Origin of the sequence: Methylobacterium nodulans ORS 2060 (assembly GCF_000022085.1) — a bacterium.
Classification (GTDB): Bacteria; Pseudomonadota; Alphaproteobacteria; order Rhizobiales; family Beijerinckiaceae; genus Methylobacterium; species Methylobacterium nodulans.
On sequence record NC_011893.1, the window covers coordinates 1 to 40463 of the forward strand.

The 40463-nt window shown below is 64.2% G+C and carries 51 protein-coding genes and 5 pseudogenes; 27 read left to right on the plus strand and 29 right to left on the minus strand.

Annotation, left to right across the window (positions count from 1 at the left end):
- Positions 1-988: 988 nt before the first annotated feature.
- On the minus strand, positions 989-1510 hold the full coding sequence (locus MNOD_RS50245) for a hypothetical protein (protein WP_012634240.1): 522 nt from the start codon (positions 1508-1510) through the stop codon (positions 989-991).
- A 612-nt stretch (positions 1511-2122) separates the two neighbouring features.
- Between MNOD_RS50245 and MNOD_RS40600 the strand changes: the two genes are divergently transcribed.
- Complete coding sequence (locus MNOD_RS40600) at positions 2123-2329, plus strand: hypothetical protein (RefSeq protein ID WP_012634241.1); 207 nt, start codon at positions 2123-2125, stop codon at positions 2327-2329.
- Between the two features lie 774 nt (positions 2330-3103).
- On the plus strand, positions 3104-3385 hold the full coding sequence (locus tag MNOD_RS40610; RefSeq protein WP_043754372.1) for a helix-turn-helix transcriptional regulator: 282 nt from the start codon (positions 3104-3106) through the stop codon (positions 3383-3385).
- A 252-nt stretch (positions 3386-3637) separates the two neighbouring features.
- Here the strand turns inward: MNOD_RS40610 and MNOD_RS40615 are convergent, their stop codons facing one another.
- The 3 genes from MNOD_RS40615 to MNOD_RS47795 form a co-directional block, all read right to left on the minus strand.
- Positions 3638-4351, minus strand: a complete 714-nt coding sequence (locus MNOD_RS40615; protein ID WP_198157713.1) for a class I SAM-dependent methyltransferase — start codon at positions 4349-4351, stop codon at positions 3638-3640.
- A gap of 270 nt (positions 4352-4621) precedes the next feature.
- Positions 4622-4993, minus strand: a complete 372-nt coding sequence (locus tag MNOD_RS47790) for a hypothetical protein (RefSeq protein WP_157091868.1) — start codon at positions 4991-4993, stop codon at positions 4622-4624.
- A 48-nt stretch (positions 4994-5041) separates the two neighbouring features.
- Positions 5042-5428, minus strand: coding sequence for a hypothetical protein (locus MNOD_RS47795; RefSeq protein ID WP_157091869.1), 387 nt, complete (start codon positions 5426-5428; stop codon positions 5042-5044).
- Positions 5429-5756: 328 nt separating this feature from the next.
- Here MNOD_RS47795 and MNOD_RS45450 point away from each other — a divergent pair, with 328 nt between their 5' ends.
- A complete protein-coding gene (locus MNOD_RS45450) occupies positions 5757-6005 on the plus strand; it encodes a hypothetical protein (RefSeq protein WP_157091870.1) in 249 nt (82 codons plus the stop codon).
- Between the two features lie 313 nt (positions 6006-6318).
- On the opposite strand, the gene MNOD_RS45455 is transcribed toward MNOD_RS45450, so the two are convergent.
- Entirely contained in the window at positions 6319-7053 is a 735-nt protein-coding gene (locus MNOD_RS45455; RefSeq protein WP_012634245.1) for a Crp/Fnr family transcriptional regulator, read from the minus strand.
- 423 nt (positions 7054-7476) lie between these two features.
- Complete coding sequence (locus MNOD_RS40625; protein WP_012634246.1) at positions 7477-7716, minus strand: hypothetical protein; 240 nt, start codon at positions 7714-7716, stop codon at positions 7477-7479.
- Positions 7717-8073: 357 nt separating this feature from the next.
- On the opposite strand from MNOD_RS40625, the gene MNOD_RS48590 reads away from it, so the two are divergent.
- A complete protein-coding gene (locus tag MNOD_RS48590; RefSeq protein ID WP_012634247.1) occupies positions 8074-8229 on the plus strand; it encodes a hypothetical protein in 156 nt (51 codons plus the stop codon).
- A 382-nt stretch (positions 8230-8611) separates the two neighbouring features.
- Here MNOD_RS48590 and MNOD_RS49810 read toward each other — a convergent pair whose 3' ends face one another.
- Positions 8612-9340 (minus strand): hypothetical protein, encoded by a 729-nt coding sequence (locus tag MNOD_RS49810; protein WP_012634248.1) that lies wholly within the window; start codon positions 9338-9340, stop codon positions 8612-8614.
- 505 nt (positions 9341-9845) lie between these two features.
- Here MNOD_RS49810 and MNOD_RS40635 point away from each other — a divergent pair.
- Together MNOD_RS40635 and MNOD_RS40640 are read left to right on the plus strand one after the other, a co-directional pair.
- Positions 9846-10301, plus strand: coding sequence for a hypothetical protein (locus MNOD_RS40635; RefSeq protein WP_012634249.1), 456 nt, complete (start codon positions 9846-9848; stop codon positions 10299-10301).
- A 170-nt stretch (positions 10302-10471) separates the two neighbouring features.
- Positions 10472-10888: a response regulator gene (locus MNOD_RS40640; protein WP_012634250.1), complete on the plus strand. Its 417-nt coding sequence runs from the start codon at positions 10472-10474 to the stop codon at positions 10886-10888.
- Positions 10889-10901: 13 nt separating this feature from the next.
- Here MNOD_RS40640 and MNOD_RS47805 read toward each other — a convergent pair whose 3' ends face one another.
- Complete coding sequence (locus tag MNOD_RS47805) at positions 10902-11141, minus strand: hypothetical protein (RefSeq protein WP_157091871.1); 240 nt, start codon at positions 11139-11141, stop codon at positions 10902-10904.
- A 434-nt stretch (positions 11142-11575) separates the two neighbouring features.
- Between MNOD_RS47805 and MNOD_RS40645 the strand changes: the two genes are divergently transcribed.
- Together MNOD_RS40645 and MNOD_RS40650 are read left to right on the plus strand one after the other, a co-directional pair.
- Positions 11576-12265, plus strand: coding sequence for a ParA family protein (locus MNOD_RS40645; protein WP_244424901.1), 690 nt, complete (start codon positions 11576-11578; stop codon positions 12263-12265).
- Positions 12262-12558, plus strand: coding sequence for a hypothetical protein (locus MNOD_RS40650; protein ID WP_012634252.1), 297 nt, complete (start codon positions 12262-12264; stop codon positions 12556-12558). Before MNOD_RS40645 ends, MNOD_RS40650 begins: the two co-directional genes overlap by 4 nt.
- 126 nt (positions 12559-12684) lie before the next feature.
- On the opposite strand, the gene MNOD_RS40655 is transcribed toward MNOD_RS40650, so the two are convergent.
- Positions 12685-12903 carry a hypothetical protein gene (locus MNOD_RS40655; protein ID WP_012634253.1) on the minus strand — a complete coding sequence of 73 codons (219 nt, stop codon included), beginning with the start codon at positions 12901-12903 and terminating at the stop codon, positions 12685-12687.
- 922 nt (positions 12904-13825) lie between these two features.
- Complete coding sequence (locus tag MNOD_RS40660; RefSeq protein WP_012634255.1) at positions 13826-14056, minus strand: hypothetical protein; 231 nt, start codon at positions 14054-14056, stop codon at positions 13826-13828.
- Positions 14057-14180: 124 nt separating this feature from the next.
- Here MNOD_RS40660 and MNOD_RS40665 point away from each other — a divergent pair, with 124 nt between their 5' ends.
- Positions 14181-14402, plus strand: a complete 222-nt coding sequence (locus tag MNOD_RS40665) for a hypothetical protein (RefSeq protein ID WP_157091872.1) — start codon at positions 14181-14183, stop codon at positions 14400-14402.
- A gap of 862 nt (positions 14403-15264) precedes the next feature.
- Here MNOD_RS40665 and MNOD_RS45470 read toward each other — a convergent pair.
- Positions 15265-15858, minus strand: coding sequence for a hypothetical protein (locus MNOD_RS45470; protein ID WP_012634258.1), 594 nt, complete (start codon positions 15856-15858; stop codon positions 15265-15267).
- Between the two features lie 127 nt (positions 15859-15985).
- Between MNOD_RS45470 and MNOD_RS40670 the strand changes: the two genes are divergently transcribed.
- The 10 genes from MNOD_RS40670 (at position 15986) to MNOD_RS40710 (ending at position 20285) form a co-directional block, all read left to right on the plus strand.
- Positions 15986-16213, plus strand: a complete 228-nt coding sequence (locus tag MNOD_RS40670) for a hypothetical protein (RefSeq protein WP_012634259.1) — start codon at positions 15986-15988, stop codon at positions 16211-16213.
- 2 nt (positions 16214-16215) lie between these two features.
- Positions 16216-16416: a hypothetical protein gene (locus MNOD_RS45475; RefSeq protein ID WP_012634260.1), complete on the plus strand. Its 201-nt coding sequence runs from the start codon at positions 16216-16218 to the stop codon at positions 16414-16416.
- Positions 16413-16667 (plus strand): hypothetical protein, encoded by a 255-nt coding sequence (locus MNOD_RS40675; RefSeq protein WP_012634261.1) that lies wholly within the window; start codon positions 16413-16415, stop codon positions 16665-16667. Before MNOD_RS45475 ends, MNOD_RS40675 begins: the two co-directional genes overlap by 4 nt.
- Positions 16664-18112 (plus strand): phage/plasmid primase, P4 family, encoded by a 1449-nt coding sequence (locus MNOD_RS40680; RefSeq protein WP_012634262.1) that lies wholly within the window; start codon positions 16664-16666, stop codon positions 18110-18112. Before MNOD_RS40675 ends, MNOD_RS40680 begins: the two co-directional genes overlap by 4 nt.
- A 68-nt stretch (positions 18113-18180) precedes the next feature.
- Positions 18181-18468 (plus strand): hypothetical protein, encoded by a 288-nt coding sequence (locus MNOD_RS40685; protein WP_244424902.1) that lies wholly within the window; start codon positions 18181-18183, stop codon positions 18466-18468.
- A gap of 199 nt (positions 18469-18667) precedes the next feature.
- A complete protein-coding gene (locus MNOD_RS40690; RefSeq protein WP_043754382.1) occupies positions 18668-19015 on the plus strand; it encodes a P27 family phage terminase small subunit in 348 nt (115 codons plus the stop codon).
- A 2-nt stretch (positions 19016-19017) separates the two neighbouring features.
- On the plus strand, positions 19018-19302 hold the full coding sequence (locus MNOD_RS40695) for a hypothetical protein (protein ID WP_012634265.1): 285 nt from the start codon (positions 19018-19020) through the stop codon (positions 19300-19302).
- Positions 19302-19589 (plus strand): hypothetical protein, encoded by a 288-nt coding sequence (locus MNOD_RS40700; RefSeq protein WP_012634266.1) that lies wholly within the window; start codon positions 19302-19304, stop codon positions 19587-19589. The genes MNOD_RS40695 and MNOD_RS40700 overlap by 1 nt, the downstream gene beginning before the upstream one ends.
- Positions 19580-19969 carry a hypothetical protein gene (locus tag MNOD_RS40705; protein WP_012634267.1) on the plus strand — a complete coding sequence of 130 codons (390 nt, stop codon included), beginning with the start codon at positions 19580-19582 and terminating at the stop codon, positions 19967-19969. Before MNOD_RS40700 ends, MNOD_RS40705 begins: the two co-directional genes overlap by 10 nt.
- A 112-nt stretch (positions 19970-20081) precedes the next feature.
- A complete protein-coding gene (locus MNOD_RS40710; RefSeq protein WP_012634268.1) occupies positions 20082-20285 on the plus strand; it encodes a hypothetical protein in 204 nt (67 codons plus the stop codon).
- Between the two features lie 33 nt (positions 20286-20318).
- Here the strand turns inward: MNOD_RS40710 and MNOD_RS40715 are convergent, their stop codons facing one another.
- Positions 20319-20762: a Ros/MucR family transcriptional regulator gene (locus MNOD_RS40715; RefSeq protein WP_012634269.1), complete on the minus strand. Its 444-nt coding sequence runs from the start codon at positions 20760-20762 to the stop codon at positions 20319-20321.
- Between the two features lie 905 nt (positions 20763-21667).
- On the opposite strand from MNOD_RS40715, the gene MNOD_RS40720 reads away from it, so the two are divergent.
- The gene (locus MNOD_RS40720; RefSeq protein WP_012634270.1) at positions 21668-22225 is read left to right on the plus strand and encodes a hypothetical protein; all 558 of its coding nucleotides are present in this window, start codon (positions 21668-21670) and stop codon (positions 22223-22225) included.
- Between the two features lie 252 nt (positions 22226-22477).
- Here MNOD_RS40720 and MNOD_RS45485 read toward each other — a convergent pair whose 3' ends face one another.
- Positions 22478-22999, minus strand: coding sequence for a Cache 3/Cache 2 fusion domain-containing protein (locus MNOD_RS45485; protein ID WP_012634272.1), 522 nt, complete (start codon positions 22997-22999; stop codon positions 22478-22480).
- A 507-nt stretch (positions 23000-23506) separates the two neighbouring features.
- Between MNOD_RS45485 and MNOD_RS48595 the strand changes: the two genes are divergently transcribed.
- From MNOD_RS48595 to MNOD_RS40730, 3 genes and pseudogenes are all read left to right on the plus strand, one after another.
- On the plus strand, positions 23507-23680 hold the full coding sequence (locus MNOD_RS48595) for a hypothetical protein (RefSeq protein WP_012634273.1): 174 nt from the start codon (positions 23507-23509) through the stop codon (positions 23678-23680).
- Between the two features lie 301 nt (positions 23681-23981).
- On the plus strand, positions 23982-24263 hold the full coding sequence (locus MNOD_RS40725) for a hypothetical protein (RefSeq protein WP_012634274.1): 282 nt from the start codon (positions 23982-23984) through the stop codon (positions 24261-24263).
- Positions 24264-24450: 187 nt separating this feature from the next.
- Positions 24451-25018, plus strand: a pseudogene (locus MNOD_RS40730) (helix-turn-helix domain-containing protein); the annotation flags it as partial.
- Between the two features lie 264 nt (positions 25019-25282).
- On the opposite strand, the gene MNOD_RS40735 reads toward MNOD_RS40730, so the two are convergent.
- Positions 25283-26308, minus strand: a complete 1026-nt coding sequence (locus MNOD_RS40735) for an IS110 family RNA-guided transposase (RefSeq protein WP_012634276.1) — start codon at positions 26306-26308, stop codon at positions 25283-25285.
- 67 nt (positions 26309-26375) lie between these two features.
- On the opposite strand from MNOD_RS40735, the pseudogene MNOD_RS40740 reads away from it, so the two are divergent.
- A pseudogene (locus MNOD_RS40740) lies at positions 26376-26792 on the plus strand (IS630 family transposase); the annotation flags it as partial.
- Between the two features lie 181 nt (positions 26793-26973).
- Positions 26974-27282: pseudogene (locus tag MNOD_RS45495) on the plus strand (recombinase family protein); the annotation flags it as partial.
- A 239-nt stretch (positions 27283-27521) separates the two neighbouring features.
- On the opposite strand, the pseudogene MNOD_RS40750 reads toward MNOD_RS45495, so the two are convergent.
- The 6 genes and pseudogenes from MNOD_RS40750 to MNOD_RS45515 form a co-directional block, all read right to left on the minus strand.
- Positions 27522-28109, minus strand: a pseudogene (locus MNOD_RS40750) (recombinase family protein); the annotation flags it as partial.
- A gap of 235 nt (positions 28110-28344) precedes the next feature.
- Positions 28345-28584, minus strand: a complete 240-nt coding sequence (locus tag MNOD_RS45500; protein WP_012634277.1) for a hypothetical protein — start codon at positions 28582-28584, stop codon at positions 28345-28347.
- A gap of 73 nt (positions 28585-28657) precedes the next feature.
- Entirely contained in the window at positions 28658-30052 is a 1395-nt protein-coding gene (locus MNOD_RS45505) for a S8 family peptidase (RefSeq protein ID WP_012634278.1), read from the minus strand.
- Between the two features lie 299 nt (positions 30053-30351).
- A pseudogene (locus MNOD_RS47810) lies at positions 30352-30456 on the minus strand (IS6 family transposase); the annotation flags it as partial.
- 187 nt (positions 30457-30643) lie between these two features.
- Positions 30644-31078 carry a DUF1801 domain-containing protein gene (locus MNOD_RS40760; RefSeq protein WP_012634279.1) on the minus strand — a complete coding sequence of 145 codons (435 nt, stop codon included), beginning with the start codon at positions 31076-31078 and terminating at the stop codon, positions 30644-30646.
- A 297-nt stretch (positions 31079-31375) separates the two neighbouring features.
- Entirely contained in the window at positions 31376-31762 is a 387-nt protein-coding gene (locus tag MNOD_RS45515; protein ID WP_012634280.1) for a VOC family protein, read from the minus strand.
- A 228-nt stretch (positions 31763-31990) separates the two neighbouring features.
- Here MNOD_RS45515 and MNOD_RS40765 point away from each other — a divergent pair, with 228 nt between their 5' ends.
- A complete protein-coding gene (locus MNOD_RS40765; RefSeq protein ID WP_012634281.1) occupies positions 31991-32329 on the plus strand; it encodes a hypothetical protein in 339 nt (112 codons plus the stop codon).
- Positions 32330-32359: 30 nt separating this feature from the next.
- Here MNOD_RS40765 and MNOD_RS40770 read toward each other — a convergent pair whose 3' ends face one another.
- The 3 genes from MNOD_RS40770 to MNOD_RS42290 form a co-directional block, all read right to left on the minus strand.
- Positions 32360-33091 (minus strand): MBL fold metallo-hydrolase, encoded by a 732-nt coding sequence (locus MNOD_RS40770; protein WP_012634282.1) that lies wholly within the window; start codon positions 33089-33091, stop codon positions 32360-32362.
- A gap of 305 nt (positions 33092-33396) precedes the next feature.
- Positions 33397-34113, minus strand: coding sequence for a toll/interleukin-1 receptor domain-containing protein (locus tag MNOD_RS45520; protein ID WP_012634283.1), 717 nt, complete (start codon positions 34111-34113; stop codon positions 33397-33399).
- Between the two features lie 59 nt (positions 34114-34172).
- Complete coding sequence (locus MNOD_RS42290) at positions 34173-36347, minus strand: tetratricopeptide repeat protein (RefSeq protein ID WP_012634284.1); 2175 nt, start codon at positions 36345-36347, stop codon at positions 34173-34175.
- 278 nt (positions 36348-36625) lie between these two features.
- Between MNOD_RS42290 and MNOD_RS40785 the strand changes: the two genes are divergently transcribed.
- Complete coding sequence (locus MNOD_RS40785; RefSeq protein ID WP_012634285.1) at positions 36626-37309, plus strand: recombinase family protein; 684 nt, start codon at positions 36626-36628, stop codon at positions 37307-37309.
- Here the strand turns inward: MNOD_RS40785 and MNOD_RS40790 are convergent.
- The 6 genes from MNOD_RS40790 to MNOD_RS40810 form a co-directional block, all read right to left on the minus strand.
- Positions 37306-37518: a hypothetical protein gene (locus MNOD_RS40790; protein ID WP_012634286.1), complete on the minus strand. Its 213-nt coding sequence runs from the start codon at positions 37516-37518 to the stop codon at positions 37306-37308. The genes MNOD_RS40785 and MNOD_RS40790 overlap by 4 nt on opposite strands.
- Before the next feature lie 192 nt (positions 37519-37710).
- A complete protein-coding gene (locus tag MNOD_RS40795) occupies positions 37711-37989 on the minus strand; it encodes a hypothetical protein (protein WP_012634287.1) in 279 nt (92 codons plus the stop codon).
- The gene (locus MNOD_RS40800; RefSeq protein WP_012634288.1) at positions 37986-38264 is read right to left on the minus strand and encodes a hypothetical protein; all 279 of its coding nucleotides are present in this window, start codon (positions 38262-38264) and stop codon (positions 37986-37988) included. Before MNOD_RS40800 ends, MNOD_RS40795 begins: the two co-directional genes overlap by 4 nt.
- Before the next feature lie 72 nt (positions 38265-38336).
- A complete protein-coding gene (locus MNOD_RS40805; protein WP_012634289.1) occupies positions 38337-38738 on the minus strand; it encodes a hypothetical protein in 402 nt (133 codons plus the stop codon).
- 21 nt (positions 38739-38759) lie between these two features.
- The gene (locus tag MNOD_RS47815) at positions 38760-39242 is read right to left on the minus strand and encodes a hypothetical protein (RefSeq protein ID WP_157091874.1); all 483 of its coding nucleotides are present in this window, start codon (positions 39240-39242) and stop codon (positions 38760-38762) included.
- A 133-nt stretch (positions 39243-39375) separates the two neighbouring features.
- Positions 39376-39993: a hypothetical protein gene (locus MNOD_RS40810; RefSeq protein ID WP_012634290.1), complete on the minus strand. Its 618-nt coding sequence runs from the start codon at positions 39991-39993 to the stop codon at positions 39376-39378.
- Between the last annotated feature and the right edge of the window lie 470 nt (positions 39994-40463).

The following is a 40463-nucleotide window of genomic DNA, read 5'->3' on the forward strand; positions in this document are numbered from 1 at the left end:
TGCCTGAGCGGGCCGGCTCACGCGTTTGATTTCCTGAAAAGAAAAGGGCGGCTCCCAAGCCGCCCTCGCCCCTCACGCGTGTTGCACAGCCGCATCTCGGCTGCCGCTTCAGTAGCCGGAGCCGCCCGGGCCGCCACGCCCGCCTACTCCTCCTCCAATTCCGGCGCCCCCAGCTCCGCCGGAGCCGCCGCCTGGACCAGCACCGGCCAGTCCTCCTCGACCACCGATCCCGCCCGACAGACTTGGCCCGTCGGCTCCCGACTTCTTGCTGCCGTTCACCGCGCGACGAGACGTCGTCGGATCCAGACCGGTCAGGTACTCCTGACAATCGCTAAGCGTCATGTCGCCCGGGGGTACGGCCTGACCAGGATGCGTGAGCAGGTCCTGGCAGTAACCTGCCAGAGGATCCGACACGCCGGATGCCGAGGGAGCGATGACGCCGCTCCGACCACCGCGGCCACCGGGCAGGCCCGGTAAGCCGGCGCCGTTGCCTCCTCGCCCCGGCTGACCGGGTTCCGCTGCCGTGCCGAACAGCGTGGCGCAGTCTTCTGGATGATAGAGCGACGGCACCTCCGCAGCAGTCCCTTTCAGAAGCGCGACGCAGTACTGCCGCAGCTCGGCGGGATCGGACGGGGTCGGCGAACGGGAAGGCGTTCCGATCCGGCCCGGAGCACCGCCCCGGCCGCCCGGCAGCCCCGGAAAGCCGGCACCGTCGCTCGATCCGGCCGGTGTCGCGAGGCCGCCGCGCGACACGGACGGGACGGGCGCAGCATGGGCCAGAACGCCCATGAGCCCGACGGTTCCCAGCATCACGGTCAGAGCAGAGATCATCCTCATCGGTCTGCCTCACGTGCGAGTGCGATGATCAGCCCCGTATCAGGATTGCGAGCGGGTCATCGCATCCACTCGCAGCACCCGGGATCGAGTCGCCGCCGCGGCGCTGCCCGGCGCCGCGGCGAGCTGTTGCAGCAGGACGTAGCCCCAGAGTTCAGTAGGAGTTGCCGCCCTGTCCGCCGGCCCCACCGACGCCACCGAAGCTGCCGTTGCCCCCGGCTCCGCCATTGCCGCCCCGGTTGCCGTAGCCGGCAGCCGATCCGCCTCCGCCGCCCGAGCCGCCGACGCCACCGTAAGTCCCCATGCCACCGCGCCCACCGTTGCCGCCATGGCCCCCGAACGCTCCCGAGCCGCCGCCGCCGCCGCCCCCGCCGGCCCCGCCGTAGTAGCCACCGCCACCGGCGCCACCGTTGCCACCATGCCCGCCGTAGGAGCCCGACCCGCCCCAGCCGCCGCCGCCGCCGGCCCCGCCATAGGCGCCGATGCCGCCGCGCCCACCGTTGCCACCGCGGCCGCCGTGGATGCCGTCCCCGCCACCGCCGCCCAGGCCGCCGTAGCCGCCGTAGTAGCCACCGCCTCCGGCGCCACCGCTTCCGCCCTGCCCGAAGGCGAAAGCCTGCTGTGAGAGGGCGAACATGCCGACCGCCGACATGATCATGATCATCGTCTTCTTCATGATGCTCTCCTGTTCGCTTAAGTGTGGATGCCCGTCTGATTGAGGTATCGTGGCCCGATATCTTCGGTATTGGCCATGTTTCTGTAGTTTCAGGCGATTTCTTTTGCTCTGAATTGTTCAAGCCAGACGATGATCTGGTGTCGCCATCGGCGGCCTACCCGATCGGTAGACTCGCTGTGATGATGGCTGCCCGATTTGCGTTGTTGTGTTAACCATGCTCTCTGCTGACTGAATGAAGACTGAATACTCTTCATGCACTCAGTTCAGATACTTGGAAGTCCGCGCTGTTTCCAAGTACAAGCGTCCACCAAGGGCGTCCGCCGGTGTCGGAAGCCCTGAACGATGCGCACCCACCTTGCCGTGGTTCTCGTTGCGCTCCAGTAGTTTAGCCAGGCGCCCGGGGGTCGCCCGCCAGCGGCTGCGCTGTCCTGGTTGAGCCAAGAGGGGCACCGATTGTGCCGACAGCTCTAGAAACAACGCGCCGTCTTGTTTGTGCTGGCTCACACACCAGGCCGATCGCCATCAGCGCGCGCGGTCTCGTACAGGCGCGGACATGTGCACCTGCTACGGATATGAGCTAGGGCGAGGCTTTTGCTCGCGAGGAGCTGTAGGATGGCCGATACCGAGGCCTTCGACATCGTGGCCGAGTTCAACGCGCTTCTCATCGAGGCCGGCAGCATCTGGGATGTCATCGATCGCCAGGACGGCAACCGGACGACCATCACCTTCCTGACTGAGCACGAGGCCCGCGTCATCTGCGAGGAGTGGAACTGGCAGGAAGGCCGGGAGCGGTTCAAGGTGGTGAAGCGGAGAGACTGAGCCCTCAGAACCGTCCAGAGGGACTGCGATCAACATTAGTCATTGTGCAAGTACGCCGGCTGATCTGATATTGGGATGAGCTTTGTGCAAGTACGCCTACTGACGCCGGCCGGGCCTCACCAGCTCGAGCCGGCGTCTCTTTGCCCGGCATCTGCCCGGTTCGGGCCGACAGATCACTGCAGTAGATCCGCCCGCCCACGAGGCCCCGCCAGAGGCCGATCAACCGGCCCTCGACTATGCGCCGGCTCGAGCCCCGCGCGAGGCCTTCGGAACACTGTCCGGAGGCACCATAGCGTGTTCCATACTCGGGCTTACGCGCCTCGCGAAACCCTCACGCGCGTGAGGGGCGATACAGCCTTGAAGTTGGCGGAGACAACCTGTGGACGATAGGAGTAACCTCGACAGCGTTCACGAGGTGAGTATGCGCAATATGGATTGCATAAATTGACGGAAAAAGCTTATGTAGAGGCACATTATTGGAGCACAATGAGACGCCTGTGCCTCGCGAACTTGACGCTGAAGTTGTTGATCTCATTAGGAAGCTTCTCATCAAACTTCCGATCCTTGCAGATCGAGATGACGATGTTGGCATAGCTGCTCGCGAGCTTGAGAGAGCATTGCTGCGTTTTACAAATGCAATTGCCGTTACAGATGGCGGGGGCCAAGCGACGCATTAGCCGTAGCCAAATGCTTCCATCTAGCACTAATCCAGCAGCTTGAGGCCGCCATTCCCGCTGACATGGCAGACGAGCTTCACCAGCGCTTGCGCACGCGATGACTGAGAAGCCGCTCACTGCGCGGCAGGTCGCGCAGATGATGGGGATCCATCAGCGCACGCTGAGCCGCCGGCTGAAGTCCGAAGGCACGAGCTTCACACAGGTCGCCGACGAGACGCGGCTTCGCATCGCGACGCAGTTGTTGGCCGACACCGACATGAGTATGGCGCAGATCTCGACCACGCTGAAGTTCTCGGAGCCGGCCGCGTTCACCCACGCTTTCCGGCGCTGGACCGGCACGACACCGAGCGCGTGGCGGAAGGAACACCAGCGTCTTTGAAAGGCCATGCGGCGCGGAACATCCAGACGGCGCTCAGCTAGCAAAGTTTAGAGCGCTGCGCCGGTAGGTGTGTTCCTCTGGACCAGTTCGATCCCCATCGAACCAGACCTCAGCCCGCCCGGTCCTGCCGTGGCGGGCTTTTCTCGTCCCATACACCGGCTTACGCGTAGCGCGTCGCCTCGCGCGCAGGCAGCCTGTGTTGGTTGCGGATGAGTGAGGTCCAGGTAAGCTCAACGACCTGCGACTGTAATGCTAAGCCTTCGCCTCATAGACGGCATGCCACATCGACGCGGGCTCCCCACGGGGCCCGTAGCGGAAGCGCTTCTTCTCGGCGACATGGTCGAAGCCCGCGTCGCGGATCATCGCGGAGAGGGCGTGCGCGCTGAAACGCCACCAGATGTTCTCGCTGAAGGCCCCGTCGTACTGCATGATCGGCAGGCCGTCGAGGCGGTCGAGATCCGGGTAGATGCAGTCGGAGATCATGGCCGTTCCGCGGGTGACCCGGCGGATGTTGTAGAGCGCCCGCGCCGGATCGCGCAGATGCAGCAGCAAGTCGCCGCAATGCACGAAATCGAAACGGCCGAGCCGTTCGGGGGACAGGTCGTAGACGTTGCAGTGGGTGTGCTTCACCGCCGAGCCGAGCACCTCATGGGCGAGGCGGAAGCCCTCGCCGAAGGGCCGGTCGAGCTCGGCCTCGGTCATGGTCTCGCGCAGGCGCCAGGGCAGGTCGAGCTCGCGCGCGGAGCGGATGTCGAGGGCGATCACCTCGGCCGCGCCGCGGCGCTCGAACTCGAAGGACCAGAAGCCGTCGAAGCAGGCGATATCGAGCACGCGCATCCCGTCGAGCCGCTCGGGCAGGCCGTAGAGGGGTAGGATGCCGCGGTGATCGTAGAAGCCCGGCGTGACGAGGCCCTCGCCGAGATCGAGGGTGTGATACCAGTTGATCCGGGCGACGGCCTCTGCCAAGGGGCCTGCCGGCGCCGCTTCCGGGGAGGCCGCAACGGCCGCAGCCGGCGCGGCCGTTCTCCCCGAGTAATGCCGAAGCGCGCCAACAATGGGCATCGAGAATTCGAGTCCCGCCCGGTTGCCGCTGGCGAAAACGGTTGTGCGCAGACCGAGAAGGTCCAATTGATGTGTCGTCATGGGTTCGCCCCTTTCCGTTGCTGAGTTTTCGACGGGCCCTCTATTCCAAGCTCAATACGAGCGCCCTTGAGACCGCGTTAGGGACCGGTGTGCTTATGGACCGCCAGCAACAGCGGCCAACTCGTCCGCGGTCAATTCCCGGTCTTCTTCACTCAGCGATACATGCTTGGTGCTGCCGTTTTCAATTTTCAGATCACCCATCTGACATCCCTCGATTGAACAACCGAGTAATTGCGGCCAGCCGTTGAGCGCTAGCAGATAAGTGAAGGCGGCGCTGTGCGGCACGATACAGAAAATTAGAGCCGAATCTGCTCCAAGCTTGGCGGTGTAACTTGAGCAATACGGATTGGGGTATGGAGATTTTGCGTGGAACGTGAGTGTATTGGCCGAGGTGCTCCACGGGGCAGCCTCCCCATCCGAGAAAAGCCCGCCCGGTCCTGCCGTGGCGGGCTCTTCTCGTCCCATACCGGGGCTTATGCGAATGGGCCGCCCACGCACGTTGGTGCGCAGGCTTTACAGATCGGGATCGGGATCTTCGTCGTCGCCCCACAGGTTCGGCCCGCTTTTCGTGCGCGGCTGCAATTTTTCAATAGCGCTCTGAACGCGCAAAATGCGCTCAGATAGTTGTTCCTGCTCCGCTATGATGTCGTTTAGAGCGTAATAGCTGAGTACTATACTGCGATGAGTTGAGTAAGTTGCGCTTACAAGCTCACTACATGCGGTAAATATAACGCCGCATAAGATAAGCCATGTCAATATCTCGCCCGTCCTATAGTAAATTACCCCAGCTATAGCGAAAAATATAATACCTAAGCCTCCTGAAAGCACAGGACTTGGTGCGTAATGTCCAAAGCCAAAGCTATTGAACATTGATTTATGGCGCTGATACGATCCGCTCATCCAGCCCTCCACCGGCTCGCAGATAATCCGCAGGGTCGAGCCTTCCGATAGCCCTTCCAAGCCGTACGAGCGCAGCTTCAGAGATGTCGAATCTCGCGAGCCACCCCGCCTGCTGCCGCCCTGTCTTCCGGCAGCCCTTGCGACGGTTCCGCTGGCCTCTGCCCTCACAGTCCTATCCCCTGGGCGAGCCGTGCGAGCGCAGCTTCGAGGGGCGAGTCCGGCTCCGGCCGATTCCGCTCGCCAGAATGGAAGGACGCTAGCGCTGGGCTGTCTATTCTGGCGACTTGGCTCGGCAGGATGGCCCTAGACGGCTCAGGCAGCCTCACAGGTGGCCGAGGCGGCGCGGATGGTGTTGATGGGGCCGCCGAGCTGGCGAACGGGCGCCACGGGCCGCCTGAGCGCGAGCGTTGGCTGCCGTGAAGGCTGGCAGATAGTCCGGCCCGAACCGCCACTGCACCGGCTTGCGCTGGAGGCCGTGCTCCGTCGCGCGGTAGGACGAGCCGGCGACCTCGATGCGCTCCACGAACCCGACTTCCTCCAAGACGCGCAGGGCTACGAGCGGCGGCTGCGCGTCTGAGGATGTAGGCGAGAGTGCCTATCATCGCCATGCCCGGCGCGTGGAGCGCTTCTGGATCCGCAGAGTGCGCTGGCAGCCCGCAGCGGGCCGGACCGACAGGTTTGTTGTCCAACCGCACAGTTGAGATCCGTCCAGAAAGTGAGCCGAGTCGGACTTGAGAGGCCGACCCGGCAGCGTCGCGGAGCGAGGTAGGAAATCCGCGAGGCCGTGCGTCATCTCCATCTCAATCGGGGCGACATGACGGCGCCCCATACCGCGCCTTACGTCGATATTGGGTATACCCGTGAGAGGCACGTCAGCTCAGGCAAATATGTCATGCTTCATGCCGGATCCCTTCACCGAAGCTCAAAGTGCCGCTCAGATAACCGGGATCAAACTCTGCAAATCGCTCTAACCGCTCGACATCAGGAATTGTCACTCGGCGATTTGCCACGATTAGCAAATCAGCATCCCTCAATGACTTCAAAACACGATTGACGTGAACATTTGACAATCCGAATATCTCCCCCAGATCAGACTGAGTGAGATTGAATTCATAACTGCTCTCATCAGCAAGGCCAACCGCACGCAAGCGTACAAGCATCTCGCAAAAGAAGTGTGCTATTCGCTTGTCAGCCTCTCTTCCCATATTGGCCAACCACGCCTGCATCGTGCTGAGCTTCACGAGAGTTACCCACCAAAGCGCTCGCGCAATGCCTGGGTATGTGTTGATCAACTCGACCATCGTTTGACGCGGAATGTCCGCGACTTTGCAGGTGGTAAGCGCTGCCACTCTGTTTTGAAGGACAAATGGCATAGGCACATGCCCGTCGCAGAGGTCGCCGGGAACAATAAGGGAGATAATCCGGCGATTCCCGCCTGCCCATATCTTGTATCTACAGGCGAATCCGCCTAATATGAGATGCACATTGTCAGCAAAATCATTATCGTATACATCAGAACGAGCCACCACAAATCTTTCCCGTAAATTTACATCTTGCAGAGCTTTTATCTCGACGCCTGATAATACACCAGCTTGCTCAAGTCGTCTTATCAGACGGTTGTACATACTGAATCCCCTCTCTCAAGGGTAGCAGCATCTTTTAGTATGCAACCCAGTATACAGTCCGGACCAACCGCTACAATCCCTGATGCGAGCTGCGGGTACGGCATCCCTTGCCCGAACTCATCGTGATACTCGCTGGCGCCGTTCGGGGTTTGGCGGTCGCCATACACCTGCGCGTAGAGCACCTCTGGATCCGCAGACTGCGCTGCTCAGCAGGCAGCGGCCGCCGGTCACGGCACCCCAACTGGTTTGGGGCCAACGGGGCAGCGTGACGGTGGCACCAATACCGCCAAGCGCAGCCGGCACAATCCATACCGGGCTTATGCGAATGGGCCGGCCGCACGCGCGCGATCACCGCCTCGTCTTAGCGCCACAGATGAACGACGAGGCGGTGATCGCGCGCGCCTTCAAGGCCGAGGAACCAGTCTAGGCTTCCGCGATGTAGATTTCGCTGCCGAAACCATGCCTAACGGCTTCCTCACCTGCCCACACGATCGCCTCAGTGACCTTCCCTGTGACGAAGACACCTGTAGTCACGATGCCTTCCTTCGTGACTGTCACGTCGAATTCCGGTGCGCGACTTGAATGGTGCCACTCATACACGGTCACATTGTTGTCGGGATCCGTCGGCTTTTCGCCGTTTCGCAGAATCGTGACTCCAGGCATGACCTATCCTCCTGGTCGTGCTTGAAGACATGGTTATCATCCGGGGCGCGGCGCGTCGATTTGCTCGAATTTAGTTCGCCGAAACGCAGCAGGTGCCGTTCCATCCCTCGATAGCCCTTCGCCAGCGCGCGAGCGCAGCTTCGAGCGCCGATCCTGGCTCTCCTCGAACCCTCTCGCCCATAAACAGCACGGCTCCGCCTGAGCGTTGTTCATGGGCTAGTTGATCCGCCGGCGTAGATGTACTCAAGTAGGTCATGGCGCGGATGAACGCGCGCATGTTCTCCGACGACGCGGCTAAGCTTGGCCCTGATGCGACCGTCGTGGCGCCCGACGAACCTGGACTACAGATCCCGTACTATGATCAACACACTCTGGTGGCTGTTCGGCCGCGCGGACCACGCAGTCCTCTACCACGACGTCGGTCTGGCGCTGTTCGCCCTCGCGGTCGTTGGGTGGTGCGCCGAGCGCATTCGGGGGCGCCCCCAGACGCACGAACACCCGGCGGAGGGTTAGGACCTCGCCGGGCGTGCGGTCTCGGAAAGGCTGCCTCTAGGGGCGAGGCGGCTTTCGCCGGATTCTGCTCACTCATAAGCAGTACGGCTCCGCCTGAGCGTTGCTTATGGGCGATTTGAGCCGCGGGCATGGCCCTGGACGGCGCGGGGAGGCTTACAGGCGGGCGCAATGGCGCGGGCGGTGCGGATTCGGGCCGGCGAGCTGGCGCCGGGGCTCCACGGGCCCGCTGTGTCCACGCCTTGGCCGCCGCGAAGGCTGTTCCGCAGCCTCCAGAGATCGCGCTGCGTTCGGGCAGGCGGACGCCAGCGGCTTGTCGCATGACGCTCGCGCATAGCCTTTGACCCTGCTGTGACCTCGTTTCCGCCAGGGCGCTACCGCACCTCTAGGTGACGCTGACGGACCCGCGACCCTGCCTCCCGGCAGCTTTGCTGGGGTTCCATGGGGCCAAACTCACAGGATTATCCCTATCGGTATTCGTGCCCTGCGCAGATCTGTACCCACCCCCTGCGGACGAGGCGGCGGGCCTGCAGGAGCCCTTGTCGGCCAACCACCGGAGCGTCGGAGCGGGCGCCTGCCGGCCCTTGGCGAGGCGCAGCCAGGCCCGCCACTCCTCCGAGACGATGCGCACCACGTTCGTGTCGTTGCGCCAGCCGGTGATGGCGCGCTCCTCGACCGTCACGAGCCCGAGATGCCGGGCCTCACGCAGGGCGTTGCGGACCAGCGTCTCGCACACGCCCGCGAGCGCCGCGATGTGGCCCACGGCGAGGCGGCAGTCCCCGCGCCGGCAGACCTCGGCGGCCACGACCGCCAGGACCGCGATCTCGCCCGGGGTGAAGCGGGCTGCGACGGCCGGCGGGAGCCGCCCCGAGGCCGCCCAGCGGCGGCGGCGCTCCAGGCTGGCGTCCGAGCGCGGCCGGGAGCCTCCGGGTTTCCTGGGGGCCGCTGGAGCCGCAGGAACGATCTTCCGGGCCTCGATGAGGGCAGACAGCTCCTCGGCCTCGGCCTCGCTCACGTGGCCGGCCCCGTAGGCCTTCCAGAGCACGGCCGCCACCTCGGGCAGCTTCACGCGCGGTGCGGTCTCGGCCGCCTGTCTGATTTCGTCAGCCAGCATCCTCTCGGCCCTTCTCGGGCCGCAGCAGATCGTTCGCCGCCGCCGGTCAGGGCGGTCCGGCTCCAGGCAAAGCCTCACCGTTGCCGGAAGCGGGTTCCGGCTTGACTCCCGAGGGAGCGTCTGGCGATATCGGGGCTGCAAGCTATTCCGACATCGCTTCGGTGTTCGACGGCCTCCGAGTTACCAGCTCGGGGGCCGTTGGCTTTTCAGGGTCTCACTGCGGCGGCGGTGGTTCTCCTGTGGCGACTCGACGGGGTGCCGAGTGCCTTAACCATCCATCTGAGCCGGAGCGGAGCGGTTCGTCAAACCGCAGACTGCTCGGGGCTCCCCGCAGTGATGTGCGCCGTGCGATGCGGGCCGAGCCGGCAGGCCTGATCACGCTCGATCGGCGAAGGGAAAACCGGGCCCGCATCAATCCCATTCCTGCAGACACCTGGCCGCTCGCGTCTCCATCCGCCGCATGCAAGCTTAGCCTTGTGAGTCGGATGAGGAGACGTGAGCGACGATGCCGGTGACCAAGCACCAGCTCGCCAGGGCGCTACAGACTGCAACCCATATCGCTGACCGCGAGCAGCTCGCTGCCTTCATCCTCGACGATGCGACCGCCTTCGCAGGGAACCCATTCCCGAACCTTACGGCCGGTGCCGCTCTCCAGACCTGGAGAACGCGAGCTATCGAGTTCGAGGGTGCCGAGATTGCCTGGGCCGGGTTGGGCTGCCTGCTGAGAGCGCTGGAGCGGATGCAGACGCGCGAACCTCTCGTGCAGGAGATCCTGCGCACCGCACCCCACACCCTCTACCTGTTCCACCGCGGCGATGGCTGCTCGATCGTCGGCGCGGTCCTGCATGGAAAGCCTCGGCAGCCTCTTCCAGCGGCTATTTCGCCAGCGCGGGCTGTTCGGCCGAAGCGCTCGCGCGGAGCCTCAAGGCAACTCGATCTGTTTGATCTTTCAATCGCATAGTACGCGCATAGCACACCTTGGTATTAATCCCTGCCGCGGACCTACAAAAGCGTTGCTTTAAACGAAAGCGGTCCGCATCAACCTTCTGTTAACCATTTTGTTGTTGTTATGGCTGTGCATCTGCTGCGAACCGGCCGTGCCAACTGCGCACTTTTGCCAGGATCAACGCCATGCCAGCCTCGTCGCGCTCCCCTGCCGTTCTCCTGCTCACTGGTGACGAGCTCACGCAGCGCGTGTCCGCGAGCTGCTTGGAGACCTTCGGCTTCACAGTGGTCAGCACACGCCGGGCAGGCGAGGCCGAAAAGCTGCTTCGCGAGCAGGAGACCGGACGCAAGATCGATGTCCTTGTGACAGACACTGACGTCCGCGACGCCATAGACGGGCTGTCGCTCGGGAGAGTGGCGCGGCTCCTCAATCCGAAGATGCACGTGATCTACACGGCGCGCTTCCCGCACGCGATCCCGGTCGCGAAGCGCGTGGATGGTGCGCCTTGCCTGCGCACGCCCTATCACGGGCATCAGCTTGCCGCCGTGATCAACGGGTTGCGAAGCTCTTCAGCGCCCGATCTGAAGCGTCACGCGGCCTGAGATCCGGCGCAGCCTACCCCGGCGATCCGGAATGCTTGTGGCTTGAGATCCAGCTGCAAACCAGGATGGCGCTTGCACCAACACTCGCCGCAAAACTGATCAAGTAGTTATTCCATGCATGCTCATCACCGGCACCGTTTAAGCCGATGATCGAGCAAGCTGCTTCACAAGCAAGAATAGTCAAAAGGATGGCGTAGCTTTGGCGCATGACGGCAGCCCTGGCAATCCCGTAGCTCGTCACCGTGGCTGACATCTGCTGAGCCCGGCCACTGCTCCTAAGCAGCCATTGTGGCTTAAGTAGCTCACAAAAGAGAGCTTTGTGTGCTCGGGAGAGTCATGGGACGCTCCCTCTCCGAAACTCTGGCACTGGTCCCGAGGCGGCTCTCGGCCATGTCAGTGCGCCCTGGCGAGACGAGCGGCCTTGGTGCTCTGCCAGACGCCCTTCAGGGCAGCCGAGAGACAGACGCTCCAGGCCTCGCCCGTGTCCGACCCAACCCATGTCGGTATGGATGCTAGCGCTAGCTATCATTGGATAGCGTACGCTCCGATCCTCTGCCGTCACAACCCGTCTTGGACCGCATGATATGGGCCGCAACGAGTGCTGCCCTGTTCATAGGATCGGAAATGGGCTTAACGCTCCGCTAACCGATGGCCCCATACCCTGCCTGCCGCATTCTTCGGCAGGAGATGATCCGCATGCCGGTCATATCGGTGGCTAATCCCAAGGGCGGCGCCGGCAAATCAACAACGGCGTTGGTGCTGGGCACGACGCTCGCAGCCCATGGCGCGACCGTCACGCTCCTCGACTGCGACCCCAACCGTCCCATCGCGGCATGGTCCCGAGGCGGAAGCGGAAGCACGATGAAGGTGCTCGCCGACATCAGCGAGAGCCAGATCGTCTCGACGATCGATGCTGAGCGGGCAGGGCGGCAGTTCGTCGTGGTGGATCTGGAAGGCACCGCGAGCCGGATGGTCTCCCGCGCCATCATGCGCTCGGACCTGGTGCTGATCCCGATGCAGGCTTCAGCCGTCGACGCCGCACAGGCGGCGCGCGCCGTCAGCCTCATCCAGGAGGAGGAGCAGGTAGTCGGCCGGGCCATCCCTTTCCGCGTCCTGTTCACCAGGACTTCGCCGGCGATCCCCACCCGGAACGAGAAGATGATTATCGACGAGCTGCGCGGGGCCGGCATCCCAGTCCTCGTCACGCACCTCAACGAGCGGGCGGCCTACAAGTCGATGTTCACCTATCAGCGCACGCTGGCCGAGCTCGATCCGGCACTCGTGAACGGCCTCCCGGGAGCTGTCGAAAACGCCGAGCGCCTCTCGGGCGAAATTGTGGAGTTGGTCAGCAGCCTGAACGTGAGAGCCGCCGCGTGACCACCAAACCGTCCTTCGGCTTTGGTAAGCTCGCCGAAATTCAGCCTGATGCAGCGCCTGCCCCAGCGCCGGTCGCCCGAGAGGTCGACCGCGTTGCCGAGAAACTCGGTTTCCAGAGTCGCGAAGTACCCACGCGCCGCAAGCGCCGGGTCGCCGTCGACGAGCCCACCGATCAGCTGAACCTCCGCGCTGCCATCGCCGACATCAACCGCTTCGTTGAGTGGTGCGAGCGCGAGCGCATGTCCTATCGCGAAGGCTTTGGGCGCTTGGTCGCCAAGATCGACCAAGCCTGAGTTTGATCACGACTGCCTTCCCGGTGATTATGGCCAGCGCGCTCAGCACCGCGGGCAGAGCGCCAGCGATCGGCCTCCGCCGCCGTCTCGCTCACCTCAGCCGGCGGCCGCCGATCCGCCGAGCTGCTACGCGGCCTTGCCGGTCCAGGTGTCGAGCAGCTGCGCCCCCTGCCAGAGCTCGACCCGGTGCGCGTGTGCGTCGTCCCGCGTCCGGCAGAGGTCGACCGCCGAGGCGAACCGGATACGGGCCGCCTCCGGGGTCTCCACCGTCTCGGTGATCACGTCCTGGCCATCGCGGTAGGTCAGGATCCGGAACGATGGGCTCTTCAGGTCGTCGGCTTCCATCCGGGCCTCCTGGCGCTCACGCGGGCGAATGCATGGTCTGCGGCCCAGAGGTAGGCGGTGGCGATGGCCTGTTAACCACCCGGCCCACCCTGCGGGCGAGCCGAGCAGGGTCATCCCGGATCGGCGAGAGCGGCGGCTGCATCGGACCTGCCGTGGCCGCCGCTCCTCCAACGCATCGCCACGGGCGATATCACGAGCGTCCTCACGCGACACATCGAACGCCTTGAGGCCGAGATAGGCGAACTGCGCGCTGGGACACGATCGCGGCGCAGCTCGACGCGCTGCGCGCCACGATCCAGGCCATGGAGGCGTCGCTCGCCGTCGAGCGCGAGCGCCGTGCCGACGTGGAGGCCAATCGGGATCGGTGGCACGCGCTGGCGACGGCGCACCGGCCGTGGTGGCGCCGGCTGGTAGGCTGACCGCCCGTTTACCTCGATCTAAAAGAACCTGAGTTCACCCCGGATGGGTCCACATACTTTGTTAGCGGACTCCCGCTTGCCTGAAGACGAGCAGAGTGGATATGCCCAAACCGGAGCCAGCGGCAGCCCGGTAATGGATGGCGCTTTTTGGGTTTCTGTTCACACCTTGTAACGCCGCAAGAGAGGCGTTGCTACAGTGACTCATATCGTCTCACGCAAACGATCCAAGAGCCCCAACAATCAGCGGCACGAACGGGATCCATTGGACGCCCCGGCCGTCGTCGTTGTCGGTGCGGTGCTCTTATTTTTTGGCGTCCTGCTCAACGTCGTCGAAATGCTCTAGGTGTGTTTAGCGGCCGGATCTCCGGGGCACGACCGCGCTGGAGCCAGAAGCAGGCCCGCGCGTTGGTTTTTAGACGCATGACGCGTCGTGAGTCCTCCTTGCTCTCCGGCGCCCGGTGGGACGGCAACCCGCCGGGCGTTTCACTGCGTGTTGCAGGTCATCAGCGCTCCCGCTGCTCACGGTCGAGAGCCTCGACGATGAGCTGCCGCTGAATGCGCCACTGCTCCACGGTTTCGTGCATCAGACGGAGCAGCTCCTCGGCCAGCGACGTATCCCGGCCGACGGCGCGACCCTGCTCGATGCGGGCGGCGATGTCGCTGATCCGCCGCTCGCCATCGGCGATGTGTTGATCGACCTCGTCGAGGTCGGCGATGACGTGATGGTCCGGCATGGCGGTGGCCCTCTACTCCGAGGTAACGCAGCAACGGCGATCCGGACCCGGCGAGCGCCTGGCAGATCCTTGGGTTAGCGTTTGTTGGTGCCCGTGCCGTTGCCGTCCGGGTATGGGCAGCCCCATGAAGGGCAGCCCCATGAAGGACAACAACCGACTGCTTGCCGACAGGGCGGAGCGCACAGCCCGCGCCCTCTCTCGGATCCACTACACGAAGATCTCGTGCGAGTGCGCCGCCCAGCGCCGGAGTGAAAGCCTCGAAGCCATCGAGCGGTCCCGCAAGCTCCTTGCCGTGCCGGTCTTCGACCCCTTCAGGCTGCCTCAAGGAGGCGCTGGCAGCCGGTGAGGAACCGGGAGTAGCATCGCGGTCGGCAGGCGCGGGTGTTCCGTCTGAAAAGCACCTTGCGCCGCCGGGCGGGACTTCCCGCGAACGGACGGGGACCGGTTAGCCGGAGGGAGCGCTGGTCCTCGTCTACGACCTGCCGGCGCGGCATCACCACAGACAGCAGCAGCCCCTGGAGGGCCTCAGGGAGTCCGCTGGCGGGCTTCGGGCGGGCTGGTCGCTGCAGCTGGCGGCCGGGTTGATCCGGACCTGTCGGCCCAGCCGCCGGCTCAGTGCTGTGTCAGTGCCAGCTCGTCTGTGCCCGCGCAGCACGTGCCATCGCGATCAGCTCTTGCCCGCTGAGACTGCGGCCGGCCGAAACGTCATTCAGCAGCCTGAGTGCAGCGATTGCTATTCGATTAGGCTGCCTCGCTTGCGCTTGGCGCCAGTCGGCAATCCTCGCCCGCAGCATGCTTGCTAGGCTCATTGCAATGGCCCTCCGCAACTCAGCTTGGCCGGAGCCTACCGAAAACGTGGCAGTTGGAAAGAGGTGACGTTCGGCAGTGGCATCCTCTATCTCGCCGCGCCGTCGATGCCGGCGAGCTGCATGCCGAGGTAGAGACACTACGGGTGCAGCTCGCTGCGGTTGAGGCCGAGCGGGACGTGCTGCAGGCGGCGCTGGAACAGTCGGGCCATGTGCGCTTGCGCACGTCGCGCCAATAGGGCGCTTCCCACATGAGGATTGCCCCTCGTGGGCGTTTCCTCCCTAGACTTCGGGCCGCTCTCACCAGATCGGCCTCTTTTCTTAGGGGGCTACGGCGACGGCCCAGCAATCAACCCGTTCGCAGAGTGTCGGGCCGCTGCTTCAGCCGGCCCGGCCGCGGCGTCACACAGCCTTCGCCTTCCGCTCGCCGGCATCGGCGCCGATCCCGGCCTCAGCGACAACTTCTTTTTTTGCCTCTAAAACTAGACGCAGTGTCTCTGTCACGTTTAAAGAACAAATCCGGCGCCGGTCTGCTATATTTTCGCTTATTAACTTTATAAAATCGTCCTTATACATCAATTGCATCGTATCCGATCCAAAACGGACATCTTCCGTCTTCCGGAAAGACCATGTCATCATGGATGGAACGAGCACCAAATACTCATCTTTTATATCATAACTTTTTGCCAAGCTGAAAGTAATTCGAGATAAGTGTGTATTTATAGATCCGCCATATTGCTTGATTACATTCGTAAACCAAGTCGCATCTAAGCCAAATTGATAACATTCCAAGCAAAACACAAATTGAAATATTTCACTCCATTTGTATTCTAGACGCTTTCCCTTCCCTGGCTTGAGATACTCTCCTGTTTTAAAATCTACAGGTATTCCGAGCTTGGATAGATGCTTCATCCGAGCCCGGAACGTGGTGTCTTGCACGTCCTGTACGCCATGCACCCGCGCCAGGACCTCCTCCATTTGACCATACGTCAGCATGTCCGCCCCTCCGTGCCCTCGTGTTAGCTGTGGGCTGTTGGAAGCGCAAGTGTGGACTTGCGGTTCTGTCAGAGCCGGTGTAGGCGGTTCTTGTAGTGCAACCGTTCACTTCCGATGAGGTGTGCCGATGGAAGACGACCTCGAACGCATCAGGAGACAGTTCACGGTGCCGGTCCCGCTGGCCGGCAGGGTGTTGGCGAACCTGTCGCCCTCTGCGGCCTACGACGCAGCTCGAACCGGCCGCCTCGCCGGCATCGAGGTCATTCGGATCGGTCGGAAGATGGCGGTTCCGTGCGCACCGATCCGCCGGAAGCTCGGCCTCAACGACAACGGCGCCAGCGGGGAGGCGGCTTGATCATGAAGAAACCCGCGCATCGCGGGGCGACGGCGGGTCTCTCGATTGCTCTCCGGCAAGATAGCATCGAGACATATGCGCCGCATGAAGCCCCTCGGCAAGCAAAATACCTTTCCGTTCGCTACGGCCTCTCGCCGCTCCATGCGGCGCTGATCGCTGAGCTGGCCTATCCGGCTGTCGATACGTGGCGGGGGGGCGCATGAGCGCCCCCAACCCCAACATCGACCATATCGCGCACGGCACGCCTGAGATGCTGTTCGCGTGCATCGCGGAGGCGTTCGACCTCACGGTCTTCAAGGCGAGCCTCGCCGCCGACTGTGCCTCTATCAACGACCGCGCTGGGCTGAACCACCACGCCCACCAAGCCGCGATCGTCTTCGAGCACGCCCTCGATCTGCTCACGATGCTGAACGAGGCCAGGAAGGCCGCAGAGGCCGCGGAGGAGTTCGCATGATGCACGACTTCTCCGAGCGCCTGCGCGCCGCCAGGAAGGCTGCTGAGGCCAGTTACGACTTCGGCTGTGACGAGCCCGAGATGAAGGCGCCAGAGGCGCCTTCATCCGCGCCGCCGCCCCGCAACGACATCGTCACGGAGGACAGCGCCGCGTGCGAGTTCGCCGAGATCCACGGCGAGCGCCTGCGGTACTGCCACGACACGGGATCCTGGTATGAATGGACCGGCGTCGCGTGGCGCCAGAACCGCGTCGGCATGGCCTTCCAGTGGGCGCGCGAGTTGGTCCGGCAGCTCATTGCCAACGAGAGCCCAAAGGCCCGCTATCTCGCCTCCAAGACCAGCTTCGCTGCTGGCGTGGAGAAGTTCTGCCGGCACGATCGCACCTTCGCGGTCACCGCCGAGACCTGGGATGCGGATCGGTGGCTGCTCGGCACGCCCGGCGGCACCGTGGACCTGCGTACCGGGCGCTTGCGCGAGGCGGACCAGGGCGAGCGGATCACCAAGCTCACGGCCGTGGCGCCGGCCCGCCTGCCAGACTGCCCGCTGTGGCTGGCCTTCCTGACGCAGGCGACGGGCGGCGACGAGGGCCTGACCCGTTTCCTGCGGCAGTGGTGCGGCTACGCCCTCACCGGCACCGTGAGCGAGCACGCCCTCGTGTTCGTCTACGGCCCCGGCGGAAACGGCAAGAGCGTGTTCCTGAACGTGCTCACCGGCATCCTGGCCGAGTACGCCAAGACGGCCGCGATGGATACGTTCACGGCGTCCAAGGGCGACCGGCACCCGACCGACATGGCGATGCTGCGGGGCGCCCGGCTCGTCACTGCTTCCGAGACGGAGGAAGGCCGCCCCTGGGCCGAGGCAAAGATTAAGCAGCTCACGGGCGGCGACCCGGTGACCGCCCGCTTCATGCGGCAGGACTTCTTCACCTTCACTCCAACCTTCAAGCTGACCATCGTCGGCAACCACCAGCCGCTGCTGCGCAATGTCGATGACGCGGCCCGGCGCCGGTTCAACATCGTCCCCTTCACCCGCAAGCCCGAGCGGCCCGACCCGCATCTCGAGGCGAAGCTCAGGGCCGAATGGCCCGCGATCCTGCGCTGGATGATCGAGGGCTGCCTGGACTGGCAGCAGAACGGCCTCGTGCGGCCGGCGAGCGTGACGGAGGCGACGGAAGCCTACTTCGCCGAGCAGGATCTGCTCGGCCAGTGGATCGCTGATGAGTGCGTGGTTCGCCAGGGCGATCCGCACTGCTGGGACCGCATCGCGGACCTCTACGCGTCGTGGTGCGAGTACGCGCGGGCGGCCGGCGACGAGCCTGGGACGGTGAAAGCCTTCGGGCCGGCCATGCGGCGCAAGGGCTTTCAGGACAAGCGCACCAATCAGGCGAAGGGCTTCGCGGGCATCCGCGTGAAGGTCACGCCCAGCTACGGCCACGGTGACCAATGACCAAGAGTGACGGTCACTTCGCCATTACGCCTCATACGCGTGCGCACGTGCGTGAGCGATCACCGAGAGTGACCGACACTCTTGGTCACTTGGTCACGGTCGCGCTGGCCGACCGGTTTGGGCCATGGGCGAACGGCATCAGCGAGCCCGAACGCACCGCCCGCCTGCGCTGCCTGAGAGCACTCACGCACCTGATCTGCGGGCCGCGCGGCTGGACCCTCTGCGACACGCTGGAGCGGGCGGAGACCGATCCTGACGCCTTGGTCCGGTCAGTGGACGAGCTCGGCCGGCTGCCGGCCCTGGACCGCCGCAAGATCCTGTCGAGCTTCGCGCACCTGCACCGGCGGCGGAGATGAACCGAGCGGGTCGCGTGCGTGGTCGACATCCCGCCCGACCCGACCCCGCCCCCAGCCCGAAAAGGAGATCGAGATGACCCAGCACCTCGCCGCTGCCGACCCCCTGGGGGGCTGGTCAAAGTCCACGGCCTTCGAGCCAAGGACCGGTGCCACCCCTCAACGCAATCGAACCTTGCCCCCGTTCAATCGAGATTTGCCCATGACGACCAAGCACCGTCCTGCCCCGCCAGAGCACCTGGCCGAGCCCACCAAGGCGTGGTGGCGGGCCGTACAGGACGCCTACGAGCTCGAGGCGCATCACCTCCGGCTCTTGCAGCTCGCCGCGGAGGCTTGGGACCAGTGCCAGGCGGCCCGCGAGGCCCTCGCCGAGCATGGGATGACCTTCGAGGACCGCTTTGGCGCCCCGCGCGCCCGGCCCGAGGTGGCGATCGAGCGCGACAGCCGGCTGGCCTTCGCCCGGCTGATCCGAGAGCTCGACCTCGACGTTGATCCGCCCGGCGAGGGCCGGTCCCGCCCGCCGGCCCTGCGCAGCAATCGGAGGCTCTGACCGTGCCCGCGAAGGTCCGCCGTGCGAAGCGCCGCTCCGGCCCCAGCCTCGACGCCTACGCGATGGTGTTCGAGACCGGCCACGATTTCTTCGGGGACCTCGGGTTCGGGCAAGGCTCCGTGTCCGACGAGCACGCCCGCGCGGCGGCGCGGGAGGCATGGCCGGAGTTGGGCGCAGCATTCCTGCAGGAGCGCGCCGATCGCCTCGCCCGGCCGGACGCGGTCCGGAAGTCGGACCAGCCGTGGGCGCTCGAAACCTTCGGGCCGCCGCCCGGATGGAGGCGCTGATGCCAGCGAAGCGCAGAACAGCGAAGAGCCGGATGCATCGGATCACGAGCGAGGCCGTCGAGGCGTTCGAGGCTGGGGATTACCACCGCCTTCATGCGGCCCTCGGCCTGCGGCCCTGGGAGGCGTCGCCGCTGCCCTGGGAGGTGCACGGCCTTGGCGTCAGCGATGGCCCGCGGCCGCCCTGGACGAACGCGTTCACGGAGAGTTGGGAGCAGGCGCAGGAGCTGCAGCGCGCGCTCCTCGAGGCCGGGGCGAAGATGCCGACGAAGGATCGACCATGCCGTTGAAGCGTCGCCGCCCGAAGCGGATCGAGGATCACCCGCCGCTGCCGCACGAGCCGCGTCCGGTCGAACGCGAGCGGTGGGAGCGGCATCGCGACGAGATGCTGGCGAGCGAGCGCCCCGGCCGGCGCCCGGAGGAGTGGTGGGCGTATGAGGCCCCGATCCCATGGCCCGGCTACGACAACGAGACCGTAGCCCTCTACCGCGCGAACCTCCTGCGCAAGGACGAGCTCGCCGAGCTGATGGCCGGGTGGAAGGAGCAGGCCGAGAAGGCCAAGACGATCGGCTTCTACACCATCGGGCCGGGCCGGATCCTCACGGGCAAGGAAGCCGAGGAGGCATGGCGCCGCTGGGCCTGCATCCCTGACGAGCTATTCCGTGACTGAGCGCAAGACCGCCGCTGCTGCGCGGCTACGGACTACAGGCGCACGGTGCCATGCCGTCGCCATCCTGCTGCAGCAAGCTCGGCAGTCAGTAGGCAGGTCTTAGGGAGGTCCCATGGGCTACATCATTGCCGGGTCGAACCTCTCCAATGCGGAGAGGCCTGTCGTGTCCAACACGGTCGAGGCGGTGGTTGACGCTCTGCGCCTGCTCGCAGAACTCCAGAGCGACGGGTACCAAGTGCGGATTGCGACATCGGACGGCGACAAGGTCACGACAGAGGACCTGAAAGCCCGCGCCGCGGCGGGCGAGAGACTCTAGCGGCGGCCGGGTCTGGACCGGCCGCCGGCAGGATCAAGCGCCGGTCTTCCGGCCCATGACCTTCCGGCCCAGCCCGTGCTTCTTCGCCAGTTCGGAGCGCTGGGCGGCGTAGTTCGGCGCCGTCATCGGGTAGTTCGTCGGCAGACCCCACTTGGCCCGGTACTGCTCCGGTGTGAGACCAAGCCGGCCAAGGTGCCGCGCGAGGGTCTTGTAGGGCTGGCCGTCCTCCAGGCTGATGATGGCGTCCGGCGTGATCGTCTTCCGGATCGGTACGGGCGGGACCAGCGGCTCGGGCTTGGGCTCGGCCGGTTTGGTGAGGCCCGTCAGCGAGGCATGCACGGCGGTAAGGAGGGGCGGCAGGTCCGTCACCGGCACCGGGTTGTGCGCGAGGAAGGCCGAGACGATGTCGGCCGTTGTCGCGATGAGGTACAATGATTCGACGTCATTCGCGGCGGTGATGGTGATGTCATTGGGCATGCCACCCTCCCTATGCGGCGATGCAAGCCTTGCATCCTCGCGAGTGCAACGATGCTAGAGCGGGATGGCGCCTCAGGCCCTGCCCTGCACCAGCCGCGACGCTGCCAGTGCAGAATACACCGGATCGTGACATCTTGCGGGCAGAGGTGCTGAACTTGCCCTGCCCCTGGTAGGATACCCCAATCAGGGGGCTGTCCTCCACCCAGAACGTGAGTGGTTAACTATAACCCTCGCGCACACGCGAGAACGACTTCGCGGGCGCGCGGGGGATGCTCGGCCGGGAGTGCTTCAAGGCGAGAGCAGCGGCGGTCATGCGCAGCTGCTAGGGTCGAGAGCTGGGGCGAGGCTTTTGCTCACGGGGAGCGGCAGGGATGCCGACACCGAGAGGCGCCCGGAACCATCGCGGGCAGCCGCGCGATTGAGATATGCAAGCGTTCCTTCAACGCCGGCCGGGTTCCCCACCCGAGCCGGCGTTCCTTTGCCCGGTCTCTCCCTGGTCCAGGCCGACATCGTCGCCGGTAAGCACCGGACCAGAGCGGTGAAGGCGCCCACTCACCGCTTACCGCTCCTCCGGGGTATACCTAGAGCAATGCCCGATCAGGTCGGATCATAGGCATCGTAGCCAAGCGCGGCGAAGTAGTTGCGGCATTCGGCTGGCCGGAAATCCGCGAACGCGCTCCGGATCACCTCCCTTTGATCGTCGCGGGATGCCCAAAGCAGATGATTTGCGACACCCCCTGCTGTGAGAAGGCAATTTGATAAACCAACGCTATTGGCTTGACGATAATCCATCCACCGGATGGAATATCCGGCGGCGGCAAAGGGCTTTCGACACCGAATTCGCCGCGCCTATGACGAACCATGAGCTGTGGGAACTGTGGGATCGAGGCGTCAGGTCGGGCACAATGACCAAACTTAGCCCCTACCGGCAGGCGTATGGCTCCGGCGAATGCGGCCTCTGCGCGATCATCGCCGCCGTTGATACGGTGTGCCACAACATCGACGAAGAGGCCGCGGGCCAGTTCCTGTCCGCTCTGGCCCAGGCGCTCCCGGCTGAGACGGCGGCCGACTTGGCGCGCATTCTCTACGAGGAAGGGACGGAGCGGCCCGAGATGGAGCGCATGCTTGCGGCAGCTCAGGCGTGGACGCAGGCGCGCGGCTGGCGTGCTTGGAAGTGGGAAGGTGCGCATCCGCAACCCGGCGAGACGGCCGCGCACTTCTGGGATTGTGTGAGCACCGTTTCACAGCGGCCCCACACCGCTGTGATCATCGGCTTGGGTGAGGACACAGAACCTGATACGCGCTACAGCGGCCATTGGACCTGCCCCGAACGCATCACCAAGCGTGAGGTCTATTTACGGGACAGCGATGTGTATCGGCGCATTCCGCGCGCCGACACGGGCATTCGGCCGGAGCCCCGATGGGCCATCGAGGACTGCTATATTCTCAGCCGCGCAACCTGACTGCGATAGCCGCCACTATCGCAGATAAAGGCACACCGGCCGAGGTGAGGACACTGCCCGCGGCCGGCGTCGAGGGAATCCGTTCTGCGTCGCAGAGCAATCGCGCGGCGGCCCGCAATGGTTCCGGGGGCTCAGCCCCCGCTTCACCAGCTTGAAGCGCTCCCGGCCGGCCTTGGCGTTCATAGTCTTGCAAGTGGCGTGAGCCTGCCTCTCCGAGACAAAGGCCATCCGGACAATCCTCTTGGCGTGTCGCTATTGCTTCGGATAGCCGACGTAGTAAATGCCTAAAATTTCGCTCCGAGCATCCCGGATTGGCTCGTAGCCCGTTGTGTAAGGCTTGCCCAAAATATCTACATCGCCAAAGAAATTTTCGCCTTTTCTGATAGCCGCAATGGCCTTGCCTTTCGGGTCTAACATTGTGGCAATCGCTCGCGAGCCATCCTCTTTTTTGACATTCGTTGCCACTCGGATGAATTCGTCTCTATCTTTCACAAATATGGTCGCAGTACCGCCCTTTTCTTTTTGGACTTCATCAACAAGTGCGAAGTTTCCATTCATTTTTGTGCTTCCAAAGTAAAGAACGGGCACCTTCTTCCCTGCCAACTCTTCTTCGCCTTTAATGCTTGGTGCGCCGATAGCAGCGGCTTTTGATTTGAGAAGCTGCATTGCAGATTGAACATCTTCAGCAGGCCCGGCTAACACTCGTGTCGGTGCTGCTCCTGAGAACATGGCAGTCAAACCTACCAGCGCGAAGGCGACGGCAGACTTTTTCATTTTTGCCTCCCACTAGCCTCACAGCACCTCGGTGTGCGGACATCGGGCGTGGAGGCCCATCTCAGTCATGCGAAGAAACTCACGCCTGCCGTCGCCTTTTGTCAATCGGCCCATCCCCCAGAAGCCCTCTTTCAGCATTATGGCGGGCTGGCTGATCCGGCAGGAGCGGAGGTGAAGACCTCGAGGTTGTGCGCGGCGGATCAACTGCGGTGATCTATGCGGCCCTAACCGGGCGGATCCTGGCCAAAGAGAGGCCGGCTCGGGTGGTAAGGCCCGGCCGGCGCTCAATAGTCCGTTGCGTGTCATAGGTTGTGATCCGTGGCGACTAGTCAGGCTTTCTGCTGCCCTGTCCCTAACTGTTCATCAGCTGCCGACTGACTGGAGATGAATATAGGCAACACTGAATGCAGTGACGCCCATGATGATGGCACAAGTGAACCAATAAGCTTTGTTACTGCTGCCTCAAGCCACGGTCCATCTGAGTGGACGACAGCCGGCGCGGTCTGCATGACACGGGGCACGTGGCGCTATTGCGAGGACGGCGTGTTGCGCGACACGCTGGGGATCTGCGCCCGGATCAACGCGCGGACGGACTGGTGCGCGGGATCCGCCGGCCCGCTGCCGGCCCACAAGGTGGTCGGGCGGGACGTGCCGTGGCCCGACGGGTGGACGGCGATCTGAAAGGCCGTTTCCCGGCGCCTGGACAGGGGCTAGACGGCCGTCAAGCTTCGGCCCTAGAGCCCGCCGAATAGTGCCTCAGAAGGGGGTCAGCGGAGCCCTCGCGCTCTCCAACGTTCAGCGCGATGGTGCCGCTGAGAGCCTGTTTCGCGTCTTACGAACAACTTAGTCTTAAAAAGTATTTATTAGTATTAGGAAGGGCTTATTGGACAGACTCTGGGGATCTTGTGCTGTTCCGCACATAATACAGGGGGAATTATCCTCATTTTGCTCCTGCCTCGCACAGAGGCAAAAGGAGCAAGGGATGATCAAGACTGTCCTCAGTGCCGCTCTTATCTCTGGGATTGCGGCTGTTAGCTTCGCCGGTTCCGCAGAAGCCCGCGGGTTTGGTGGGTTTCACGGCGGCGGCTTCCATGGTGGGTTTCATGGGACCGGCTTCCGGGGAGGTGGGTTCCATCACTTCACCCCCTTCCACCACAGGCGGGTTTTCTTCCGCCATGGCTTTCGGCGCTTCAGCTCCAACGACACTGGCGGCGTGAGCACCGATCGCCTCAACGGCCCGGCCGAGTACCGCCTCGGCGCGTGATCACCTCGCAGCAGTAAATCGCGTGATGGGACCTTCGGGGAGTCTGCCGAAGGCCGCATGCGCCCCGCGCTGGGCCGGATCAGCCGCATGTTAGAGCGGTATCCGAGCCATGTGAATCAGCAGGGAGTTCCGCCGATGGCGTGGGAGTGATTCACCCCAGCTGTGAACGGTGGAAGCGGGTTGAGGCATGTCATTTGCGCTGTCAGGGGATCTGCGCGAGCGTGTGCTTGCGGCGATTGAGGCCGGGATGTCGGGCCGGCAGGCGGCCGTGCGGTTCGCCGTCAGCCCGGCCAGCGTCAGCCGCTGGCGGGCGCGTGTGCGGGAGACGGGCTCATGCGCGCCCGGTGCCCTGGGCGGCGATCGGCGCTCGCATCAGATCGAACAGCATGGCGAGGTCATCCTCGCCCTGGTGCGCGAGACGCCGGATCAGACGCTGAAGGAACTGCGCAGTCGCTTGGCTGAGAAGGGTCTGCCGATCGGCTATGGCGGGCTCTGGCGTTTCCTCGACCGACACCAGATCGCATTCAAAAAAAACCGCGCACGCCAGCGAGCAAGAGCGTCCTGACATTGTCAAGGAGCGTCAGACTTGGCGCGAGGGGCAACGTCAGCTCGATCCAGCCACTCTCGTGTTCATCGACGAAACTTGGGTCACGACCACCATGGCCCGCACCCACGGCAGAGCCCCACGGGGTCAACGCCTGCGCGGCCGCGCCGCACAGGGCGAGCGCTGCCGGATGGCGGTGCCGCACGGGCATGTGTGGACGCCCCCTCCGGTGCAAGAAGAATCTCAGGATAAGCTGCGAGCGCGTGATCGGGTGCTGCCATGTGTCCGGCCTCTAGTGCGGCACGAAGATTGGCCGCGGGCCCGTATGGGAGTTCGAGGATCAGGTCCACATCACTGGAACGCGCTCGAAGCGCTCCCCGTGCGCCTGGTTCTCCTGATCCCGCCTCACCGACGTTGCGCCATACCTGTCCTTCGACCTCCTCACCCCGTCGACAGCCTCACATCCGCCGACCGCTCACGCGGCGACGGCCGGAGCTCGATAGGTCCCGCCCTTCGCAAGCAGCGCCCAGGCAACGCGGGCGTTTTTGTTGGCGAGTGCGACGATGACCAGCATCGGCGGCTTGCGCGCCAGCATCCGGCCGAGCCACGAGCCGGCCGGCACGCCCTTGCGCTTGGCCCAGCGCACGACGGCGCTGGCCGCGAAGATGAGGAGGCGTCGCAGCGTCCGCTCACCCATACGCGAGGTGCGGCCGAGACGCTCCTTGCCCCCGGTCGAGCGCTGAATCGGCGTCAACCCGACCCAAGCAGCAAAATCCCGGCCTGAGCGGAACGTCTCGGCAGGTGGCGCGAGCGCCTCGATGGCGGTGGCAATCAGCGGACCGATCCCGGGCACCGTCATGAGCCGGCGCGCAGCGGCGTCGGCCTTGGCCCGTGCCGCAACCGCCTTGTCGAGTTCGGCGATCTCGTCCTGCAGATGACGGAGCACCGCGACGAGCCGCACGAGGCAAGCGCGAGCTGCGGCGGGAATGCCGGATGTCGGATCCTCGACCTGCACGATCAGGCGCTCGATGTTCGAGGGACCTTGTGGCGCGATTAGCCCGTACTCGCCCAGATGGCCGCGCAACGCGTTGATGATCTGGGTACGCTGACCGACAAGGAGATCGCGCGCCCGGAAGATCACGGCGGCAGCCTGCTTCGCCTCGCTCTTCACGGCCACGAACCGCATGGTCGGGCGTTGCGCGGCTTCGCAGATCGCTTCTGCATCGGCCGCATCGTTCTTCTGACGTTTGACGAAGGGCTTCACGTAGGCCGGCGGGATAAGCTTCACCTCGTGCCCCAGCTCGCCGATTGCGCGTGCCCAGTGGTGCGCGCTCGCGCACGCCTCCAGGGCGACGCGGCAGCGAGGCTGACCGGCGAAGAAGGACAGCACCTGCTCGCGTCGCAGCTTCTTGCGGAACAGGACGGCGCCAGCCGCGCTCGCGCCGTGCGCCTGGAATACGTGCTTGGCCAGATCCAAGCCGATGGTGCTAACCTCCGCCACGGACGCCTCCCTCCGGTGGTGCTCAACACCACCACCTTGGCACGTCGATGCCGTCGGGGGGCGTCCACCCCATCACTGGAAGACCACGACCCTGATTGCCGGCCTGCGCCTCCAGGGTTTCACTGCGCCCTACGTTCTCGATGGCGCGGTCAACCGCGCCACCTTCGAGGCCTATGTCGGTCAAATCCTCGTTCCGGATCTGAAACCCGGCGACCTGGTCATCATGGACAACCTGCCCAGCCACAAGGGACCTCGCGTGCGCCAGATGATTGAAGCAGCGGGGGCACGGCTTCTCCACCTGCCGCGCTACAGTCCCGACCTCAACCCGATCGAGAACGCCTTTGCCAAACTCAAGGCGCTCTTGCGTAAAGCAGCCGAACGCACCGTCGAGGGCCTCTGGGATGCCGTCGGACGCTTGCTGGAGAAAATCACATCAGACGATTGCGCCGGCTTTTTCGCCCATGCCGAGTATGTTTCAGTCTGAGCGAATACCGCTCTAGGCGTCCCAGCGCGGGGCGGGTTCAGCCCCCTCCTGGAATCACGGCCATCTCGGCCACTCAACCCCACCCATACCGCTTATCGGACGGGTTTTTAGGCGTTCCTCCGGCTGGAACCCCTGAGGGCCTAGGCCCCAAAGGGGAGGGAGCCCTCAGGCGACCGACCCCAAGGCCGCCGGCTGCGACCCGATCCGCTCCGAGAAAGTCTCTGGCACCAGCACCAACGGCCGCGTCGAACTCAAAACCATCCTCGAGTTCATCGGCGAGGGGGATACGCTGGTGGTCACCCGCATCGATCGCCTCGCCCGCTCGATCGGAGACCTCCAGGACATCGTGAAGATCCTCAAGGCCAAGGGCGTGATCCTGAAAGCGACCAAGCAGCCGATCGACACCAGCACGGCGACCGGCAAGGCTTTCCTCGATATGCTCGGCGTGTTTGCCGAGTTCGAAACCAACCTGCGCCGCGAGCGCCAGCTGGCCCTCCTCCACGAACTTGCGGGTCTCACCGAAGAGGCCGGCGCCCGCGAGCGCGACCTACAAGCCCGCCTGAACGACGCCGAGCGGGGACCTGGTGGCGATGCGCGCTCGGCCATGGTGGCGGCGCCTTGCAGGTTGATCTCCGGAACCACCGGTGAAGGTGGCGGCCTGGCGTCGAAGCCTCCATCCAGATACCAAGCCGCCATCTCGCACGAGATCGAGAACCTCGACGGATACACCTACTCAGCCGCCCAACGCGCGAGGATCGCCTCGGCCTCGGCCGGGCTCTCGCGGATCCGCCGCACGGTCTGCCAAGAGAGCTTGGTCTCGGCCGCGATGACACTCAGGCCGACGCCCTGGGCGAGCATCGCCCGCACCGTGGCGAGCTGCTCGCGGTCGAAGGACGGCTTCCGGCCTCGGTAGGCGGTCTCCCGGCTCTTGGCGTGCTCGATGCCGGCCTTCTGGGCTTCCCTCGTCGCCTCCAGCTCCGCCTCGGCGCTCGCAGCCATGAACCCGATCAGTGCGTCCCTGATCGCCCGCTGCATCGGGTCCTTCGTCGCGCCGTCGAAGGTCATGTTCGAGATGATGGTCCGGACGATGACCCCGCGCCGCATCATCTCCCGCATCGTATCGGTCACGTCCTCGTAGTTGCGGCCGAGCCGGTTGATCCAGCGCACCACGAGCGTGTCGCCCCGGCGCAGCAGGTCGAAGAGCCGGCGGCCCTCCGGCCTCTCCCGAAGCGGCTTGCGACCACTCTCGCCATGGTCGGCGACGACCTCGTCGAAGGTGAAGCCGGCCTCCCCGGCCTGGGTCCGCTGGTGGGCGAGCGGATGCGCTTCTCGCGGTGGCCCGCCCGTCGGGGCAAGATGGACCGAAGATTGCTCGGGTCGTCATTCCGCGTTGATGTTGAAGCGACGCGTCAAGGTCTATTTCGGGATTATCGAATACATGCTCTTGTGATACTCAACGTCCTCGCATTTAGCGCCGATTAGTTCAAATTCGCCAGAGCTTGATGGCCTGGCCGTGGGGACTCGGCCGCTAGATAGGCGAAATAAGTGTTTGTTACTGGATGTCGCTGTCAGGTGGTGGAATATTGATATTTCTCTCTTCTTCAACGTTAGAGACGCCTTCGACCTGACGCAGAAGATTAAGTTTATCACGGTCGATCACTCCTGTGAGAACGCCGAGATCATCGAGTTTATGCTCAACTTTCATGCCGATTTGCTTGGCGGCAGTGGCAACCGTGGCAATTTTATTCATGTGGGAGTCGCTGATATTCAGCGTGAGACGAACCTTGGTCATTCTGCTTTCACTCCACTGTCATCCAACATGTAGGAGCTGGCCCAGCGGAGTGAAAGCAATCTTGGCGAATATCTCAAGGCGCCTGCACCAATCCCGCGCCGATATCACGTGTTAGGAGAGGCAGGCGCCGAGCCGACTGGGTTAGTATGCTCATCAGGGCGCGACCGCGAAACTGGGGATCGCATTCCGCCCAGAGAGCCGCGATACCGGCAACATGCGGTGTTGCCATGCTGGTTCCGCTGATGCTGTTGTAGAGAACAGGCCGCGGCCAACTTGAGCGGATGTCGACTCCCGGGCCTGCAATATCGACCTGTCCCCCCTCCGGATTAAGTCCTCCACAGGAGAACGGGGCGACTTGGAACTGACGATTAAGGGCACCGACCGCCATAATCGAAGGGCAATTCGCGGGATGACCGACCGGAGCGATGAACCCGGGACGCTGGCTCTCATTGCCGGCCGCTGCAATGATCAAGGTTCCCCTGGCCAGCGCTCGCCGCGCTGCGTGTTCGAAAACTCGGGAGTATGACTGACCTGGTCCCACCCTGCCGCCGAGCGACATGGAGATGATGGCACAGCCGTTTGCTACTGCCCACTGGATACCCGATAAGATGCCTCCATCTGCGCCACTGCCCTGGTTGGAAAGAACCTTACCGGCGAAGATTTCGGCCTCATAGGCGATCCCGTACCGGGGTAGCTGCCCCGGCCGGCGAGCCCCGCAGGCTGTTCCGATGCAATGAGTTCCATGTCCGTGCCCGTCTTGGACCTGCTCCCCCTGGATGAAGGATTGAGTTGTAATCCGTCGACCTGCAAAGTCCGGATGTCCGGCATCAAGGCCGGTATCGAGAACCGCAACTCGGATACCGCGGCCGGTAAAGCGAGAGGCCGGTACCTTAGTGGCCTGCAGGCCCCAAGTGAGTTCGGTTTCAATAAAAGAGGGAACAGCTTCAGCACCAAGTTCTCCCGGCACTGCGCCGGTCAGGGCATCATAGAGATGATTCACCGCATCGCGGTACCCTTTCAAATAATCCAACGGGAACCCAGCGGAGCTGGGCGGAGATAAGCCCGGGAGGCCCGGCTGCATGGGCCCGTCCTCAATTGCATAGACGATACGCTCAGGCTCAATGGCGAGAACACCGGAATCGGCGGCAGCCACGCCAATGGCCTGCACCTGGTCGGGTGGGGCATCCACAACGGCGATGCCCAGTTCCGGAAACATCAATGCATTAGCACCGCCGAGGTCGTCGATCGATGCACCCTCCTTAATGTCGGCGGTGCTCGCGACGCTAAGTCCAGCCACGTTGGTGAGCACGGAAGCGGCAGTACCCTCCTTCAATAGAACCAAGAACCGCCCGGTTGTGCCGGGAGGACTAATTCCCTGCATTTCAACGATCGCCGGGCTCGGCTGCTCCTCTGTGTTCTGATCTCGTGGTATTCGTGAACTAGGTCCTTTCCTCGGCGTTCGTGCCATAACTTTCTCCTCTTTATGCTGGATGTTAGTCAATCGAGCGGCGGGTAAGCTGGCCTGCATGACTAAGTGGGCGTGACGGGTAGGGTGATGACGACCCTCGTCAGAGACACCCGATGCCTGACCTGCCCACCCGCTTCGCCAGGCTCATCTTGGCGTTCGCGCCACTCTTCGTCCACCGCTCTTTGCGACACGCCCAGCTTCTGCTGATCGGCGCCACCGCGACCCCTGGCCTGCGGACAGTGACGGGGCGTGTAGCAAACTCCGAGGTGGGCCGCAGGTGCGCTTCGACAGCCTCGCTTTCACACTTTGTTCGCTGCGGGAAGCCCAAAGCAGTAGGCGAGCAGTTGGTTCTGCTCGCGCACAGTCCACGCGAACACAAACCCAAAGCCCTTACGCAGCCACAGCTCAACGAGACACGCTCGTCCGTTTGAGTATACCCTATCAGACGCAAGTGTCTCGTAAGAGCTTCTGTGAGACATCCGAGACACGGCTTTCCGCTCTGCTCCTATGCGGCTCTTCGGATGAGGCCTATGCTCAAACATCCGCTTTTCTATGCTGATCGCGCATATCGGTTGCGGGTGGAACCGGACGTCAGCGACTGTTTGTATTCAGCGCCACGGCCGCGCGGATGAGCGCCTTCAACGCCGTTTCGTCGATCTGGACACCTTTTTCGATATCAATCGCGCGTCTGATGTTGCCTTCAAGGCTGGAGTTGAACAGGCCTGACGGATCATCAAGCAAAGCACCCTTCGCGAACGTCAGCTTCACTTTATCTTTGTAAGTCTCTCCAGTGCAGATGACCCCCGCGTGCGACCAGACCGGGACACCGGCTGGATTAGATGGCTTGCGCCATTTCACCTCCTCGATGACATCAAGATCAGCCTCGCGGATGAGATTGCGGATGCGCGCGAGCATCTCGCCGCGCCAATCGGCCAGCGCCGTAATCTTGACGTCAATCAGCTGAGATGCAGTCTTCGCATCCTTGGCGGCCGTTGCACCTGCAACCTCGGTCTTCTTGTCGGCCATATCACGATCCTGCCCAAGCGGTTCACCACCTAGTGGTCCAAATCAGACGCTTGGTACCCACCCAAATAGCAGACCTGAGATCGCGAGAGGCCAAGAGCAGTGGGTTCGAAGTGTCAGATTTGGACCACTAGGTGCCAGCACAAGCCAACGTCCGCAACGGGTCGCGAATGGCTTGTAGCGTGCCAAACGCCTATGCACGTCCTGCAACCCAGAACACGTACTCTGTCGTTCTTGGGTATACCCTATTGCGCGAGGAGGCTGAGCTATCTCCTCGCACGAGGCACTTTCTTCGGCCGTTCACATGGAAGGTTGAAGCAAACTAGCCCGATTTCCCTCGGTATCGAGAAACGACACATACTCTCCGACGCTGGGAATTTGCATAGGATCTCCTAGGATCTTGCCACCGGCACGCAGAATTTTCTCCATTGTGCCTCTAATGTCGCCCACACCGATGACGATAGCAGGAACCTGTGCCGGCCAATCCGCTCTCTTCTCCCAAAATCCTCCGTTGATAGAACCCCGTGGGGCATCTGGCTTGACGTCAGCGTTGGCTGTCGTGACGATGACATAATTGCCCATTTCTGGGCCAAGTTTCTGTGCCTTCCAGCCGAATGCGCTTTCGTAGAACTGGATCATACGGTCACGGTCCTCATAGGGCATTTCGAAATGAACAACCGGATCCATGTTGCATGCTCCGTTTCGTGAGGATCTTATTTCAAAATCTGTCGGCGTTGTAACTGCTTACTGGTTCCCGCGCACGATCACGAAGGGGTAGTGGGCGAGGCAAGTGACCCGCGCGCCGCCGACTGCCCTTATGAGAACAAATAGTAAACATACTGTTCCAGGTAGCCGGTCAAGGAAGCCGTTCAGGTCCGTGCTGCTAGGGTCGGCCTTCTATCAAGGCCTGTACCCATGCGCCTGACCACACTCTCTCTGACCGTCGTCGCTGCGCTCACCGGCCCGGCTCTTGCGCAACCGGGCGCCACCGTTGGCCTGCCAATCGGAGCCGGGCTCGCCCCAAAGCCGGCTCCTGCTCAGAAGCCAGTCACGGCCGCGCCTGGCGGCGCGATCTTCCCGAACGCCATCGCACCCAAGTACGCTAAGCAGCCTCCCGGCAAGGCGCGCCAGCAGACCTGCCTGGATCAGTACCACGCCAACAAGGCCGCGGGCGGCGCCGGCAATGGCGGCCTGAACTGGATCCAGAAGGGCGCCGGTTACTACTCGGAGTGCAACAAGCGCCTGAAGGGCTGAAGGTCCTCTGAAGTGACGCGCGAGGTACCGTCACAGGAGGATCACACCTCCATCTTCGGCCGCCGTGCAACCCTCCGGTATGCGATTAAGCATGTCCGGGCCCATGTGCGTGAGCAGGACGGACTTCGCGGTCATGGCAGGCAGGTGCTTCCGCAGCGTGGCCCAGTCGAGATGATAGCGAACGGGCCGCTCGGCCGTGTAGGCTTCCGCGATCAGGAGGTCGACCTCACGACCAGCGGGGTAGAGCGCGTCCACCCATTCCGTGTCGCCCGTGTAGCAGAGTGTGCGCCCCTCGCAGGCCAGACGCAGCGCATAGGAGGGCGCACCGGAAGGATGGCGGACAGGGAAAGCCGTCACGGTCACGCCGTCCACCTCGGTCGGCATCTCCGGCTCCAGCTCGATAAGGCGCAGGTCGAAGCGGCGCTCAACGGTGCTGGATCCGGGGAACATGGCCTCCATCAACGCAGCCAGGCGCTCGCGCAGAGTGGAGGGGCCGACAATCGTCAGGGGCGCGGTGCGTCGGCTGACGAGCTGTGCGTCGAGGATCAGGAAGGGCAGCCCGCCGAAGTGGTCGCCGTGCAGGTGGGTCAGGAAGACGGTCTGGATGGCGTTAGGCTCGACGCCGAAGCGGCGCATCGCGATCAAGGCGGACGCGCCACAGTCGATCAGGAAGCGCGTGGCCGGCGTCGTGACGTGGAAGCAGGTGTTGAAGCGACCTCCCGAACCGAAGGCGTCGCCACACCCGAGGACGCGCACCTCCATCGTGCCCTCCTCTCAAGTCCTGCAGATGCGCTGCTATGGAGGCTGAGTCGCCCCGTGCCAAGGCCCGCCGTGAGACCCGCGAACGGGAGATCTGGGCGGAGCAGGATCGGAAGCCCGAACTTGCAGGTGAGCGTGTTGTGTGAGGCGTCGCGTCCGCCCGCAACAGCGCCTTGCGCAGACGACGCTCTTCCCGCCGGACGAGGGATCATGGGCGGGCCAGACGTAGGTCACGACGGCCCCTGCCCCTGTAGCCTGAACGCCGATGCGTTCGCGCTTGCGACAGGCCCGCAGCGAGCCGCGCCTCACTACTTAGTCCCACCTTTGTTGATGGTAATTCCTGTAGCGTCCCGACCTGCCGCCACACCATCACCTGTCGCCGACACAGTGACGTTCCCTGACCGGAAGACCACCAATCCCATGGCTACCACTAAAGCCGCCAGAGCTAGTGCCGCGACCAGCCAAGTTGTCGGGACTGCGCGTTCTCTGGCTGGATGAATGTCCTGTGCCATCGCTTTCTCGCCCGTCGGCACAGCCATCGGAAACGCGGGCCGTTCGGGTATGGCATCGTGGCTGGCCTGCCCGGGGAACAGGGGCGGCTCATCCGGCTTGAGGCGGATACCTTCGACACGCTGGAGCAACTTACGACGTGCCTCCTCCTCGCTGCTGCCAACCAGGTCGACATAGACGATTTGGGCGAGCAGGCCCTCAAGATTGCACGGCCGCACTCGCACTGGCAGCAGCAGATCGTGCTCGCTTGTGGCATCCTGGGCAAAGCGCGCCGCCCACTCGGGGGCGGTGAAGCGGGAGACAAGGTAGTCGGGCGAGAGCACGGCGATGGTGCGACGGGATTGAGTGTGTGCTTTATCCATCTCAAGGACGAAGTTACCCTTGAAATCCCAGTCTTGAAAGAAGACTGAGTAGCCCTTCTCCTCCAGTACCCAGGCGATCCAGGTCGCCCATGCGCGATCAGCCTTGTTGAAGCTGACAAAAAAATCGCGCTTATTGGCTGAACTGTCGATCACGGATGCCCTCTAACTAAACCGTTGACTTAGAGCTGATCGAACTCTCTCGCATTGATCAACTATCTCATCTGCCGCTGGCGGATCTCGGCCTGCGCTGTCGCGCGCAGTGCACGAACGTCCGCGACCCATTCAGGCGGCCAAACAGCTGCAACGACGCTCAGGCCTGCATCAAAGGCTGCAACGGCTTGTTTGAGCCGCGCCGTCCCCCTCTCCCGCTCCCCGAGCCTCTGGAGCGCGGTGCCGAGGTTCATCTGCGTCTGGGCCCAGTCGAGCGGCACCCGCTCGCGTGTGCGTTCCTGCAGGGCGGCGGTGTAGGCGGCCACCGCCTGCTCCAGCCGTGCCGTCCCGCTCTCCCGCTCCCCAAGCACCGCGAGCGCGAGGCCGAGGTTCATCTGCGTCTGGGCCCAGTCGAGCGGCACCCGCTCGCGCGTCCGCTCCTGCAAGGCGGCGGTGTAAGCCGCCACCGCCTCCTCCAGACGCCCCGTCCCGCTCTCCCGCTCCCCGAGCCTGAAAAGTGCGGTGCCGAGGTTGTTCTGCGTCATGGCCCAGTCGAGCGGCACCCGCGCGCGCGTGTATTCCTCCAGGGCGGCGGTGAAGGCGGCCACCGCCCGCTCCAGACGCCCCGTCCCCCTCTCCCGCTCCCCGAGCCTCTGAAGCGCGGTGCCGAGGTTCATCTGCGTCTGGGCCCAGTCGAGCGGCACCCGCTCGCGCGTCCGCTCCTGCAAGGCGGCGGTGTAAGCCGCCACCGCCTGCTCCAGACGCCCCGTCCCGCTTTCCCGCTCCCCGAGCGCTTTGAGCGCATTGCCGCGGTTGTTCTGCGTCCCGGCCCACTCGAGGGGCACGCGCTCGCGTGTGCGTTCCTCCAGGGCGGCGGTGTAGGCGGTCACCGCCCGCTCCAGACGCCCCGTCCCGCTCTCCCGCTCCCCGAGCCTCTGAAGCGCGAGGCCGAGGTTGTTCTGCGTCCCGGCCCAGTCGAGGGGGACGCGCTCACGCGTGCGTTCCTGCAGGGCGGCGGTGTAGGCGGCCACCGCCTGCTCCAGCCGTGCCGTCCCGCTCTCCCGCTCCCCAAGCACCGCGAGCGCGAGGCCGAGGTTGTTCTGTGTCATGGCCCAGTCGAGCGGCACGCGCTCGCGTGTGCGTTCCTGCAGCGCGGCGGTGTAGGCCGCAACTGCCTGCTCCAGACGCCCCGTCCCGCTTTCCCGCTCCCCAAGCACCGCGAGCGCGAGGCCGAGGTTGTTCTGTGTCATGGCCCAGTCGAGCGGCACGCGCTCGCGCGTGAATTCCTCCAGGGCGGCGGTGTAGGCCGCAACTGCCTGCTCCAGACGCCCCGTCCCGCTTTCCCGCTCCCCAAGCCTCAAAAGCGCATTGCCGCGGTTGTTCTGCGTCCCGGCCCACTCAAGGGGCACGCGCTCACGTGGCCGCTCCGCAAGCACAGTCCGGTAGAGGTCAGCCGACTTGCGCAACGCGTCATTGTCGCCGCGCTCGTAACCTTGCGAGGACAAAGCCCCCGCCTGCCGCTCGACAAGAGCGCTGTGCTCCTCAAGATGTCCGGGCGGAACATAGGATGCCGCTTGGCCATACAGCTCCGCGGCCTCCAAGTACCGCCGCTCCGTCTGAGCCACGTCCCCTTCCGCTGCCAGCGAGCGCGCCGCTCCGAGCATCTGTGCATCCGCGGCCGCCTGCGCCTGATCGCGCAGCTGCCGCGCCATCTCGGCCGCAGCGAGCTGCGCCTGAGTGGCTTGCCGCAACAGCTCACGCCCCCGGTCGAGATGGCCGGCCTCGATCTCGGCCTTCGCCGAGGCGACCAGGGCCTTGGCGGTCGAGTTGTCCGGGTTCAGCCCCGCCACCTGCGCCTTGAGCCGGACGTAGTCGGTGGCCACCTTGGTCAGCACCTCGGCGAGGCGCTCGTCGGGCACGTCCGGCTGTTCGCCGACAATGCGCAGCAGGGTCTGCGCCGCGTTCGAGGTGATGCCGAGCCGCCGGCTGATCGCCTCGATCCTGTCCATCAGGGGGCCGGTCGCACCCTCGACGGCCGCCTTCGTCGCCTCACGCAGCTGCTCGGGCGTCAGCCCGAAGTTGCAGGTGAGCGTATTGTGCGAGGCGTCACGCCCGGCCGCGATCGCGCAGGTGGTCGCCGTCGCGCCCTCGGCCGCCGCGCTGCCCCGCACTGCCAAGACGATCAGCAGGGCAGTCGCGAGACCCGCGGTTACTTCTGGCCGGCTTCGGCGGGTCACGGTGTTGCCAGCGCCCTACGGCGCAGCTCCGTTAGAAGTAATCGGAGTGTGTGATACGTCGCGTCCGCCCGCAAGTGAGCCGTGCCGCGCTGTGTCTCATCTTGCGCGAACCTCCGCGATCCATTCCGTCGAGGTGGGCGCGTTCGCGGGCGTGCGAGATGTCCGTGCGAGATGGCAACGCGCGCTGGATCCAGAGCCTCTGAGTGGATCCGCGTTGACGCCCGTCCGAGGGCCTCCCACGATGCTCGACGTTCGATGAGCATTGTGTGAGCCCCATCATGGCGAGCGGCAACTTCGTCACCTACGCGCGGGTGAGCACGGCCAAGCAGGGCCGCAGCGGGCTCGGCCTCGAAGCGCAGCGCGAGGCGGTGGCTCGCTTCCTCGACGGCGGGCGCTGGCGGGTGGTCGCCGAGTTCGTGGAGGTCGAGAGCGGCAAGCGGGCCGACCGGCCGGAACTCGCCAAGGCGATCGAGGCGTGCCGGCTCTACGGCGCTCGCCTCGTCGTCGCCAAGCTCGATCGCCTGTCCCGCGATCCCGGCTTCCTGCGCGACCTTCAGCGCTCCGGCGTCGATTTCGTCGCTGCCGACATGCCGGACGCGAACAAGCTCACGGTCGGCATCATGGCGCTTGTGGCTGAACAGGAGCGGGAGGCGATCAGCGCCCGCACCAAGGCCGCCCTGGCCGCCGCCAAGGCCCGCGGGACGGTGCTCGGCGGCTTCCGGGGCCGGACCTTCACCGAGGCCGACCACGCGGCCGCAGCGGCCGGCCGGAAAGCCCGCGGCGACCGCAACGCGGCCCGGCTCATGCCGATCATCGCCGAGCTGCGCGCGGCCGGCATCATCTCGGCCAACGGGATCGCTCGCGTCCTGAGTGAGCGCGGCATCCCGACCGCGCAGGGCGCAACGGCGTGGCGGCCGACGCAAGTCCAGCGCGTGCTCGCCCGCGTGGTGGCCGCGACCTAATGGATCGAGTGGGGTCTGATAACTGCCCGGTCGCCGCACCTCGCTTCGAAGAAGGCGAGCATCCGAAGCGACGAGACAAGCTGAAGAGCGGTCTCGCGCGCGAGGCCCGTCTGCTCCCGCCCGTTCACCCGGACCGGCTCGCCCGTGTGCTGCGAGTAGACGCCCCAACCATCGTGTCCCTTGCGCACCGCGAAGACACGGTTCGGCATAGCGTTCCTCCGACTATTATTTGCTATCGGCTTGATACACGCCGACGTCTGCAGCAAGGGTCCGATCCGAGCGCACGCCAAAGGATAGCGCTGCCATTCTCGGACTTTAGTGCAATCGCGTCTGTATAGGCTCTGCTTCTGGGCAGACGACCGATCGGAAGCTTCAAGCTGTCGTGGGGAGCCCCGAGGCGGCTATTGCGGCGGCCCATCCAGATCACGGCGGATTTCGGTGATGTCGCGCGCCAGCCTCTCGGCCACAATGGCGATGAACGACCGAACGAGCTCAGGCGAGCTGGCGTCGTCCCAGCTGGCGACGATGGATGCGATGAAGCTCAGGCAGGCATTGATCGCCTGCCTGTCGGCTTGAATGCGCGTCATGCCAGGATCGAGCTCAACGCCCTCGACGGCCGCGTCGATGGCTTCCGCCACCCGCAGTTCGTAATCAATGGATGTCAACTCTCGCCCCTTCACTTGGCGATCGGCGGTTTCCCCATCCGCTCGAACTCGCGGTTAATCAGATCGACCATGTAGTCTTGTAGAGTCAGACCCGACTCGGCGACCATCACCTTGAACTGGCGAAACGCTGCCTCATCGATCCAGACGGCGAGGTTCCGTTTCCCCTTCCGGTAATCGGGTACAGTTAGCTGCTCGGACGCGGCGCTCTCCTGTTCGCGGTACTGCTTCAACTCTTCAAACAGGGCGACGACATCCACCTTCGTGGACTCGATCTCGGGACGGTTGGGCATCACGCCGCCTCCATCTTGCGCGCGAGGCTTTCAGCTCACTTTCCTCACGGATATCGCCGATGTGGTTTAGCCTCAGAGGCATACCGCCCGCCAATCCGTCGCAAGCGTTTCGCCCCATGTCATGATGCGACCGCCACCCTCAGGGAACCGAGCCCGGGGTGCGGGGCGCATCTTCATGTCTGAGATGGCGGCCCGCCCTTCGCGAACGCTCCAAGTGGTCGAGGATTGGGGCCACATCTCCACGAGGACCGTGTAGGGCTTGCCCTCCCGCGTCGCCGTGTAGGCGAGCAGCTCGCCCCGGTTCGCCTTCGGGCCCGGCAGCGGGGCGACAAAGGCGCGCTCTAGCACGAGCCGCGGGCCGGGCTCGTCCATCGGCTCAAGGGCGACCTTGCCCTTGCACACCTCCGCCCCTGCCTGCCCCGCCAGCACCGCCCCGACTAGACCCAGAACGACCGCGCAGGTGGCGTGTCTCATTGGTGTGCTTTCAGAGCAATTTCATGGACAGACGACTTGAAGCAGGTGTGAGCCCAATGGGCCTGTGTAGATGATAAAGGGATAAGCACCGTGTGTCACACGCCCAGTGAATTTTTCGGCATGTTGCTTCGCCTGAGCAGTCCAATCGATCGGACGATTGGTAGGGCCGTCACCAGACACCCAACTGTCGCCGACAACTGAGGGGACAGTGGAAGCCATGAAGTCTTGGCGGATGATAAAAGAGCCCTTTCGCCCCTGTATCTCGACGGCGACGTAACCGACCTGCGAACCTTCGCTTGGCTGTCCTTCCGGCACGAGACTGAATGTACTGGCCCAGCGCTTGACCTTGAACCTAGCACCTTGGAAGCCGAGATGCGGTGAATCCGCAAAGGACAACCGTGTTTTCTCTGCACGCAGCGTCGCCTTATCGAAAGAGCAGACCTTACCTGCCCAGGCCTGCCCGGCGCTCAAAACCGCGATGAAGCTAATAACGACTGCGCGCATGACTATGTCCATTCGCACTTTGACGCCCAGGATCCCTGCAACGGGCCCGACAGAACCATGTACCAGCCTTGTTCGGGATGTGCCGCCGCCGCAGACGCAGCAGTCGTAGACCATCCGGCAGGTGGCGCGAGGCTCACTCGCAGGTCCCGAATAGGGCCATGGCGTAGGCGTTGACGGTCGCCTCGGCGCGCTGGAGGCGGGCGATCCGCCGCTCGAAGGTGCTGCGATGCATGCCCTTGGGCTTGTCGATGTAGCAGCCGATCCCGCCGTGCCGATCACCGAGTTGATGACGGAGTTTGAAGGCGCGGCTGATGGCGCGGTTGCGGGGGCTCTCGCGCTGGGACCAGTAGGCGAGGCGGTGGGCTTGGCGTGAGGCGAAGATGGCGGCACCTGATGGCAGGTAGAGCTTCGCAGTGCGGGTGCCTGCCTTGGGGCAAATGAACCACCAGCGCCAGCCGCCGAAGGGCTGAGCCGTGGCGAGCAGGGCGATGGTGTAGTCGTGGTCGATCGCCGTGCCGCGCTGGGCGGTTCGGTACTGCAGGCGGATGCGGCCGTGCTCCTGGCCGAGGATGGCGGTGTAGCCGATCGAGGCCCTGGTCTGCTCGGAATGGGGCGAGGACCAAGTCAGGGTGCCGGCTGTGGTATGGCCGGGTCTGACGGCGCGATCGCGCAGGAGCTTGGGCAGGTTGAGGGCAAGGCAGTCCTCGACGGTGGGTCTGCCGCCCCAGTTGCCGCTGTTGATGCCGCCCATTTGCGGTTCGCCTCCTGCGGATTATCCGAAATTCCGTGGCAGCTTTGATTTTCGGGCTGCGTCCGAGTTCGCGCTCAGCCAGGGAAAAACTCCTTTTGCTGATGGCGTTTTGGAGCGCATCGGCTTATCCGGCGAGCGCAATTTGGGCCGGCGCGGTGCTCCCATCAGGATCTCCCGCCTTCGATGACCCGCAGTGCTGGGTGGTTATGGCGCACTGGGTCTGACACCCTGGCCTTCTCGCCAAGCCCCCGAACCCCGCGTCCGCTGGCGACCCGCTCTGGTCGGTAGGACGCGACAATGGAAGTCTCCTCACCGACCATTGCCTGCACCGGCCCGGCAGAGGCGTCGGTCTGCCAGCAGGCGGTTGAGTTTCGGAACCGCTCCGGGAAAACCTCTGCCAGCATGCTGCTGGGCCAATAGAGTTCCAAGGGCATCATGACGGCCTCACATGAATGGCGAAGCTTGCCTCC

Excerpts from the sequence above, each read along its gene's own strand:
- MNOD_RS50245 (WP_012634240.1), bottom strand. The coding sequence starts at position 1,510 with ATGAAGAAGACGATGATCATGATCATGTCGGCGGTCGGCATGTTCGCC.
- MNOD_RS40600 (WP_012634241.1), top strand. The coding sequence starts at position 2,123 with ATGGCCGATACCGAGGCCTTCGACATCGTGGCCGAGTTCAACGCGCTT.
- MNOD_RS40610 (WP_043754372.1), top strand. The coding sequence starts at position 3,104 with ATGACTGAGAAGCCGCTCACTGCGCGGCAGGTCGCGCAGATGATGGGG.
- MNOD_RS47790 (WP_157091868.1), bottom strand. The coding sequence starts at position 4,993 with ATGGGACGAGAAGAGCCCGCCACGGCAGGACCGGGCGGGCTTTTCTCG.
- MNOD_RS47795 (WP_157091869.1), bottom strand. The coding sequence starts at position 5,428 with ATGAGCGGATCGTATCAGCGCCATAAATCAATGTTCAATAGCTTTGGC.
- MNOD_RS45455 (WP_012634245.1), bottom strand. The coding sequence starts at position 7,053 with ATGTACAACCGTCTGATAAGACGACTTGAGCAAGCTGGTGTATTATCA.
- MNOD_RS40625 (WP_012634246.1), bottom strand. The coding sequence starts at position 7,716 with ATGCCTGGAGTCACGATTCTGCGAAACGGCGAAAAGCCGACGGATCCC.
- MNOD_RS48590 (WP_012634247.1), top strand. The coding sequence starts at position 8,074 with ATGATCAACACACTCTGGTGGCTGTTCGGCCGCGCGGACCACGCAGTC.
- MNOD_RS49810 (WP_012634248.1), bottom strand. The coding sequence starts at position 9,340 with ATGCTGGCTGACGAAATCAGACAGGCGGCCGAGACCGCACCGCGCGTG.
- MNOD_RS40635 (WP_012634249.1), top strand. The coding sequence starts at position 9,846 with ATGCCGGTGACCAAGCACCAGCTCGCCAGGGCGCTACAGACTGCAACC.
- MNOD_RS40640 (WP_012634250.1), top strand. The coding sequence starts at position 10,472 with ATGCCAGCCTCGTCGCGCTCCCCTGCCGTTCTCCTGCTCACTGGTGAC.
- MNOD_RS47805 (WP_157091871.1), bottom strand. The coding sequence starts at position 11,141 with ATGTCAGCCACGGTGACGAGCTACGGGATTGCCAGGGCTGCCGTCATG.
- MNOD_RS40645 (WP_244424901.1), top strand. The coding sequence starts at position 11,576 with ATGATCCGCATGCCGGTCATATCGGTGGCTAATCCCAAGGGCGGCGCC.
- MNOD_RS40655 (WP_012634253.1), bottom strand. The coding sequence starts at position 12,903 with ATGGAAGCCGACGACCTGAAGAGCCCATCGTTCCGGATCCTGACCTAC.
- MNOD_RS40660 (WP_012634255.1), bottom strand. The coding sequence starts at position 14,056 with ATGCCGGACCATCACGTCATCGCCGACCTCGACGAGGTCGATCAACAC.
- MNOD_RS40665 (WP_157091872.1), top strand. The coding sequence starts at position 14,181 with ATGAAGGGCAGCCCCATGAAGGACAACAACCGACTGCTTGCCGACAGG.
- MNOD_RS45470 (WP_012634258.1), bottom strand. The coding sequence starts at position 15,858 with ATGCTGACGTATGGTCAAATGGAGGAGGTCCTGGCGCGGGTGCATGGC.
- MNOD_RS40670 (WP_012634259.1), top strand. The coding sequence starts at position 15,986 with ATGGAAGACGACCTCGAACGCATCAGGAGACAGTTCACGGTGCCGGTC.
- MNOD_RS45475 (WP_012634260.1), top strand. The coding sequence starts at position 16,216 with ATGAAGAAACCCGCGCATCGCGGGGCGACGGCGGGTCTCTCGATTGCT.
- MNOD_RS40675 (WP_012634261.1), top strand. The coding sequence starts at position 16,413 with ATGAGCGCCCCCAACCCCAACATCGACCATATCGCGCACGGCACGCCT.
- MNOD_RS40680 (WP_012634262.1), top strand. The coding sequence starts at position 16,664 with ATGATGCACGACTTCTCCGAGCGCCTGCGCGCCGCCAGGAAGGCTGCT.
- MNOD_RS40690 (WP_043754382.1), top strand. The coding sequence starts at position 18,668 with ATGACGACCAAGCACCGTCCTGCCCCGCCAGAGCACCTGGCCGAGCCC.
- MNOD_RS40700 (WP_012634266.1), top strand. The coding sequence starts at position 19,302 with ATGCCAGCGAAGCGCAGAACAGCGAAGAGCCGGATGCATCGGATCACG.
- MNOD_RS40705 (WP_012634267.1), top strand. The coding sequence starts at position 19,580 with ATGCCGTTGAAGCGTCGCCGCCCGAAGCGGATCGAGGATCACCCGCCG.
- MNOD_RS40710 (WP_012634268.1), top strand. The coding sequence starts at position 20,082 with ATGGGCTACATCATTGCCGGGTCGAACCTCTCCAATGCGGAGAGGCCT.
- MNOD_RS40715 (WP_012634269.1), bottom strand. The coding sequence starts at position 20,762 with ATGCCCAATGACATCACCATCACCGCCGCGAATGACGTCGAATCATTG.
- MNOD_RS40720 (WP_012634270.1), top strand. The coding sequence starts at position 21,668 with ATGACCAAACTTAGCCCCTACCGGCAGGCGTATGGCTCCGGCGAATGC.
- MNOD_RS45485 (WP_012634272.1), bottom strand. The coding sequence starts at position 22,999 with ATGAAAAAGTCTGCCGTCGCCTTCGCGCTGGTAGGTTTGACTGCCATG.
- MNOD_RS48595 (WP_012634273.1), top strand. The coding sequence starts at position 23,507 with ATGACACGGGGCACGTGGCGCTATTGCGAGGACGGCGTGTTGCGCGAC.
- MNOD_RS40725 (WP_012634274.1), top strand. The coding sequence starts at position 23,982 with ATGATCAAGACTGTCCTCAGTGCCGCTCTTATCTCTGGGATTGCGGCT.
- MNOD_RS45500 (WP_012634277.1), bottom strand. The coding sequence starts at position 28,584 with ATGACCAAGGTTCGTCTCACGCTGAATATCAGCGACTCCCACATGAAT.
- MNOD_RS45505 (WP_012634278.1), bottom strand. The coding sequence starts at position 30,052 with ATGGCACGAACGCCGAGGAAAGGACCTAGTTCACGAATACCACGAGAT.
- MNOD_RS40760 (WP_012634279.1), bottom strand. The coding sequence starts at position 31,078 with ATGGCCGACAAGAAGACCGAGGTTGCAGGTGCAACGGCCGCCAAGGAT.
- MNOD_RS45515 (WP_012634280.1), bottom strand. The coding sequence starts at position 31,762 with ATGGATCCGGTTGTTCATTTCGAAATGCCCTATGAGGACCGTGACCGT.
- MNOD_RS40765 (WP_012634281.1), top strand. The coding sequence starts at position 31,991 with ATGCGCCTGACCACACTCTCTCTGACCGTCGTCGCTGCGCTCACCGGC.
- MNOD_RS40770 (WP_012634282.1), bottom strand. The coding sequence starts at position 33,091 with ATGGAGGTGCGCGTCCTCGGGTGTGGCGACGCCTTCGGTTCGGGAGGT.
- MNOD_RS40785 (WP_012634285.1), top strand. The coding sequence starts at position 36,626 with ATGGCGAGCGGCAACTTCGTCACCTACGCGCGGGTGAGCACGGCCAAG.
- MNOD_RS40790 (WP_012634286.1), bottom strand. The coding sequence starts at position 37,518 with ATGCCGAACCGTGTCTTCGCGGTGCGCAAGGGACACGATGGTTGGGGC.
- MNOD_RS40800 (WP_012634288.1), bottom strand. The coding sequence starts at position 38,264 with ATGCCCAACCGTCCCGAGATCGAGTCCACGAAGGTGGATGTCGTCGCC.
- MNOD_RS40805 (WP_012634289.1), bottom strand. The coding sequence starts at position 38,738 with ATGAGACACGCCACCTGCGCGGTCGTTCTGGGTCTAGTCGGGGCGGTG.
- MNOD_RS47815 (WP_157091874.1), bottom strand. The coding sequence starts at position 39,242 with ATGCGCGCAGTCGTTATTAGCTTCATCGCGGTTTTGAGCGCCGGGCAG.
- MNOD_RS40810 (WP_012634290.1), bottom strand. The coding sequence starts at position 39,993 with ATGGGCGGCATCAACAGCGGCAACTGGGGCGGCAGACCCACCGTCGAG.